Annotated in this window: 53 protein-coding genes and 2 tRNA genes (2 of these 55 cut by a window edge); 23 read left to right on the forward strand and 32 right to left on the reverse strand. The window is 74.1% G+C overall.

What is annotated here, in order from left to right:
• The 5 genes in view from EV386_RS09260 to EV386_RS09280 are tightly spaced (at most 13 nt apart) and all read left to right on the forward strand, a layout consistent with a single transcriptional unit that may run on beyond the window.
• Nucleotides 1-289, forward strand: partial view of an ABC transporter substrate-binding protein gene (locus tag EV386_RS09260; RefSeq protein WP_130414348.1) — the 3' end only. Its footprint begins 947 nt before the window's first position; only the last 289 of its 1236 coding nucleotides appear in the window; its start codon lies beyond the left edge, outside the window; the stop codon is at nt 287-289.
• Nucleotides 286-1065, forward strand: coding sequence for an ABC transporter ATP-binding protein (locus EV386_RS09265; RefSeq protein ID WP_207216503.1), 780 nt, complete (start codon nt 286-288; stop codon nt 1063-1065). The genes EV386_RS09260 and EV386_RS09265 overlap by 4 nt, the downstream gene beginning before the upstream one ends.
• Entirely contained in the window at nt 1065-1769 is a 705-nt protein-coding gene (locus EV386_RS09270; protein ID WP_130414350.1) for an ABC transporter ATP-binding protein, read from the forward strand. The genes EV386_RS09265 and EV386_RS09270 overlap by 1 nt, the downstream gene beginning before the upstream one ends.
• A gap of 13 nt (nt 1770-1782) precedes the next feature.
• A complete protein-coding gene (locus EV386_RS09275) occupies nt 1783-2667 on the forward strand; it encodes a branched-chain amino acid ABC transporter permease (protein ID WP_130414352.1) in 885 nt (294 codons plus the stop codon).
• Nucleotides 2664-3647 carry a branched-chain amino acid ABC transporter permease gene (locus EV386_RS09280; protein ID WP_130414354.1) on the forward strand — a complete coding sequence of 328 codons (984 nt, stop codon included), beginning with the start codon at nt 2664-2666 and terminating at the stop codon, nt 3645-3647. The genes EV386_RS09275 and EV386_RS09280 overlap by 4 nt, the downstream gene beginning before the upstream one ends.
• Nucleotides 3648-3663: 16 nt before the next feature.
• On the opposite strand, the gene EV386_RS09285 is transcribed toward EV386_RS09280, so the two are convergent.
• From EV386_RS09285 to EV386_RS09325, 9 genes are all read right to left on the reverse strand, one after another.
• Entirely contained in the window at nt 3664-5238 is a 1575-nt protein-coding gene (locus EV386_RS09285; protein ID WP_130414356.1) for a long-chain-fatty-acid--CoA ligase, read from the reverse strand.
• A 122-nt stretch (nt 5239-5360) separates the two neighbouring features.
• On the reverse strand, nt 5361-6398 hold the full coding sequence (locus EV386_RS09290) for an NAD(P)H-dependent flavin oxidoreductase (protein ID WP_207216504.1): 1038 nt from the start codon (nt 6396-6398) through the stop codon (nt 5361-5363).
• Between the two features lie 203 nt (nt 6399-6601).
• A tRNA-Ala gene (locus EV386_RS09295) sits at nt 6602-6677 on the reverse strand.
• A gap of 40 nt (nt 6678-6717) precedes the next feature.
• Nucleotides 6718-6790 (reverse strand) — tRNA-Ala (locus EV386_RS09300).
• A gap of 105 nt (nt 6791-6895) precedes the next feature.
• Nucleotides 6896-7600 carry a histidine phosphatase family protein gene (locus EV386_RS09305; protein ID WP_130414358.1) on the reverse strand — a complete coding sequence of 235 codons (705 nt, stop codon included), beginning with the start codon at nt 7598-7600 and terminating at the stop codon, nt 6896-6898.
• 8 nt (nt 7601-7608) lie between these two features.
• Nucleotides 7609-8013: a ribosome silencing factor gene (gene rsfS, locus EV386_RS09310; RefSeq protein WP_130414360.1), complete on the reverse strand. Its 405-nt coding sequence runs from the start codon at nt 8011-8013 to the stop codon at nt 7609-7611.
• Nucleotides 8010-9158, reverse strand: coding sequence for a hypothetical protein (locus tag EV386_RS09315; protein WP_130414362.1), 1149 nt, complete (start codon nt 9156-9158; stop codon nt 8010-8012). Before EV386_RS09315 ends, rsfS begins: the two co-directional genes overlap by 4 nt.
• Nucleotides 9151-9753, reverse strand: coding sequence for a nicotinate-nucleotide adenylyltransferase (gene nadD / locus EV386_RS09320; protein ID WP_423218968.1), 603 nt, complete (start codon nt 9751-9753; stop codon nt 9151-9153). Before nadD ends, EV386_RS09315 begins: the two co-directional genes overlap by 8 nt.
• A gap of 212 nt (nt 9754-9965) precedes the next feature.
• The gene (locus EV386_RS09325; RefSeq protein WP_207216505.1) at nt 9966-11279 is read right to left on the reverse strand and encodes a glutamate-5-semialdehyde dehydrogenase; all 1314 of its coding nucleotides are present in this window, start codon (nt 11277-11279) and stop codon (nt 9966-9968) included.
• Nucleotides 11280-11325: 46 nt separating this feature from the next.
• Between EV386_RS09325 and EV386_RS09330 the strand changes: the two genes are divergently transcribed.
• Nucleotides 11326-12810 carry an MFS transporter gene (locus tag EV386_RS09330; RefSeq protein ID WP_130414368.1) on the forward strand — a complete coding sequence of 495 codons (1485 nt, stop codon included), beginning with the start codon at nt 11326-11328 and terminating at the stop codon, nt 12808-12810.
• Between the two features lie 36 nt (nt 12811-12846).
• On the opposite strand, the gene proB is transcribed toward EV386_RS09330, so the two are convergent.
• The 4 genes from proB to rplU form a co-directional block, all read right to left on the reverse strand.
• The gene (gene proB, locus EV386_RS09335) at nt 12847-13974 is read right to left on the reverse strand and encodes a glutamate 5-kinase (RefSeq protein ID WP_130414370.1); all 1128 of its coding nucleotides are present in this window, start codon (nt 13972-13974) and stop codon (nt 12847-12849) included.
• A gap of 62 nt (nt 13975-14036) precedes the next feature.
• Nucleotides 14037-15554 (reverse strand): GTPase ObgE, encoded by a 1518-nt coding sequence (obgE, locus tag EV386_RS09340; protein ID WP_130414372.1) that lies wholly within the window; start codon nt 15552-15554, stop codon nt 14037-14039.
• Between the two features lie 102 nt (nt 15555-15656).
• On the reverse strand, nt 15657-15920 hold the full coding sequence (gene rpmA, locus EV386_RS09345) for a 50S ribosomal protein L27 (protein WP_130414374.1): 264 nt from the start codon (nt 15918-15920) through the stop codon (nt 15657-15659).
• Nucleotides 15921-15990: 70 nt separating this feature from the next.
• Entirely contained in the window at nt 15991-16299 is a 309-nt protein-coding gene (gene rplU, locus EV386_RS09350; protein WP_130414376.1) for a 50S ribosomal protein L21, read from the reverse strand.
• A gap of 276 nt (nt 16300-16575) precedes the next feature.
• On the opposite strand from rplU, the gene EV386_RS09355 reads away from it, so the two are divergent.
• A complete protein-coding gene (locus tag EV386_RS09355; RefSeq protein ID WP_130414378.1) occupies nt 16576-17151 on the forward strand; it encodes a protein-L-isoaspartate O-methyltransferase family protein in 576 nt (191 codons plus the stop codon).
• A 21-nt stretch (nt 17152-17172) separates the two neighbouring features.
• Here the strand turns inward: EV386_RS09355 and EV386_RS09360 are convergent, their stop codons facing one another.
• Together EV386_RS09360 and EV386_RS09365 are read right to left on the reverse strand one after the other, a co-directional pair.
• Nucleotides 17173-17763 carry a thymidine kinase gene (locus EV386_RS09360; protein ID WP_130414380.1) on the reverse strand — a complete coding sequence of 197 codons (591 nt, stop codon included), beginning with the start codon at nt 17761-17763 and terminating at the stop codon, nt 17173-17175.
• Nucleotides 17764-17770: 7 nt separating this feature from the next.
• Complete coding sequence (locus EV386_RS09365; RefSeq protein WP_130414382.1) at nt 17771-20920, reverse strand: ribonuclease E/G; 3150 nt, start codon at nt 20918-20920, stop codon at nt 17771-17773.
• 465 nt (nt 20921-21385) lie between these two features.
• Here EV386_RS09365 and EV386_RS09370 point away from each other — a divergent pair, with 465 nt between their 5' ends.
• Genes EV386_RS09370 through cydC form a run of 4 tightly spaced genes read left to right on the forward strand, consistent with a single transcriptional unit; the run spans nt 21386 to nt 27544 of the window.
• A complete protein-coding gene (locus tag EV386_RS09370) occupies nt 21386-22885 on the forward strand; it encodes a cytochrome ubiquinol oxidase subunit I (RefSeq protein ID WP_130414384.1) in 1500 nt (499 codons plus the stop codon).
• A gap of 27 nt (nt 22886-22912) precedes the next feature.
• Entirely contained in the window at nt 22913-24001 is a 1089-nt protein-coding gene (gene cydB, locus EV386_RS09375; RefSeq protein ID WP_130414386.1) for a cytochrome d ubiquinol oxidase subunit II, read from the forward strand.
• A gap of 7 nt (nt 24002-24008) precedes the next feature.
• The gene (cydD, locus tag EV386_RS09380) at nt 24009-25736 is read left to right on the forward strand and encodes a thiol reductant ABC exporter subunit CydD (RefSeq protein WP_130414388.1); all 1728 of its coding nucleotides are present in this window, start codon (nt 24009-24011) and stop codon (nt 25734-25736) included.
• Nucleotides 25733-27544 (forward strand): thiol reductant ABC exporter subunit CydC, encoded by a 1812-nt coding sequence (gene cydC / locus EV386_RS09385; RefSeq protein WP_130414390.1) that lies wholly within the window; start codon nt 25733-25735, stop codon nt 27542-27544. Before cydD ends, cydC begins: the two co-directional genes overlap by 4 nt.
• A gap of 25 nt (nt 27545-27569) precedes the next feature.
• Here the strand turns inward: cydC and EV386_RS09390 are convergent, their stop codons facing one another.
• A complete protein-coding gene (locus tag EV386_RS09390) occupies nt 27570-28178 on the reverse strand; it encodes a GNAT family N-acetyltransferase (RefSeq protein WP_130414392.1) in 609 nt (202 codons plus the stop codon).
• Between the two features lie 42 nt (nt 28179-28220).
• On the opposite strand from EV386_RS09390, the gene EV386_RS09395 reads away from it, so the two are divergent.
• Nucleotides 28221-29180 (forward strand): NAD(P)-dependent oxidoreductase, encoded by a 960-nt coding sequence (locus EV386_RS09395; RefSeq protein WP_130414394.1) that lies wholly within the window; start codon nt 28221-28223, stop codon nt 29178-29180.
• Between the two features lie 145 nt (nt 29181-29325).
• On the opposite strand, the gene mutM is transcribed toward EV386_RS09395, so the two are convergent.
• The 9 genes from mutM to EV386_RS09445 form a co-directional block, all read right to left on the reverse strand.
• The gene (gene mutM / locus EV386_RS09405; RefSeq protein WP_130414398.1) at nt 29326-30330 is read right to left on the reverse strand and encodes a bifunctional DNA-formamidopyrimidine glycosylase/DNA-(apurinic or apyrimidinic site) lyase; all 1005 of its coding nucleotides are present in this window, start codon (nt 30328-30330) and stop codon (nt 29326-29328) included.
• Entirely contained in the window at nt 30323-31063 is a 741-nt protein-coding gene (rnc, locus tag EV386_RS09410; protein WP_130414400.1) for a ribonuclease III, read from the reverse strand. Before rnc ends, mutM begins: the two co-directional genes overlap by 8 nt.
• 1 nt (nt 31064) lies before the next feature.
• A complete protein-coding gene (gene rpmF, locus EV386_RS09415) occupies nt 31065-31259 on the reverse strand; it encodes a 50S ribosomal protein L32 (RefSeq protein WP_130414402.1) in 195 nt (64 codons plus the stop codon).
• Between the two features lie 2 nt (nt 31260-31261).
• Nucleotides 31262-31816 carry a YceD family protein gene (locus tag EV386_RS09420; protein WP_207216506.1) on the reverse strand — a complete coding sequence of 185 codons (555 nt, stop codon included), beginning with the start codon at nt 31814-31816 and terminating at the stop codon, nt 31262-31264.
• 171 nt (nt 31817-31987) lie between these two features.
• On the reverse strand, nt 31988-32551 hold the full coding sequence (locus tag EV386_RS09425; RefSeq protein WP_130414404.1) for a hypothetical protein: 564 nt from the start codon (nt 32549-32551) through the stop codon (nt 31988-31990).
• Nucleotides 32548-33045, reverse strand: a complete 498-nt coding sequence (gene coaD / locus EV386_RS09430; RefSeq protein ID WP_130414406.1) for a pantetheine-phosphate adenylyltransferase — start codon at nt 33043-33045, stop codon at nt 32548-32550. The genes EV386_RS09425 and coaD overlap by 4 nt, the downstream gene beginning before the upstream one ends.
• Nucleotides 33046-33143: 98 nt before the next feature.
• Nucleotides 33144-33728: a 16S rRNA (guanine(966)-N(2))-methyltransferase RsmD gene (rsmD, locus tag EV386_RS09435; protein WP_130414408.1), complete on the reverse strand. Its 585-nt coding sequence runs from the start codon at nt 33726-33728 to the stop codon at nt 33144-33146.
• A 130-nt stretch (nt 33729-33858) separates the two neighbouring features.
• Complete coding sequence (locus EV386_RS09440; protein WP_130414410.1) at nt 33859-36114, reverse strand: ATP-dependent DNA helicase RecG; 2256 nt, start codon at nt 36112-36114, stop codon at nt 33859-33861.
• Nucleotides 36111-37817: a DAK2 domain-containing protein gene (locus EV386_RS09445; protein ID WP_130414412.1), complete on the reverse strand. Its 1707-nt coding sequence runs from the start codon at nt 37815-37817 to the stop codon at nt 36111-36113. The genes EV386_RS09440 and EV386_RS09445 overlap by 4 nt, the downstream gene beginning before the upstream one ends.
• Before the next feature lie 234 nt (nt 37818-38051).
• On the opposite strand from EV386_RS09445, the gene rpmB reads away from it, so the two are divergent.
• On the forward strand, nt 38052-38243 hold the full coding sequence (rpmB, locus tag EV386_RS09450; RefSeq protein ID WP_111251620.1) for a 50S ribosomal protein L28: 192 nt from the start codon (nt 38052-38054) through the stop codon (nt 38241-38243).
• Between the two features lie 142 nt (nt 38244-38385).
• Nucleotides 38386-38919, forward strand: coding sequence for a GNAT family N-acetyltransferase (locus EV386_RS09455; protein ID WP_130414414.1), 534 nt, complete (start codon nt 38386-38388; stop codon nt 38917-38919).
• A gap of 107 nt (nt 38920-39026) precedes the next feature.
• Here the strand turns inward: EV386_RS09455 and EV386_RS09460 are convergent, their stop codons facing one another.
• Nucleotides 39027-40052 (reverse strand): thiamine-phosphate kinase, encoded by a 1026-nt coding sequence (locus EV386_RS09460; protein ID WP_130414416.1) that lies wholly within the window; start codon nt 40050-40052, stop codon nt 39027-39029.
• A gap of 42 nt (nt 40053-40094) precedes the next feature.
• Between EV386_RS09460 and EV386_RS09465 the strand changes: the two genes are divergently transcribed.
• Nucleotides 40095-40562, forward strand: a complete 468-nt coding sequence (locus EV386_RS09465; RefSeq protein ID WP_130414418.1) for a DUF3515 family protein — start codon at nt 40095-40097, stop codon at nt 40560-40562.
• A 158-nt stretch (nt 40563-40720) separates the two neighbouring features.
• Here EV386_RS09465 and EV386_RS09470 read toward each other — a convergent pair whose 3' ends face one another.
• Together EV386_RS09470 and EV386_RS09475 are read right to left on the reverse strand one after the other, a co-directional pair.
• Nucleotides 40721-41887 carry a D-alanine--D-alanine ligase family protein gene (locus EV386_RS09470; protein ID WP_130414420.1) on the reverse strand — a complete coding sequence of 389 codons (1167 nt, stop codon included), beginning with the start codon at nt 41885-41887 and terminating at the stop codon, nt 40721-40723.
• 112 nt (nt 41888-41999) lie between these two features.
• Nucleotides 42000-43571: an AMP-binding protein gene (locus tag EV386_RS09475; protein ID WP_130414422.1), complete on the reverse strand. Its 1572-nt coding sequence runs from the start codon at nt 43569-43571 to the stop codon at nt 42000-42002.
• A 70-nt stretch (nt 43572-43641) separates the two neighbouring features.
• Here EV386_RS09475 and EV386_RS09480 point away from each other — a divergent pair, with 70 nt between their 5' ends.
• The 5 genes from EV386_RS09480 to EV386_RS09500 all read left to right on the forward strand — a co-directional run bounded on the left by EV386_RS09480 (nt 43642) and on the right by EV386_RS09500 (nt 48393).
• Nucleotides 43642-44793: an acyl-CoA dehydrogenase family protein gene (locus EV386_RS09480; protein WP_130414424.1), complete on the forward strand. Its 1152-nt coding sequence runs from the start codon at nt 43642-43644 to the stop codon at nt 44791-44793.
• On the forward strand, nt 44790-45842 hold the full coding sequence (locus tag EV386_RS09485; RefSeq protein ID WP_242607901.1) for an L-threonylcarbamoyladenylate synthase: 1053 nt from the start codon (nt 44790-44792) through the stop codon (nt 45840-45842). Before EV386_RS09480 ends, EV386_RS09485 begins: the two co-directional genes overlap by 4 nt.
• A gap of 76 nt (nt 45843-45918) precedes the next feature.
• A complete protein-coding gene (locus EV386_RS09490) occupies nt 45919-47043 on the forward strand; it encodes a trans-sulfuration enzyme family protein (protein WP_130414428.1) in 1125 nt (374 codons plus the stop codon).
• A gap of 105 nt (nt 47044-47148) precedes the next feature.
• A complete protein-coding gene (locus EV386_RS09495) occupies nt 47149-47802 on the forward strand; it encodes an AMIN-like domain-containing (lipo)protein (RefSeq protein ID WP_207216507.1) in 654 nt (217 codons plus the stop codon).
• Nucleotides 47803-47898: 96 nt separating this feature from the next.
• Nucleotides 47899-48393, forward strand: coding sequence for a methylglyoxal synthase (locus EV386_RS09500; protein ID WP_130414430.1), 495 nt, complete (start codon nt 47899-47901; stop codon nt 48391-48393).
• 4 nt (nt 48394-48397) lie between these two features.
• Here the strand turns inward: EV386_RS09500 and EV386_RS09505 are convergent, their stop codons facing one another.
• The 3 genes from EV386_RS09505 to murA are packed head-to-tail and all read right to left on the reverse strand — an operon-like array spanning nt 48398 to nt 51529.
• Nucleotides 48398-49432 (reverse strand): NAD(P)H-dependent glycerol-3-phosphate dehydrogenase, encoded by a 1035-nt coding sequence (locus EV386_RS09505; protein ID WP_130414432.1) that lies wholly within the window; start codon nt 49430-49432, stop codon nt 48398-48400.
• The gene (locus EV386_RS09510; RefSeq protein WP_423218969.1) at nt 49429-50193 is read right to left on the reverse strand and encodes a lysophospholipid acyltransferase family protein; all 765 of its coding nucleotides are present in this window, start codon (nt 50191-50193) and stop codon (nt 49429-49431) included. Before EV386_RS09510 ends, EV386_RS09505 begins: the two co-directional genes overlap by 4 nt.
• Before the next feature lie 19 nt (nt 50194-50212).
• Nucleotides 50213-51529 carry a UDP-N-acetylglucosamine 1-carboxyvinyltransferase gene (gene murA, locus EV386_RS09515; protein ID WP_130414436.1) on the reverse strand — a complete coding sequence of 439 codons (1317 nt, stop codon included), beginning with the start codon at nt 51527-51529 and terminating at the stop codon, nt 50213-50215.
• Nucleotides 51530-51755: 226 nt separating this feature from the next.
• Between murA and EV386_RS09520 the strand changes: the two genes are divergently transcribed.
• The 3 genes from EV386_RS09520 to EV386_RS09530 all read left to right on the forward strand — a co-directional run bounded on the left by EV386_RS09520 (nt 51756) and on the right by EV386_RS09530 (nt 56210).
• Entirely contained in the window at nt 51756-53132 is a 1377-nt protein-coding gene (locus tag EV386_RS09520; RefSeq protein WP_130414438.1) for an MFS transporter, read from the forward strand.
• Between the two features lie 79 nt (nt 53133-53211).
• Complete coding sequence (gene gdhA, locus EV386_RS09525; protein ID WP_130414440.1) at nt 53212-54549, forward strand: NADP-specific glutamate dehydrogenase; 1338 nt, start codon at nt 53212-53214, stop codon at nt 54547-54549.
• Nucleotides 54550-54638: 89 nt separating this feature from the next.
• A complete protein-coding gene (locus tag EV386_RS09530; protein ID WP_165399884.1) occupies nt 54639-56210 on the forward strand; it encodes a polysaccharide deacetylase family protein in 1572 nt (523 codons plus the stop codon).
• A 4-nt stretch (nt 56211-56214) separates the two neighbouring features.
• On the opposite strand, the gene EV386_RS09535 is transcribed toward EV386_RS09530, so the two are convergent.
• Nucleotides 56215-56297, reverse strand: the final stretch of a protein-coding gene (locus EV386_RS09535) for a substrate-binding domain-containing protein (RefSeq protein WP_130414444.1). It continues 1009 nt past the right edge of the window; only the last 83 of its 1092 coding nucleotides appear in the window; its start codon lies off the right edge, out of view — the gene reads right to left on this strand; its stop codon occupies nt 56215-56217.

Raw genomic sequence — 56297 nt, forward strand, 5'->3', positions numbered from 1 at the left:
GGAGTTCGCCCAGGAGCACGGCCTGGAGGCCCGCGACAACATCGCCTCCAACGGCTACACGACCGCGCAACTCATGGTCGAGGTGCTCGAGCGGACCCAGGGCTGCACCAGCCAGGACATCCGCGCGGCCGCGTTCAGCCTCGACGGCGCACGCGCCGACCTGCTGCTCGAGGGAATCACGGTGAGCACGAGCGAGGACTACCCCTACATGCTCACCACCGTGGGCTACCAGGAGTTCCGCGACGGCGGCTGGCGTCCCGACGGCGCCACCCACGAGAGGCAGCGGTGACGCCGTCCGCCCCAGTGCTGCTCGACATCCGCGACCTTTGTGTGCGCTTCGGTGGGATCGCCGCCCTCGACGGTCCCAGCCTGGCGGTGCGCCAGGGTGAGATCTGCGGGCTGATCGGGCCCAACGGGGCGGGCAAGACCACGCTGTTCAACTGCGTCAGCCGGCTGCACCAGCCCGACTCGGGGTCGATCACGCTGGGCGGCCAGGACCTGCTGCGCTTGCGCGCCGACCAGATCGCCGGCGCCGGCGTCGCCCGCACCTTCCAGAGCCCCGGTCTGTTCACGTCCCTGACCGTCGTCGAGAACGTCCTGGTGGGCGCGTACCACCGCACGCCCGGAGGCCTCGGCGCGGCGACCCTGGCGCTGCCCAGCGTCGCCCGGCACGAGCGCCGACAGCGGGTCCGGGCCATGGCGGTGCTCGACGAGCTCGGCCTGGCCGACGTCGCCGACCGCGTGGCGGCCGGCCTTCCCTTCGGCACGCTCAAACGGGTCGAGCTCGCCCGCGCGTTGATGTGCGACCCACGGCTGCTGCTGCTCGACGAGCCGGCGAACGGTCTGATCCACGGCGAGGTGATGGAGCTGGCTGCGGTCATCGCGACGCTGTGCCGGGAGCGCGGCCTGAGCGTGCTGCTCGTGGAGCACCACATGGCGATGGTGATGGCGGTCTCCCACCACGTGGTGGCGCTCAACTTCGGCCGCAAGATCGCCGACGGCGCCCCCGAGGAGGTCCGCGCCCATCCCGACGTCGTCGCCGCCTATCTCGGCAGCGCCGCCTGATGGCTCTGCTGGAGGTCGAGGGCCTGCGCGCCGGGTACGGCCGCGGTGAGGTCCTGCACGACGTCGACCTGTCGGTCGCCGCGGGCGAGACGCTCGTCGTGCTCGGGGCCAACGGCGCGGGCAAGACGACGACGCTGCGCGCGCTGTCGGGCCTGATCCCCGCCGCGGGCCGCCTCGTCCTGGACGGCGCCGACCTGGTCGGGCTGGGTCCCACCCGCACGGCGCGCCTCGGCGTCGCACACGTGCCCCAGGGTCGCGGCACGTTCACCGACCTCACGGTCGAGCAGAACCTGCGCGTGGGCTCCTACCTGCGCAAGGACGACGCCGCCGCGGACCGTGACCGGTGGTTTGAGGTGTTCCCCCGCCTGCGCGAGCGCCGGCGCCAGCTCGCCGGCGCCCTCTCCGGCGGCGAGCAGCAGATGCTCGCCATCGCACGCGCGCTCATGATGCGCCCCCGGCTGCTGCTGCTCGACGAGCCCTCGCTCGGGTTGGCGCCCAACACCACGCGCGACCTGTTCGCGACCCTGGCCGACCTGCGCCACGACAGCGACGTGGCCCTGCTCATCGTGGAGCAGAACGCCCAGTTGGCGCTGGGCATCGCCGACCACGCCGTGCTGCTCGAGGTGGGCGCCGTCGTCGCCTCTGGCCCGGCCGCGGCCATCGCGGGCGACGACAGCGTGCGGCGCGCCTACCTCGGATACTGAACAGGAGCGGTGAGTGGGGCTCTTTTGGCAACAGACGTTGGACGGGGTCGTCTCGGGATCGGTCTACGGCGCCCTCGCCCTGAGCATCGTGCTGGTCCACCGCGCGTCGGGCATCGTCAACTTCGCCCAGGGCGAGATGGCAATGCTCGGCGCGTTCCTCGCGTGGCAGCTGATCTCCTGGGGGGCGCCGCTGTACGCCGCCGCGGCCCTGGCCATGGCCGCCACCTTCGCGCTCGGCGTCGCCTGCGAGCGGCTCCTGATCGCGCCGTTCCGGCGCCGGTCCACGCTCTTCCCCCTGGTCATCGTGACCCTCGGGCTGATGCTGCTGGTCAACAGCGCGGCGGGCTGGACCTGGGGCTACCAGACCAAGGAGGTGCCGAAGGCCTTCGGACCAGGCGCCATCACCATCGCCGGCGCCTCGGTCTCACGCCAAGGCGCCGGCGTCATCGTCTGCGTGATCGCGGCGGCGGCCGCCCTGTACCTGCTCTTCCAGCGCACGACATTCGGCGTGTACCTGCGCGCGGCCTCGACCAACGCCGAGTCGGCCGCACTGTCGGGCATCCCGGTCGGGCGCATGCTCATGGTCGGCTGGGGTCTGGCCGCGGCGTTGGGCACCCTGGTCGGGCTCCTGGTGGCGCCGCAGCTGTTCCTGCACGTCAACATGATGTCCCCACTGCTGATCTACGCCTTCGCCGCGGCGACCCTCGGCGGCCTGGACAGCCCCCCGGGGGCGATCGTCGGCGGACTGATCGTGGGCATCGTCGAGAACCTCGCGGGCACCTACGTCGACCTCATCGGCAACGAGTTCGGCCAGGGCGTCGCGTTCCTGCTGATCCTCATCGTGCTCTCGGTCAAACCCGAGGGACTCTTCGGCACGCGTTCGGCGGTGCGCGTATGAGCCCGCTACGCGCGCTGCGCGCCGAGCAACGGCCCCTGCGCCTGCCGCCCCACGTCCGCCTGGCCGCCGTCGTCGCCCTGGTGGCGCTGGCCGCGGCGCTGCCACTGAGCCAGCCGACCTACGTCAACTTCGACCTGAGCATGGCGATGGTCTACGCCGTCGCAGGGCTCGGCCTCAACCTCCTGACCGGCAACACCGGCCAGCTCTCGCTGGGCCACAGCGCGTTCTTCGCCGTCGGCTCGTACACGGCCGCCCTCATGATCGGCGGCGGCGCGCACTACCTGCTGACCATCCCCGTCGCAGGCGTCGCCTCGTTCGCGCTCGGCTTCGTCATCGGCCTGCCGGCCCTGCGCCTGCGCGGACTGCAACTCGCGCTGGTGACGCTGGCCCTGGCGCTGACGGTCCCGGCGATCGTCAAGCGCCTCGACCGCTTCACGCACGGGTTCGAGGGGATGAGCGTCGTCGCGGCCTCCGCGCCGACCTGGACCGGCCTCGCCGACGACCAGTGGCGCTACTACCTGTGCCTGGCCGCGCTCGCGTTCGCGCTGGTGGTCGCCCACCGGATCGCCTCCGGGCGGACCGGACGCGCCATGACCGCCGTGCGCGACAACGAGGTGGTCGCCAACGCCATGGGCATCCGCGCCGCGCGGCTCAAGACGCTGGTCTTCGCCACCAGCGCCGCCTTCGCCGCCATCGCCGGCGTGCTCTACACGCTGGTGGTGCAGTTCGTCGGGCCCGAGGCGTTCGGCCTGACGCTCGCGGTCTCGCTCGTGACGCTCATCGTGGTCGGCGGGCTCGGCGCCACATGGGGGGCCGTGCTCGGCGGGCTCTTCGTCGTCTACGCCCCCAAGTACCTGGCTGAGGTCAACCAGTCGGCGAGCGGAGTCGCCTACGGCGCCGCGCTGATCGCCTGCATGTTCGTCGCGCCCTACGGCCTGGTCAGCCTGATCCGGTGGTGCGGGCGACGCCTGCGGCGCTGAGTGCGCCGGGAGGCTGTCAGGACGCCTCGGCCGTCTCGCGCAGCACGTCCTTGCGGACCTTGCCCGAGGCGTTGCGCGGCAGTTCGGTGATCAGCTCCAGCCGCGTGGGGAGCTTGTAGCGGGCGAGCGACGACGTCGCCCACTCCCGCAGGGACTCCAGGTCCAGCGGCTCGTTCGGGTCGCGCAGCGCGACGTAGGCCACGGGCGTCTCGCCCCACACAGGGTGCGGCACGCCGACCACGCTCACCTCGGCGATCTGCGGATGGTTCGACAGGGCGTTCTCGACCTCGGCGCAGTAGATGTTCTCGCCGCCCGAGATGATCATGTCCTTGACCCGGTCGACGACGTAGAAGTAGCCCTCCTCGTCGACTCGGACCAGGTCGCCCGAGTGGAACCAGCCGCCCGCGAACGCCTCGGAGGTCGCCTCGGGCATGTTCCAGTACTCGGCCATCAGGCCAGGCCCCCGGTAGACGATCTCGCCGACCTGACCCTGCTCGACGTCGTTCATCTCGGCGTCGACGACCCGCGCGGTCACGGTGGCGACCGGCTTGCCGACGGAGCCCAGCTTGCGGATGGCGTCGGCGCCGTCGAGCACGCACGTGACCGGCGACATCTCGGTCTGTCCGAACAGCGCCACGTTCCGGGCGTCGGGGAAGGTCGCGGCCATCTGCCGCAGGAGTGCGTCCGAGGCGGGCGCCGCGCCCCAGCAGGCCATCCGAAGCCGCGACAGGTCACGGTCGGCGACGGTGGGGTCGGCGCAGACCGCCTGCCACTGCGTGGGGACCAGGAACACCGCGGTGACCCCCTCCGACTCGAGCACGTCGAGCAGCGCGGCGGCGCGGAACGGGGCGGTCGGCATGATGACGACGGCGCCGCCGATGAGGATCGTGCCGACGACCGAGCCGAGGGCGCCGATGTGGAAGAGCGGCAGGGCGATCAGGTTGACCTCCTGGTCCGCGTCGCCGAGCCGCATCGCGCGGGTGACCGTCCCCGCCTGCGCTTGGAGGTTGAGGTGCGTCAGCACCGCGCCCTTGGGCCGGCCCGTCGTGCCCGAGGTGTACATGATGAGAGCCGGCGAGTCCTCGGGAACGTCGATGGCAGGACATGGCTCGCCGCGCTCCTCCAGCAGCGCGTCGTAGGACTCGCCCGCCCCCGGATCGGCGGCGACGACCACCAGCCGGACCCGCTCGGGCAGGTCGGCGCCGACGACGGCGGCGCGCCCGATCGCGTCGACGAACACGACCGCGGCGCCCGAGTCCGCGACCGCGAAGGCGACCTCACCTGCGGCGAGGCGGAAGTTGAGCGGGACCGCGATCGCTCCGAGCCGGTTGATCGCCAAGATCGCCTCCAGGAACTGCGGCCGGTTGCCCATGACGAGTGCGACGCGGTCGCCGAAGCTGACGCCGCGGCGAGCCAGGGCGTCCGCCAGGGCGCCCACCCGCTCGTGCAACTGCGCCCACGTCGTGGTCTGTCCCTCGAACCGCAGCGCGGGCCGCGCGGCGAGGGTGTGCGCGTGCCGGGCCAGGGTGTTGTTCCAGTGGGCCCGACGTGACGCGTAGGGCTCGGAGCTGAGGTCGACGTGAGCGGTCACAGAGATCACCTCTCGACTGTTCCTGTGTTCCTGCTGGCGCTTACTGATCGCTCGCTCAGGATAGTGGCGGCGCTCACAGGGGCGTCAAGGCCCGCCCCGGCGGCCGGGCCGGCCGGGCGAGGTCACGTGAGCGACCGGTCACCCGCCACGAGACCCGGCAGGCGCCCAGCGATCAGGGCGACCGCCTCGCGGACCATCCGGTCGAGCAGGTCGCCGACCGACGGGACGTCGTCGATCAGCCCCTGGCACAGGCCCGCCGTCCACACACCCGCCTCCAGATCGCCCTCCTCGAAGACGCGGCGGCCGCGCGCGCCGGCGACAAGATCGCGGACGTCCTCGAACGCCCCACCCCCGGCCAGGATCTCGACCACCTCGCGGCTGACCGTGTTGCTGGCCACGCGTGCGGTGTTGCGCAGCGAGCGGAAGATGAGCTCGGTGTCGCACTCCCCGTGGCGCACGATCTGCTCCTTGACCCGGTCGTGGACCGGCGCCTCCCGGGTGGCGACGAAGCGCGTGCCCATCGTGACGCCGTCGGCGCCGAGGGCCAGCGCGGCGACCAGCCCCCGGGCGTCGGCGATCCCGCCCGCGGCCAGGATCGGGACGTCCAGCCGCGCGGCGGCGGCCGGGATCAGCACCAGACCCGGCACGTCGTCTTCGCCCGGGTGCCCGGCGCACTCGAACCCGTCGACGCTCACGGCGTCGACGCCCTCCGCCTGGGCGCGCACCGCGTGCCGAACGCTCGTGCACTTGTGGATCACCGTCACACCCGCGTCCTTGAGGTGGCGCAGGTGCTCGCGCGGGTTGGCGCCCGCCGTCTCGACGACCGGAACCCCGGCGTCGATGATCACGTCGCGGTACTTCGCATACGGCGGCGGTGTGATCGACGGCAGGATGGTCAGGTTGACCCCGAACGGCCGGTCGGTCAGGTCCCGGCACCGCGCGATCTCCTCGGCCAAGGCTTGCGGCGTCGGCTGGGTGAGCGCGGTGAGGACACCCAGCCCGCCGGCGTTGGAGACGGCAGCGGCGAGCGGGGCTCGGCCCACCCACTGCATGCCGCCCTGCACGATGGGATGCTCCACGCCGAGCAGGTCGGTGATGCGGGTGCGCAGGGCGCCCGTGCTGCGCGCGACGGCCTCGGTCGCGTCTCGCGTGATCGGCATGGTCGAGCCTCTCTGCCCGCGTCGGTGGCGCCCCCGGCGCGTCGGCGGGCCGGGGATGGGCGCCGAGCGCTCCTGAGCGATCGCTCACTCAGCCTAGCGCGGTCTTCGGCCTGGTTGAAGGCCGCGGTCCCGCCGCAGGCCCGCCACCACCCCACAACACAACAAGCCCTGCCCTCGATCACGGGGCAGGGCTTGCGTGTCTTTGGTGGAGCTGAGGGGACTCGAACCCCTGACCCCCTGCATGCCATGCAGGTGCGCTACCAGCTGCGCCACAGCCCCGAGGGCGGCGAACCGTCCGTCGGACTCACTTTCGATCCGGTGGAGCTGAGGGGACTCGAACCCCTGACCCCCTGCATGCCATGCAGGTGCGCTACCAGCTGCGCCACAGCCCCGTACGTCGCCCCGACGGACTCAGGCCCGCAGGAACGTCCGTGATCCTATGCGCTCCGCGCCGCCTCGTCCAAATCGCCGGACGGCCACCGGCCAGGCGACGGCGCTCAGCCCGCCGCCATGCCCGCGGTGTCGCAGGCCTGCTCGGCGCCCGTCTGCGGCCCGGCGTGCCACGCCTCGGGCGCGTACGCCGCGCCGACATTGTGGGCGACGACGCGCCACGTCGGCTGCGAGCCCGCGCGGGCGCGCGTGAGCTGCGACCAGTGCGCGTTCGTGAGTCCGACGACGCCACGCCAGCCTGGCTCCAGCCCCAGCATCGCGCCGATCGCCAACGTGATGGCGGCGCCGTGCGACACGACGACGAGGGTGTCACTCGGCTCGAGGCGGGCCGCGTGGTCCTCGACGGCCGCGCGGACGCGCTCGGCCACCTGCGCGCGCGTCTCACCGCCTGGGGGCAGCCCGGCGTCGTCGTCACCGCGACGCCACGCGGCGTGCCGCTGCGGCCAGCCCTGGGCGATCTCGGCGCCCGTCAGCCCCTCCCACTCACCGAACCCGCGCTCGCGCAGCCGCGGATCGGGGACGACGGCGAGGCCGAGCAGGTCCGCGTAGGCGGCGGCCGTCTCGGCGGCGCGGCTCAGGTCGGAGGAGACCACGCGCGCGGCCCGGTGCGTGCGCACGAGGGCGCGCGCCGCCTCACCGGCCTGCCAGCGCCCGACGTCGTCCAGCGCGACATCGGTCTGGCCCTGCAAGCGCTCAGCGACGTTCCACCCCGTGCGTCCGTGCCGCAGCAGGACGACGGTCCCCGCGCCCACCGCGGCGCTCAGGAGGCGGTCGGCGCCGAGTCCGGCTCGTCGACCGGCCTTTCGGCGTCGAGGGGAAGGGGGACCACCGGGCAGTCCTTCCACAGGCGCTCAAGCGCGTAGTACACCCGGTCCTCGGCGTGCTGCACGTGCACGACGACCTCGCCGAAGTCGAGCAGCACCCACCGGCCCTCGGACTTGCCCTCGCGCCGGATCGGCTTGACGCCGACCTTGAACATCGCCTCCTCGATCGCGTCCACGATCGCGGCGACCTGCCGCTCGTTGGTGCCCGACGCGATGAGGAACACGTCGGTCAGCACGAGCTGCTCGCTCACATCAAGGGCGATGATCTCCTCTGCCTTGAGATCCCAGGCCGCCCGGGCGGCGACTCCCGCCAGTTCGACGGCACGCTCGGTCGCGGTCACAGGTTGCCTCTCGACGTGATGGTTTGGGTCATGGTGGCCTGGCTCGCGTCGCCACCGGACGAGACGCTCGGCTGCTCGCTGGCGATGTACTTCCACAGCAGCAGACCGAGCACGAACGCCACGACGACCAGAATGATGTAGTGCAGCCACGTGTACGACGAGCGCGACTCCTCCTCGTCGCCATCATCCTGCGCGGCGGCCGCCTCGGCGCGCGAGCGCACGGGCTTATCAGGTGCGACGAAGGAGTCGAACGGCGAGGGCTGCGGCCGCGCCGGCGCCACCGAGCCCGGGCGGACCACCGGCCCCGTGCCCGCACCCGTCGCGGAGCCGATCGCCGTCGAGGCGGTCCCGGCAGGCCCGATCGACCCCCAGTTCGGGGTGCCGGGGACGGGCGAGTCCGCGCCGGAGCCGGGAGAGGCCGAGGACGGTCCGGGCGCCGCGGGTCCAGCCGATGCGGGTCCGGCCGATGCCGGTCCGGTCGATGCGGGCGCGGGCCACTGGGGGCGCGACGCGCTGGGCGCTGCCGTCGCCGGACCGGGCGCGGCCGGCGCGGCGGGCGCCGCCGCACGGCCCGCGGCGGACGGACCCGAGACCGGGTCGAACGGCGAGGCGGGCGCCGGGCGCGGGGCGGCCGACGTCTGTCCGAACATCGACGGCGCCGACTGACCCGCGAGCGGCGAGCCGCTGGCCGCGCCCGTGCGGCCGAACGACGCCGCGGTCGGTGGGGTCGGGCCGTTCGACGCGCTCGGACGCGCTGAGGTGCGATTCGGCACGGCTGGCGCCGGGGGCGCGGGGGTCGCCGCGACGGGCGCGCCGCCGGGGCGCTGGACGGGGGTGAGCCGACCAGTCTCGTCGAGCCCGCGGATGCCGCCGGTCGACGCCGGCGGGCGCACGACGGGGGCGGGAGCGGGCGCCGGCGCGATCGGCGAGTGCAGCGACCGGCGCGTGACGGGCTGCCCGGTCGCCGGGCGAGGCGCGGGCGCGGGCGGCGCGGCGGTCGGGGTCGCGCCGGGCGCGGCGCCCGCGTCGGGAGCCGGGACCGGCGCGGCGGCGCCGGCGGCCGCGGCGCGCGCGGCGGCCGCCGCCTGCTCACGCTCGCGGATCTCCCGCCGCGTCAGCGGGCGGCCCGGATTGCTGTCACTCATCGTGTGCCTCGTCCCTGTTCGACTCGACGCTCTGACCTCGATACAGGCCGTGCTTGGCGATGTACTGCACCACACCGTCCGGCACCAGGTACCAGACCGGCTTGCCTGCCCGGGCACGCCGACGGCAGTCCGTGGAGGAGATCGCCAGCGCGGGGACCTCCAACGTCGTGACGGCGCCTTCGGGAATGCCCTCGGTGTTCAGATTGTGCCCCGGACGGTTCACCGCCACGAAATGCGCCATCTCCCACAGACGGGACGCGTCCTTCCACGCGAGGATCTGCGCCACGGCGTCCGCGCCCGTGATGAAGAACAGGTCGGCGTCGGGCCGCTCGCTGCGCAGGTCGCGCAGCGTGTCGACCGTGTACGTCAGCCCGGGCCGGTCGATGTCGACTCGGGAGACGGTGAACCGCGGGTTCGAGGCGGTCGCGATGACCGTCATGAGGTAGCGGTGCTCGGCCGGCGTGACGTCGCGGTTCTGTTTGAAGGTCGGCTTGCCCGTGGGGACGAAGACGACCTCGTCGAGACCGTACGCCTCGGCGACCTCCGACGCGGCCACGAGGTGGCCGTGGTGGATGGGGTCGAACGTGCCGCCCATAACGCCGACGCGGGGGCGGCGACGCGCCGCCGCAGCCGCGGTCATTCCGGGCCCCCAGGGCGGCGCCGCACGCTCAGTGGCGGTTCCCGACGTTGCGGAACGCGTACGTCACCGCAAGCGCGAAGACGAGGGCACCGAAGGCCAGTAGGCCGACGACGACGGGGTCCATGGATCCTCCGAAGGGTCATGCTCGATGTGGTCGCGTCAGTCTCTCACGGCCGCACATGGCCCTGGCCGCGGACCACCCACTTGGTGGTGGTGAGCTCCGCCAACCCCATCGGGCCACGGGCGTGCAGCTTCTGGGTCGAGATGCCGATCTCGGCCCCAAGCCCCAGCTCGCCGCCGTCGGTGAACCGCGTCGAGGCGTTGACCATGACGGCCGCCGAGTCGACCTCGGCCACGAAGCGGTCGGCGGCGCGCAGGTCGTTGGTGAGGATCGCCTCGGTGTGCCCCGAGGAGTAGGTGCGGATGTGGTCGATCGCCTCGTCGAGCGAGTCCACGACGCGCACCGCGAGCTCAAGCGCCAGATACTCCGTGGCCCAGTCCGCGTCGGTCGCGGGGGTCACGTCGACGCCGCTCGGCGCCGCCTGCGCGGTGCGCTCGTCGCCGTGCAGGACGACGCCCGCACCCGCGAGCTCGGTCAGCATGCGGCCCAGGAACGCGTCGACGACGTCGGCGTGCACCAGCAGCGTCTCGGCCGCGTTGCACACCCCGACGCGCTGCGTCTTGGCGTTCATCACGATCGCGACGGCCTGGTCAAGGTCGGCGGAGGCGTCCACATAGACGTGGACGTTGCCGACCCCTGTCTCGATGACGGGCACGGAGGACTCCTCGACCACGGTGCGGATGAGGCTCGCGCCGCCGCGCGGGATGAGCACGTCCACCAGGCCGCGCGCGTGCATCAGCGCGACGCCGCCCGGGCGGCCGAACTCGTCGATCGTCTGGACGAGGTCGGCGGGCAGCCCTTGCGCCTCCAGGGCGTCGCGCAGCACGCGCACGATCACCTCGTTGGAGCGGATCGCCGCCGAGCCGCCGCGCAAGATGACGGCGTTGCCGCTCTTGAGCGCGAGGCCCGCGGCGTCGACCGTCACATTGGGCCGCGCCTCGTAGATCATGCCGACCACGCCCATCGGCACGCGCAACTGCTGCAGGCGCAGGCCGTTGGGAAGGGTCTGGCCGCGCACCACGTCGCCCACCGGGTCGGGCAGCGCCGCCACGGCGCGCAGCGCCTGCGCGATGGCCTCGACGCGTGCGGGCGTCAGCGCCAGGCGGTCGAGCAGCCCGGCGTCCATGCCGCCCGCGCGCTCACGCTCACCGTCCAGCGCGTTCGCGGCGACGATCTCGTCCGTCGCGGACACGAGGGCGTCGGCGATCGCGTGCAGCGCGGCGTCCTTGACCCCACGGCTCGCCGTGGCGAGCGCGCGCGAGGCCACCTGGGCGCGGCGGGCGACGTCGCGCACCGCGGCCTCGACGTCGGGCGCCTGCGGCGACGGGTTGGCGGCGATACTGGACGCGGTCGCAGTCATACGCACGAGCCTACTGTCCGCTGCGGTGAGGGAGCAGAATCCGTCCATGACCACGGTCTTGACCCGGACCGAGCGGCTCGACGCGCTGCCGTTCACCCGTGCGCACAGGCGTCTGCTCGTCGGAGCGGGCGTCGGCTGGGCGCTGGACGCGATGGACGTGGGCATCATGTCGTTCGTGCTCGTGGCGATCGGCGAGCAGTGGGCGCTGTCCACCGGCGAGCGCTCGCTGCTCGGCTCGATCGGGTTCGCGGGCATGGCGGTGGGCGCGGCGCTCGGCGGCCTGCTCGCCGACCGTGTGGGCCGCCGCCACGTCTTCGCCCTCACGCTGCTCGTCTACGGGCTGGCCACGGGCGCCTCGGCGCTCGCCGGGGGCCTCGCCGTGCTGCTGGCGCTGCGGTTCGTCGTCGGGCTCGGTCTGGGCGCGGAGCTGCCGGTCGCCTCGACGCTCGTGAGCGAGTACGCCCCCGCCCGCATCCGCGGGCGCGTCGTGGTGGTCCTGGAGTCCTTCTGGGCCGTGGGGTGGGTCGCGGCGGCCGTCGTCGGCCTACTGCTCGTGCCGGCGTCCGACGACGGATGGCGGTGGGCGTTCGCCATCGGCCTGATCCCGGCTGCCTACTCGCTGTACGTGCGCGCGAGCCTGCCCGAGTCGGTCCGCTTCCTGGAGCGCCACGGCCACGACGCGCAGGCCGAGGCTGCCGTCCGCACCTTCGAGTCTTCCGCCGGCATCCCCGCACCCGCCGGCATCCCCACACCCCCACCAGCACCACCGCCCGAATCCGCCAGTTCGAGCGCTTGTCGCGAGTTCGAGCCCTCGGGCGCTCGAACTCGCGACAAAGGCTCGAACTCGCCCGGTGAGGGGTTGGCGGGTGGTGGGGCTGGCGCGGGTGGCGGAGGTGGTGGGGCTGGCGGGGGTGGTGGGGCTCTCGGTGGGGAGCGGGTGGGGGTGGGGGCGCTGTTTCGCGGGGGGATGCGGCGGCGGACGGTGGCGCTGTGGCTGACGTGGTTCGGGGTGAACTTCGCCTACTACGGGGCGTTCACCTGGATCCCGACGCTCCTGGTCGCCGACGGGTTCTCGATGGTGCGCTCGTTCGGCTACACGCTCGTGATCACGCTCGCGCAGCTGCCCGGGTACGCCGTGGCCGCCTGGCTGATCGAGGTGTGGGGACGGCGCGCGGTGCTCGTGACCTTCCTGGCCGGTTCGGCGCTGTCGGCGCTCGCGTTCGGGCTCGCGGGCTCGGTCGCGCAGATCCTCGCCTCCGGCGTCGCGCTGTCGTTCTTCAACCTGGGTGCATGGGGCGCCCTGTACGCGGTGACGCCCGAGAGCTACCCGACCCGGGTGCGCGCGACCGGCGCGGGCAGCGCGACGGCGTTCGGGCGCCTCGCCTCGATCCTCGCGCCGCTGCTCGTGCTGCCGCTGCACGAGCGGATCGGCACGGGCGGCGTCTTCGCCGTGTTCGCGGTGGCATTCGCCGTCGCGATGGTCGGCGCCGGGATGCTCACCGAGCTGCGCGGCACGCGCCTGGAGGACTGAGGCTCCCCCGCCCGACCTCGTCGCACGCCCAAGCCGTCAGCGCCGTTCGAGCACCAGGTCGTCGCGGTGCACGAGCTCGCGGTCGTAGCCCTCCCCCAGCGCCTCACGCAGCTCGGCGGTCTGGCGGCCGAGCAGCGCGGGCAGCTCGTGCGAGTCGAACGCCACCAGGCCGCGCGCCACGACCGCACCGTCGGGCCCCACGAGCTCGACGGCGTCGCCGGCGTCGAACTCGCCCTCGGCGCGTGTGACGCCCGCGGGCAGCAGCGAGGCGCGCCCGCCCAGCACGGCGCGGGCGGCGCCGTCGTCGAGGTGTAGGCGTCCGCGCACGCGCGCGGCGTGCGCGATCCACAACCGGCGCGCCGACGTGCGCCGGCCGGTCACGGCGAAGAACGTGCCGACGTCCTCACCCGCGAGCGCCCGCGCGGCGTTGCTCGCGGCGGCCAACAGCACCGGGACCCCGGACCCGGTGGCGATCCGCACGGACTCCAGCTTGGTGACCATGCCGCCCGTGCCGACGGCGCTGCCGCGGCTGGTGACGGGCACGTCCGCGATCTCGGCGAGGTCGCCGACGTGCGAGATGCGCCGCGCGCCCGGGCGCGTGGGCGGGCGGTCGTGCAGGCCGTCGACGTCGGTCAGCAGCACGAGCGCGTCGGCGCGCACCAGGTGGGCCACGAGCGCGGCGAGGCGGTCGTTGTCGCCGAACTTGAGCTCGTCGGTGGTGACGGCGTCGTTCTCGTTGACGACGGGCACGACGCCGAGCGCCAGCAGGCGGGTGAGCGCGCGTTGGGCGTTCTTGTAGCGCAGGCGGCGCACGGTGTCCTCGGCCGTGAGCAGGATCTGCCCCACGCGCACGCCGTGGTGCGCGAACGCCTCGGTGTAGCGGGCCACCAGCATGCCCTGGCCCACCGAGGCCGCGGCCTGCATGGTCGCCAGGTCGCGCGGCCGGGCCGCGAGCCCGAGCGGCCCGATGCCGGCGGCCACGGCGCCCGACGTGACGAGCACGACCTGCGTGCCGCCCTCGTGGGCCGCCGCGAGCACGCGCACGAGCCCGCGCAGGGCCTCCAGGTCCAGGCGTCCGTCCGGGCCGGTCAGCGACGACGAGCCGATCTTGACGACGATGCGCTGGGCGGCGGGCAGTGCGGAGCGGGTGCGCGCGAGGATCACGCCCCCATCATCGCCGACCCGTCGGCGACGGCGCGGACGCCGCTCAGGGTGTGGTCAGCCGATCACTCCTGGTCAGGGCTGGTCCACTGCCCGGCCTCGCGCTCGGTCCACAGCTCACGGCGCGCCTGCGTCTTGGCGTCCATGCGCTCGGTGAACTCCTGGCGCTTCTCGGCACGCGTCTTGCGCGAGCGGTCCTCCAGGCGCAGGTCGGTGCCGCGCGAGCCGAGCAGCTCGGGCCCGGTCATGAGCGTCGGCTCCCAGTCGAAGACGACGGCGTTGCGCTCGTCGCCGATGCGCACCTCGTCGCCCGCGACCGCGCCGACCTTGAACAGCCGCTCCTCGACGCCGAGCTTGGCGAGCCGGTCGGCCAGGAAGCCCACCGCCTCGTCGTTGTTGAAGTCGGTCTGGCGCACCCACCGCTCGGGCTTGGCGCCGCGCACCTCGAAGTAGACGCCGCCCGCATCCTGGCGCTGGGTGACCGTGAAGCCCGCGTCGTCGACCGCCTTGGGCCGCAGCACGATGCGCGCAGCCTCCGGCGTCGGCGCCGCGGCGCGCGCCTGCGCCACGACGTCGGCGAGGGCGAACGTCAGCGGGCGCAGGCCCTCGTGGCTCGCGGTCGAGACCTCGAACACGCGCAGCCCGCGCGCCTCGAGCTCGGGCTTGACGAAGTCGGCGAGCTCGCGCGCCTCGGGCACGTCGATCTTGTTGAGCACCACCAGGCGCGGGCGCTCGGTGAGCGGCACGCGGCCGCCCGCGATCTCCAGGTCGCCCGCGTAGGCGGCGAGCTCGGCCTCGATGACGTCGAGGTCGGTCAGGGGGTCGCGGCCCGGCTCGAGCGTCGCGCAGTCGAGCACGTGCACGATGACGGCGGTGCGCTCGATGTGCCGCAGGAACTCCAGGCCCAGGCCCTTGCCCTCGCTCGCGCCCGGGATGAGGCCGGGCACGTCGGCCACGGTGAAGCGCGTCTCGCCCGCCTCGACCACGCCGAGGTTGGGCACCAGCGTGGTGAACGGGTAGTCGGCGATCTTGGGGCGCGCGGCCGAGACGGCGGCGACCAGCGACGACTTGCCGGCGCTCGGGAAGCCCACGAGCGCGACGTCGGCGATGGTCTTGAGCTCGAGCACGACGTCGGCGGCCTCGCCCGGCTCACCCAGCAGCGCGAAGCCTGGGGCCTTGCGCTTGGGCGAGGCGAGCGCGCGGTTGCCGAGCCCGCCGCGGCCGCCCGCGGCGACCACGTACTCGGCGCCGACGCCGACCAGGTCGGCGAGCACCTGGCCGTCGAGGTCCTTGACCACGGTGCCGTCGGGCACCGAGAGGATCAGGTCCTCGCCCTTGGCGCCGTCGCGGTCGTCGCCCATGCCCTGGGTGCCGCTGGTCGCTCGGCGGTGCGGCGAGTGGTGGTAGGCGAGCAGCGTCGTCGTCTGGGCGTCGACGACCAGGCGCACGCTGCCGCCGTCGCCGCCGTTGCCGCCGTCGGGGCCGGCGAGCGGCTTGAACTTCTCCCGGCGGATGGAGGCGACGCCGTGGCCGCCGTCACCGCCGGCGGCATGCAGCACGACACGGTCGACGAAGCTGGCCATGGGGCGATCCTCTCAGAGGGACTGCGGGGACCTGGGGTCCGGGGGTAAAGCGAGAGGGGCGCACCACACCGGTGCGCCCCTCTGCGAAGGTGTGCGGGAGGCTCAGGCCTCGACCGACACCGACTCGATGTCGACGACCTTGCGCCCGCGGCGCGTCGCGAACTTGACCGCGCCGGCGGTCAGCGCGAACAGCGTGTCGTCGCCGCCGCGGCCGACGTTCTGGCCGGGGTGGAAGTGGGTGCCGCGCTGGCGGACGATGATCTCGCCGGCCTTGACGACCTGCCCGCCGAAGCGCTTGACGCCGAGCGACTGGGCGTTCGAGTCACGACCGTTGCGCGAGGAGCTCGCGCCCTTCTTGTGTGCCATTCTCAGGACCTGCTTTCAGGAAGTACGGGGAAGAAGATCGCGCGGACGCGGTGGGCGTCCGCCGCGGAGGTCACTTGATGCCGGTGACCTTGACGCGGGTCAGCGACTGACGGTGACCCTGGCGCTTGCGGTAGCCGGTCTTGTTCTTGTACTTGAGGATGACGATCTTCGGGCCCTTCTCGTCCCGCACGACCTCAGCCGTGACCTTGACCTTCGCCAGCTTCGCGGCGTCGGTGGTCACCTTCTCCCCGTCCACGAGCAGCAGCGCGGGCAGCTCGACCGTGTCGCCGGCCTTCGCCTCGATGCTGTTCATGACAACGATGTCGCCGACGGACACCTTCTCCTGGCGGCCACCGGCCTTGACGATCGCGTACACCATGTTGCGTCTCTCCTGGTCTGGGCGTGCCACACGGCGTCGTACACCGTCTTGGTCTGCAACTCGAGTCCATTGCTGGCCCGCCGCGGCGGTCGAGTGCGGTGCGTCCGTGGGGCACACGGGACAGGCACGCCGATGGGCGCGCCGACACACCAGTCTACACGAGCGGCGCACGCGGACGAACTCGCGCCTGCCCACACGCTCCCCCGCCCGCGCCGCGACGCGCCGCCATGCCCCTCCCCCGGTGCGCCGCGCCGCAGGGGCGCGGACCATGGACCCATGGACGCCGACGACGCCGTCGCGGCCGCGCTGCGCACGATCGGCCGCGCGGGCTTCCTGCCCGCGCCCGCCCGGTACTGGGCGGGCGAGGACCGACCGCTGGCGATCGGGCACGGACAGACGTGCTCACAGCCGTCGACCGTCGCGGCGATGCTGCGCCTGCTCGACGTGCGCCCGGGCGCGCGCGTGCTCGACGTCGGCGCCGGCTCGGGGTGGACGACGGCGCTGCTGGGGCGCCTGGTCGGGCCCGGTGGTCAGGTGCTGGGCGTCGAACGGCGCGACGACCTCGCCGCCTGGGGCGCGGCCAACCTGGAGCGGTGCGCCATGCCGTGGGCGCGCGAGGTCGCCGCCCGCCCCGGCGTGCTCGGCTGGCCGCGCGAGGGCGGGTGGGACCGCGTGCTCGTCTCGGCCGCGGCCCGCCGGCTGCCGCCCTCACTCGTGGAGCAGGTCGCCCCCGGGGGCCGCATGGTGATTCCGGTGCGCCACACCATGACGCTGGTGACGGTCGACGACGACGGCGCGGCGCACGTGAGCGAGCACGGCTCCTACCGGTTCGTGCCGCTCGTCGAGGACTGAGCCCGCGCGCCCGGCCGCCGCTCAGCGCCGATGGTCGCGGCAGCGCGCCTGGTAGGACTCGGCGCCGCCCACGTGCGCGGCGACCGGCGCGGTGGGGTCCGCGGCGCCGTCGGACGCGACGCGCACGTGGTAGGCGGCGTCACGGCCGCAGACCATGCACACAGCGGTGAGCTTGTCGACGCGCTCGGCCACGGCCATGAGCTCGGGCAGCGGGGAGAACGGGCCGCCGTCGAACGTCACGCAGAGCCCGGCGACCACGACGACCAGGCCCGCGTCGGCGAGCCCCACCACGACGTCCACGAGCTCGGCGCCGAAGAACTGCGCCTCGTCGATCGCCACGAGCTCGGTCCCCGGCTCCAGCAGTCCGGGGATCTCGGCCGCGCCCGACGCCGTCGCCGAGGGCAGCTCAAGCCCGGAGTGCGAGGCCACCTTGCCGCCGCCCGCGCGCACGTCGAGGACGTGATTGACCACGACGACGCCGCGGCCCGCGAGCCTGGTGCGGCGCACGCGCCGCACCAGCTCCTCGGACTTGCCGGCGAACATGGGCCCGGCGACGACCTCGATCCGCCCCGTGCCCGATGGCCGGGAGCGCGCCGGGATCACGCCCGCCATGGGCAGGTCAGCCCTCGGTCGGCTCGGCCGAGGCCGCCTCGTGCGCGTGCGCGGCCGCGGCCGCGATGGTCGCGAGGGTCGCCTTGACGGCCTCGCGCGCCTGCGACTTCTCCTCGGGCAGCTTGGGCGGCTCGGGGTGCGCGGCCGGCTCGGCAGCCGAGGCTGAGCCGCGGCGGCGGCGCCCACGCTTGGACTCGCCCTGCGGCGCGCCGTCGGCCGGCTCCGCGTGCGTGTGGCCGGCGCCCTTCTCGATGGGCTCGGCGTGCACGATGAAGCCGCGGCCCTTGCATGCCTCGCAGGTCTCGCTGAACGCCTCGACCAGGCCCTGGCCCACGCGCTTGCGGGTCATCTGCACCAGGCCCAACGAGGTGACCTCGGCCACCTGGTGCTTGGTGCGGTCGCGGCCCAGGCACTCGACCAGGCGGCGCAGCACCAGATCGCGGTTCGACTCGAGCACCATGTCGATGAAGTCGATGACGATGATGCCGCCGATGTCGCGCAGGCGCAGCTGGCGCACGATCTCCTCGGCCGCCTCGAGGTTGTTGCGCGTCACGGTCTCCTCGAGCGTGCCGCCGGCGCCGGTGAACTTGCCGGTGTTGACGTCGATGACCGTCATGGCCTCGGTGCGGTCGATGACCAGCGAGCCGCCCGAGGGCAGCCAGACCTTGCGGTCCATGCCCTTGGCGAGCTGCTCGTCGACGCGGTGGACCGTGAATACGTCGGTGGGCTCAAGCCACTTGGTCACGCGCTCGCGCAGGTCGGGGGCGAGCTCCTCGACGTACGTCGAGACCTCCTGCCACGCGCCGTCGCCCTGCACGACGAGCGAGGAGAAGTCGTCGTTGAAGATGTCGCGAACGACGCGGATCGCCAGGTCGGGCTCGCCCTGCAGCAGCGCCGGAGCGCTCGTCGAGGCCCGGCCCGCCTTGGTCGTGATGGCGTTCCACTGCGCCTGCAGGCGCTCGACGTCGGCCTTGAGCTCGGCCTCCGAGGCGCCTTCGGCCGCGGTGCGCACGATGACGCCCGCGCCCTCGGGCACGATCTCGCGCAGCACCTTCTTCAGGCGCGAGCGCTCGACGTCGGGCAGCTTGCGGCTGATGCCCGTCATGCCGCCGCCCGGCACGAGCACCAGGTAGCGCCCGGCGAGCGTGACCTGCGAGGTCAGGCGGGCGCCCTTGTGGCCGATCGGGTCCTTGGTGACCTGCACCAGCACCGAGTCGCCCGACTTGAGCGCCTGCTCGATGCGGCGCGGCTGGCCGCCCTCGAGGCCCGCGGCGTCCCAGTTGACCTCGCCCGCGTACAGCACGGCGTTGCGGCCCTTGCCGACGTCGACGAACGCGGCCTCCATGGACGGCAGCACGTTCTGCACGCGGCCCAGGTAGACGTTGCCGACCATCGAGGACTGCGACTGCTGCGAGACGTAGTGCTCGACCAGCACACCGTCCTCGAGCACCGCGATCTGGGTGCGCGCGTCGCGCTCGCGCACGACCATCGAGCGCGAGACGGACTCGCGGCGCGCGAGGAACTCGGCCTCGGTGATGATCTGGCGGCGGCGGCCCGCGTCGCGGCCCTCGCGGCGGCGCTGGCGCTTGGCCTCCAGGCGCGTCGATCCCTTGAGCGCGGTGACCTCGTCGGAGCGCGAGCGGGGCGTCTCGGCGCGCTCGGCGCGCGAGCCGCGACGGCGGCGACGACGGCGACGCGAGCCGCCCGCCTCGTCCTCACCCGACTCGTCGGACTCGGGAGCGTCGTCGGCCTCGCCGTCGCTCTCGGCGGACGACGGCGCGTCCTGCTCCTCGTCCTCGTCCGACTCCTCGCCGTCCTCGTCCTCGGGGCGCCGTCCGCTGCGGCGGCCGCGCCCTCCCCGGCGACGACGACGGCGCGGGCGATCGTCGTCCTGCTCGATCTCGACGTCCTCGTCGTCCTCGACCAGGTCCTCGGGGCGCAGGTCGACCAGCTCAACGCCGTCGGCGACGAGCTCGGCCTCGATCGCGGCGACCTCCTGCGCGGCGGCGGCGTCCTCGCCGGTGAGCTCGACGGGCTCGGACGGCTGCGCGGGCGCTACGGGCGTCTCGGGCGTCTCCGGGGCCTCCTGGCTGGCGGGCTCCGCGGCGTCGTCACGCGCCTGCGGCGGGCCGGCGGGGGCCTGGGCGCGACGCGAGCGGCGCGGCGTCGACAGGTCGGGCGCCTGGAAGAGCAGCGCGGTCGTGGCCAGGCGCGGTGTCGACGAGCCGGGCGCCGACGAGGCGGTCGACTCGGCGGCGGGCGCGGACTCAACGGCGGCCTCACCTGCGGCGGGCTCGCTTGCGGCAGGCTCGCTCGAGGCGGGCTCGCTCGAGGCGGCGGCCTTCGCGGTGGGCGACGACGCACGCGAGCGGCGCGCGCGCTTCGGGCGCTCCGGAGCGTCGGCCGCGGGGAGGTCGGCCGCAGGGGCGTCGGCGGCGCGATCCTCGACTGCGGATGCGACGGCGTCGGCGGACTCGGTCGCGACGGCGTCGTCGACCGCGGGGGCGCTGGCGTCGGCCTCGACCGACTCGGGCGTGGCGGACTCGGGCGTGGCGGGGCTCGGCGCGGTGGCCCGCGCCCGGGTGCGCCGAGGCGCGGGCGAGGCGACGTCGCCCGACGCGGCGCGCGAGCGTCCGCGGCGCGGCGCGGCCTCGGCGCTGGCAGGAGCGGCTTCACCGTGACCGTCGGGCAGCTCGATGTCGTCGAGCGTGCGCACGGCGCGGCGGGGCGCCTTGGCGGGCTTGTCCGCCGACTTCGCGGGCTTGTCCGCCTGATTCGCGGGGGCCTGCGTGACACGCTCGGGCAGCACGATGCCGTCAAGGGTCAGGCTTGGTGCGGACGGGGACGCCGCAGGCGCCGTGGCCGCATCCGAGGTGGCGGCGGGCTCGGGAGTCGAGGTCGGGCGTGAGACGCGGCGCGACCTGCGGGCGGGCGGCGCCGCGGCCGGCTCGGCGACCGCCGCAGCGGCGGGGGCCGCAGCGGCGGGGGCCGCAGCGGCGGCGGGCGACGTGGCGTCGTCGGTGCGCGTCGGCAGGATGATGCCCAGGTCCAGCGCGGGGGCCGCGTCGGCGGCCGGGCCGCCCGCGGCGCGCGTCACGCGGCGACGGGCGGGCTTGCGGGGGGTGTTGCCAGTGGTGCCGGTGTTGTCTGAGGTCACGCGGTGTGCTCCTGCTGCCCTGCCGCCCACCCCACATCCGTGAGCCGCCGGGCGGTCGTCGCCCGAGCCACGCTCTGGTGCGCGGCGCCGGACGGAAGTCTCGGTGACGGCCGACTGCTGCCTCGTCTTCGCGGACGCCGGGCGGCCAGGGCTTGGTGCGACCCAGGCCGCGGCACCGCGTGCGGACGCGGGAGCTGCGGGCTCGTAGCCGTCTGGGTGATGTGGCCCCGACGGTTGCCTACCAGTATCGCACTCCCCGGGTACTGGCGCGTGAGTCACGCCGAGCGAGTCGGACTTTCTGGGTGTTGACTGAGAGTCGACCCGCTCTCGCTGTTGCGAGCGAGGTCACAGCGAGTTGTGTTGACTTGTGAAGAACTTCACGAGCACGCTGCTCGTGAGCCTCGACGGGCGGAGACGATCCGATCGCCGAGGACGCGCCCTTCGTCTGAGTACAGGAGACGCCCGATGGATGTGCTCGCGCTCGCCCGATGGCAGTTCGCCATCACGACCGTCTACCACTTCATCCTTGTCCCGTTGACGATCGGGCTCGCCCCGCTGGTCGCCGGGATGCAGACGGCGTGGGTGGTGACCAAGAACGAGAAATGGCTCCGGCTGACGAAGTTCTTCGGCAAGCTGCTGCTCATCAACTTCGCCCTCGGCGTCGCGACCGGCATCGTTCAGGAGTTCCAGTTCGGCATGACCTGGAGCGAGTACTCCCGGTTCGTGGGCGACGTGTTCGGCGCCCCGCTGGCGATGGAGGCGCTCGCCGCGTTCTTCATCGAGTCGACGTTCCTGGGCCTGTGGATCTTCGGCTGGGACCGCCTGAGCAAGAAGGTGCACCTGGCGTGCGTGTGGCTCTTCGCGCTGGCCACCAACCTCTCGGCGTTCTTCATCCTGTCGGCCAACTCGTGGATGCAGCACCCCGTGGGCACCACCTTCAACCCCGAGACGGGGCGCGCGGAGATGGAGTCCATCTGGGCGGTCCTGGGCAACAACACGCTGTGGGCGGCGTTCCCGCACACCATCACGGCGTCCTTCCTCGTCTCGGGCACGTTCATCTGCGGCATCGCGACCTGGTGGATGGTGCGCCTGGTCCGGTCGAAGAAGCCCGAGCTGGTCGAGCTCGCGCGCTCCACCTACCGCCCCGCCGTCGTGCTGGGCGCCGTCGTCATGCTCCTGTCCGGCGTCGGCGTCGCGCTCTCGGGCGACGTCCAGGGCAAGATCATGTACGAGCAGCAGCCCGGCAAGATGTCGGCCGCCGAGGCGCTGTGCGAGTCGACCGAGGGCGCGGCGTTCTCGATCCTCACCGTCGGCCCTCTCCTCAACCCGACGTGCGACCAGCTCACGCACCTCATCGAGATCCCAGGTCTGGCCAGCTTCCTCGGCACCGGGCACTTCTCCGGGCCTGACTCGCTGCTGCCGGGCGTCGATGACGTGCAGCAGCAGATGTCCGACAAGTTCGGCGCGACCGACGAGGCCGGCAACCCCATCACCTACACGCCCCCGCTCGGCGTCTCCTACTGGTCGTTCCGCCTCATGATCGGCCTCGCGGCCTTCTCGGCCGCGCTGGCGCTGTGGGCTCTGTGGGCCACGCGCCGCGGGCGGCTGTCGGACAGCCGGTGGCTGTCCCGCCTGGCCGTGATCGCGCTGCCCATGCCGTTCCTCGCCTGCTCGTTCGGCTGGATCTTCACCGAGGTCGGGCGCCAACCCTGGGTCGTGGCGCCCAACCCCACCGGCGTCGACGGCGTCTGGCTGCTGACCTCGGCCGGCGTGTCCACGGCCGTGCCCGGCGGCGTGATCCTCACCTCGATGATCGTGTTCACGGTGCTGTACGCCGGGCTCGGCGTCATCTGGTATCGCCTGCTGCACCGCTACGCGATCGAAGGCGTCCCCCAGGTGCACGACGAGTCACCCGAGGCGCGCTCGGACGACGACGCCGACCGCCCGCTGTCCTTCGCCTACTGAGCCCCGAGTCGAGACTGGAGACCTGAGATGGACCTGTCGATCCTGTGGTTCGTCATCATCGCCGTCCTGTGGACGGGGTACCTCGTGCTCGAGGGCTTCGACTTCGGCGTCGGCATGCTGATGTCCTTCTTCCCGCGCGGCACGCGCGAGCAGCGCGAGTCCGAGCGCCGCGTGCTGGTCAACACCATCGGCCCGGTGTGGGACGGCAACGAGGTGTGGCTGCTGACCGCGGGCGGCGCGACGTTCGCCGCCTTCCCGGAGTGGTACGCGACCCTGTTCTCGGGGTTCTACCTGCCGTTGTTCATCATCCTGCTCGCCCTCATCGTGCGCGTGGTCGCGTTCGAGTACCGCGGCAAGATCTCCACGCCCGGTTGGAGCCGCCGGTTCGACCTGATGATCCAGGTCGGCTCGTGGGTCCCCGCGATCCTGTGGGGCGTGGCGTTCGCCAACCTCGTGCGCGGTGTGCTGCTCGACGACGCCCACCAGTACGTCGGCGGGTTCTGGGCGCTGCTCAACCCGTTCGCGCTGCTGGGCGGCCTGACCACGCTCGTGCTGTTCCTGCTGCACGGCTCGGTGTTCCTCGCGCTCAAGACCGACGGTGAGCTGCGGGCCCGCGCGCGCCAGTTCGCCGCGCGGCTCTCGCTCGCGGCGGTCGTCGTGGCGGGCGGCTGGGCCATCTGGGCGCAGGTCGCCTACTCGGTCCCGTGGACGTGGGCCGCCGTCGCGGTCGCCGCGGCGTGCCTGGTCGGCGTCGTGATCACCAACGCGCGCGGCGCCGAGGGCTGGGCCTTCACGCTGTCGGCGCTGGCCATGGTCGCGGCCGTCACGCTGATCTTCGGCTCGATGTTCCCCGACGTCATGCCGGGACGTGACGGCGGGCCGTCGCTCTCGATCGCCGAGGCGACGTCGACCGACTACACGTTGACCGTCATGACGTGGGTCGCGGTCATCCTCACCCCGGTCGTGATCGCCTACCAGAGCTGGACGTACTGGGTCTTCCGCCGCCGTCTGACCTCGAAGGACCTGCCAGCGCCGGCGGGCCTGGTGTGGAAGAGGGTCCGCGAGGCGCTCGGCGGGCACGACGAGCCCGCCGTCAAGCCCGCCGACCTCGCGTGACGGCCGCGTGAGGCCTCTCGACCCGCGCCTGCTGCGGCGGGCGCGCTCGGCCCGGCGGTATGTCGTCCTGACCGCCGGGCTGGGCCTCGGGTCCGCCGTCCTCGTCGTCGCCCAAGCGCTGCTGGTCGCCTCGCTCCTGGCCGGGCTCGTGACCCACGGGTCCGTGCCCGGCCCGAGCGCGGCCCGCACGCTGGCCGCGCTCGGCGCGGTCGCCGCCGGCCGCGCCGCCGTCGCCTGGGCTCAGGAGCGCTATGCGCAGCGGGCCGCCGCCCGCACGATCGCCGAGCTGCGCGCGCAGGTCGTGGCGCACGCCGTCGCGCTCGGCCCACGCTGGGCGGGCGGCGGCCAGCAGGCGCAGACCGCGACGCTCGCCACGCGCGGCCTCGACGCGCTGGAGCCCTACCTCGTCAAGTACCTGCCGTCGCTGCTGCTCACGGTCCTGGTCACGCCCGCGGTCCTGCTCGTGATGCTGGGCCTGGACTGGGTCTCGCTCCTGATCTGCGTGGTGACGCTGCCGCTCGTGCCGCTGTTCATGTGGCTCGTGGGGGTCATGACGCAGGGCGCCTCCGAGCGGCGCCTCACGGTCGTCGAGCGGCTGGGCGCCCAGGTGCTCGACCTGCTCGCCGGGCTGCCCACGCTGCGCGCCTTCGGGCGGGAGACCGGACCGGGGGCGCGGGTGCGCGCGCTGGGCGACGCCTCCAAGCGCGCGACCATGGGCACGCTGCGCGTCGCGTTCCTGTCGGGCATGGTGCTGGAGCTGCTGACCACGCTGTCGGTCGCGATCGTGGCCGTCGGGGTGGGGCTGCGGCTCGTCGAGGGCGCCATGACGCTGCAGGTCGGCCTCGCCGTCATCATGCTCGCGCCCGAGGTGTACCTGCCGCTGCGCGGCGTCGGCGCCCAGTTCCACGCCTCGACCGATGGCATCGCGGCGGCCGAGCGCGCGTTCGCCGTGCTGGAGGAGCCGACGCCGGACGGCGGGCGCCCCGACCCGACCCGCCGCCCCGACGCCGTGCGCGCTCTCGTGCTCGACGGCGTCACCGTGCGCGCCGGCGACCGCGCCGTCGACGCGCCCGCGGGCCTGTCCGCGCGCGTCGAACTCGGGTCCGGGCGCCCGGGCGGCGGGCGCGTCGTCGCGCTGCGCGGCCCGTCCGGGGCCGGCAAGTCGACGACCGTCCAGGTGCTGCTGGGCCTGCTGCGCCCTGACGCCGGGACCGTCTCGCTTGAGGTCGCCGCCTCCCCCGGCCAGCCGCCCGAGCGCGTCCCGCTCGACGACGTCGACCCCGCGTGGTGGTGGTCGCAGGTCGTGTGGGTGCCCCAGCGTCCCGCGATCGCCCCCGGGACGCTGCGCGAGGTGGTGACCGGCGGGCTCGACGTGAGCGACGACGCCCTCGCCGCGGCCGCGCGCACCACGGGCCTGGACGCCGTCGTCGCCACGCTGCCCGCGGGGTGGTCGACGCTGGTCGGGCTCGGCGGCGCCGGGCTGTCGGTCGGGCAGCGGCAGCGCGTCGCGCTCACCGCGGCCCTGCTGGCGGGCGCCGGACGGCCGCTCGTCGTGCTCGACGAGCCGACCGCGCACCTCGACGCCGCGGGCGAGCGCGTCGTGCTCGACACCGTGCGCGCCTGGCGCGAGGCTGGGCGCACCGTGCTGGTCGTCGCCCACCGCGCCTCGCTGCTCACGCTGGCCGACCAGATCGTCGACGTCGCGGCGCGCGCGCCGGAGGAGGTGACCGCATGACCGACCCGCTGCGGACCGTGCTGCCTCTGCTCGAGGTGCGCCGCGCACGCGTGCTGCGCGCCGTGCTGCTGGGCTCGCTCGCGCTCGGCTGCTCGGTGGGCCTGGCGGCGGTCTCAGCGTGGCTCATCGCGCGCGCCTCCCAGATGCCGCCCGTGCTGACGCTCTCGGTCGCCGTCGTGACGGTCCGCGCGTGCGGCGTCGGGCGCGGCGTGCTGCGCTACCTCGAACGCCTCGCCTCGCACGATGTCGCGCTCGCCGGCATGTCGGCCCTGCGCGCCAACCTCTACGACGCGCTCGCGCGCGGGCCCGTGACCGGCGTCGTCGCGCTGCGGCGCGGCGACCTGCTCGCGCGCGTGGGCGCCGACGTCGACGCCGTCGGCGAGGTGGTGGTCAAGTCGCTCGTGCCCGCCGGGGTCGCGCTCGTGGTCGGGCTCGGCTCGGTCGCGCTGGTCGGGGCGTTCCTGCCCTCGGCCGCGCTCGCCCTGGCCGGCTGCCTGCTGCTGACGGGCGTGCTCGCGCCCTGGCTCGCCGCGCGCGCCTCGGCCGCGACCGAGGCCGCGGGGGCCGCCGCGCGCGCCGAGGTCACCACCCGCACCCTCGGCCTCCTGGAGGAGGGCCAGCAGTTGCGCGTCGCCGGACGGCTCGACGCCGAGCTCGACGCGCTCACCGACGCCGACGCCCGGCTCACCGCCGCGGGCGACGACGGCGCCCGCACCGCGGGCGTCTCGGCCGCCATCGGCGCGGCCGCCCAGACCCTGTCGGTCATCGCCGCGCTCGCGCTCGGCGCGGGCGCGCTGCGGGCGGGCGCGCTGGCGCCCGTCGAGCTCGCGGTCGTGGTGCTCACCCCACTCGCCGTCTTCGAGGTCACGAGCGTCCTTCCCGCCGCGGCCGTGCAACTGCGGCGCTCGCGTGAGGCCGCCGCGCGGCTCGCGGCGCTGCTGCCGACCGATGCGGTCCCCGTCGCGGCGACCGCGGCGGCCCCCACCTCGGCGGCCTGCCGCCCACCCGGGGCGCTGCTCGCGCTCGACGGCGTCGCCGCAGGCTGGCCCACGGCCACGACGCCCGCCGTCGAGGGCGTCGACCTCGCCGTCGCGCCGGGCGCGCTCGTCGCGCTCGCCGGGCCGTCCGGCGTCGGCAAGACGACGCTGCTGATGACCGCCGCCGGGCTGCTGCCTGCGCGGGGCGGCGCCGTGGCCCGCGCGCCCGAGGCGGCGACGCTGTTCGTCGCCGAGGACGGCCACCTGTTCGACACGACCGTGCTGGAGAACCTGCGCGTCGCGCGCGGCGACGTCGCTCCCGCCGAGGCCCGCCAGGCGCTGGAGGCCGTCGGGCTCGCGCACTGGCTCGACGCGCTGCCCGCGGGCCTGGACACCACCCTCGGCGGAGGCGCCACCACCGTCTCGGGCGGTGAGCGCCGCCGCCTGCTGGTGGCCCGCGCGCTGCTCAGCCCCGCGCGGGTGCTGCTGGTCGACGAGCCCGCCGAGCACCTCGACGCCGCCGCCGCCGACGCGGTGGTCGCGGCGCTCGCAGCCCATGCGCGTGCGACGGGCCGCGCCGTCGTCGTCGCCACCCACCGACTCTCCGCGGCGCGTGAGGCCGACGAGGTGCTGCTGCTCGCCCGGCGTGCCGAGTCGGGCGGACGCGACGGCTCAGGCGGACGCGACGGCGCGCCCGCGGCCGTCGTCGCGCGGGGACCGCACGCCGACCTGCTGCGCGATGTCGCCGACTATGCGTGGGCCGCCGCCCGGGAGACCGCCGACCTGGAGGGGTCCGTCACCGCGGTCGAGCGGCCCGTGGTCGCGGGGTGAGACCCGCGCGCCGCTGATCGCCGGCTCACACCGTCGCGCTCGTGGCCGCCCCCTCCGGGACCAAGCGCAGCCGCACCACCGGCCGACCTGGACGCTGCCACGCCACCACCTCGAACCCGGCATCGGCGAACAGACTCAGCGGCCCGTGGAACAGGCTCGCCGAGGCGACGCGACGCCCCTGGGTGTCGACCGGATACGCCTCGACCACGTGGGCGCCTCCCGCCCGGGCCACCTCGACCGCGCCGCCGAGCAGCGCGCGCGTGATTCCCGTGCCGCGGTGCTCGCGCGGCACCACGAAGCACGAGACCGCCCACACGCCGTCGTCGGCGAGGTCCTGGCCCGCGAGCGTCGCCGCAAGCGTCCGGGAGCGTGCGACGCGCCCCAGCCGCGGGCGCGGCTCGACGCCGCACCACCCCACCGGGACGCCGTCGCGGTAGGCCAGCACCCCGGGTGACGTCGCCGACGACGACGCCTGGACGCGCAGCGCCTCGCACCGCTCGGCGTCGCTCGCCGCGCGGTACTCGGCGCTCGAGAGCTTCCACCACTGGCACCAGCAGTGCGCGGCGTCCCCGCGCGTGCCGAACACGGTCACGACATCGTCCCAAGGCGCTTCGTGCGCGGGGAGCACCTGCATGGCGCCATCCTGCCTCGCGCACGGCGCGGTAGCGTCCCGAGCGTGAAGATTCTCGTGCCCGGCAACGTCCCCTTCGACTCCACGCCGACGCTCGACGACCCCGCCGACGTCGTCGTGCCCTACGTCATGCGCGACACCATCCCCGACGAGCACGCGGACGCCGAGGTGCTGGTCACCTGGTCCTCGCCCGCCCGCGTGCTCCACGACGCGGCGCGGCGCCTGACGCGCCTGCGCTGGGTGCAGACGCTCACGGCCGGGCCCGACGCCGTGCTGGGCGCCGGGTTCGGCCCCGACGTCGTGGTGTCCTCGGGCCGCGGGCTGCATGACGGGCCCGTGGCCGAGCATGCGCTCGCGCTGGTGCTCGCCACCGTGCGCCGCCTGGACCGCTCGCTCGCGGCGCAGCGCGAGCGCGAGTGGGTCCGGGAGCAGGGCAAGGAGCAGGCCTCCGCCGAGGCGGGGCGCACCTTCACGCTCGACGGCGCTCGCGTGACGATCTGGGGATTCGGGTCGATCGCGCTGCGGCTCGCTCCCCTGCTGGCGGCGCTCGGCGCCCAGGTGACCGGTGTGGCGGGCGCGGCGGGTGAGCGCGGCGGGTTCCGGGTGGTCGACCACGCGGGGTTGGCGGCGCTGCTGCCGGAGACCGACGTGCTGGTCTCGCTGCTGCCCGCGACGGCCGCGACGCGCCACGCGCTCGACGCCGCGAGGCTCGCGCTGCTGCCGCCGCGCGCCCGGTTCGTCAATGTGGGCCGCGGAGCGACGGTCGACGAGACGGCGCTGGTCGCGGCGCTGCGCTCGGGCGCGCTGGCGGGCGCGGCGCTCGACGTGACCGAGACCGAGCCGCTGCCGCCGGCCTCACCGCTGTGGGACGCGCCGAACCTCATCGTCACGCCGCACGTGGCGGGTGGGCGGCCGCAGCACGCGCGCGAGTTCCTGACCGCGCAGGTGCGCGCCTGGAGGCAGTCGGGTTCCGCCGGGCTGCGCAACGTCGTCGCCCGCGACTGACCGAACCCGGTGGTTGAGCCTCCCCCGGTGGTTGAGCCTGTCGAAACCAGCGCCGACTCAGGTGGTTTCGACAGGCTCAACCAGCGGGGGCCGCGCCGGAGTGGGTGGTTTCGACAGGCTCAACCACCGGGTCGGCGCCCGGGGCTCAGCGGGCGTGGCCCGCGCGCGGGCGGGGCTGGCAGCGCGGGCAGCGGTAGGCGCTGCGGTTCATGAACGGCTCGCGGACCACCGTCGCTCCGCAGCGCGGGCACGGCTCGCCCTCGCGGCCGTACACCGCCAGGCCGCGGGCGAAGTAGCCCGACTCACCGTTGACGTTGACATAGAGCGCGTCGAAGCTCGTCCCGCCCGCAGCCAGCGCCTCGCGCATGACGGACTCGGCGGCGTCGAGCAGTCGCCGCACGTCGGACGCCCGCAGGGTGTCGGTGGCGCGCGCGTAGTGCAGGCGGGCGCGCCACAGCGCCTCGTCGGCGTAGATGTTCCCGACGCCGCTGACCACCGTCTGGTCGAGCAGCGCCCGCTTGACGCCCGTCCGCCGCCGTCGTACGGCCGCTACGACGGCGTCGCGCCCCGGCGTGCCCGGCGCGAGGGCGGGGTCGAGCAGGTCGCGCGCGATGTGGGCCACGGGCTCAGGGACGGCGGCGTCGGCGGCGCCCAGGCCGCCGGGAGCGCCGTCGGGCGTGGGGGCCAGGTCGACGACGGCGAGGTGGCCGAAGGTGCGCTGGTCGACGAAGTCGAGGGCGGTCGCGCCCGAGGGCGCACCGTCGAGGTGGAGGCGAACGCGCAGGTGGGGATGGCGCCAGGGGTCGTCGCCGTCGCGGACCAGGAGTTGGCCCGACATGCCCAGGTGGGCGAGGAGGGCGGCGGCCGGGGTGGTTTCGACAGGCTCAACCAGCGGGGGCTCAACCTGCAGGGGCTCGGCCAGCGGGGGCTCAACCAGCGGGGGCTCGGCCAGCGGGAGCCAGAGGTACTTGCCGCGGCGGGCCGCGGCCACGAGCGTTCGCCCCCACAACTGGTCGGCGAACGCCGCGGCGCCACCGTCGTTCCGGCGCACGCTGTAGTCGCGCAGCACCTCGACGGAGCGCACGCGCGCGCCCACCACGTGGCGGGCGAGGCCGTCGCGGACGGTCTCGACCTCGGGCAGCTCAGGCACTCTGGGCGGACGGCGCCTCGGCCGGGTCCAACGCCTGGATCGCGTGGTAGGCCTGCTCGGCGGCCTCCTGCTCGGCGTGCTTCTTCGCGCTGCCGCTCCCCAGACCCAGCACCGGGCCGGCGGTGACCTGCGCGTGGAACCGGCGGGCGTGCTCAGGGCCCTCGAACTCGACGTGGTACACGGGCGCGTCGAAGCCGCGCGCGGCGGCGGCCTCCTGCAGCGACGTCTTCCAGTCCAGTCCGGCGCCCAGGCCTGCGGCCGCGTCGAGCGTGTCGTCGACGAGCCGGTGCACCAGGTCGCGCGCGACCTCGAGCCCGTGCGAGAGGTACGTCGCGCCGAGGAGCGCCTCGACGGTGTCGGAGAGGATCGAGTCCTTCTCGAACCCGCGCGTGCGGATCTCACCCTTGCCGAGCAGCACGTACGACCCGAGCCCCAGCGACCGCGCGACGGCGGCGAGCGAGCGCTGCGAGACCGTCGCGGCGCGCATCTTCGCCAACTCGCCCTCGGGCAGGTCCGGGTGACGGCGGTAGAGCGCGTCGGTCACCACGAGCCCCAGCACGGTGTCGCCCAGGAACTCCAGGCGCTCGTTGGTGGGGATGCCGCCGGCCTCGTGCGCGAACGACCGATGCGTCAGGGCGAGCACGAGAAGCTCGGGGTCCAGGTGGACCCCGAGCTTCTCGAGAAGAGCGGTCGGCTCGGGTCGCGCTGGCGCGGCCTTGCCGTTCGCAGGCATGTCAGCCCGCGTGCTCGGTGCGCAGCGCCTCGGCGTACTGACGACCCTTGTAGGTGCCGCAGGTCGGGCACGCAGCGTGGGACTGCTTCTGCCCCTTGCAGTTCGGGCACGTCGTGAGGGCGGTCGCGGTGGTCTTCCACTGCGAGCGGCGCGCACGGGTGTTGCTGCGCGACATCTTGCGCTTGGGAACAGCCACGGCTAGCTCTCTTTCGTCTCGTCGGTCACGCTCGACTGCTCGAGCATGGCTTGCAACGCCGACCAGCGAGGGTCGACGACGTCATGGGTGTGGTCCGGGTCGTCCGCAAGGCGCGCTCCGCAGACGGAGCACAGGCCGGGGCAGTCCGGACGGCACAGCGGTTGAAATGGTAGTGCAGTGACGACGGAATCCCGAACCGCGGGTTCGATGTCCGCCAGGTCGCCGTCGAGCACGGCCTCCTCATCCTCAAGCTCGTCGTCGCCGGCACGCTCGGCCGCCTGGACGCGCTCGGGGTACCCGAACAGCTCCTGGACCCGCACGGTGACCTCCTCGGTCACCGGGTCCAAGCATCGCACGCACTCGCCGACCGCCGTGCCGCGCACGACGCCCGAGACGAGCACACCCTCCATGACCGCCTCGAGGCGCAGACCCACGGTGAGGTTCGCCCCCTCGGGGATGCCGATGATCGCCGTGCCGAGGTCGGCGGGCGCGGGAACGACTGCCGCGTGCTCTCGCATCGTGCCGGGTCGCCGCGACAGCTCGTGCGTGTCGAGCACGAGCGGCGAACGCTGGTCGGTGCTGATGGCAGGCTCCGTTGAGGGTGGTGGTGCTGGGAGAGGATGGTGACCCTCGCAAGGGCCAGCGGACAAGTCTATGCCATCAGGAACGAGCCGCCAACGCGGCGCCGTGGTGACGCCTGCCACGCCCGATCCGGCGCGGCCGCAGCGTCAGCGCCTGCCCTCCTCCTCGGCGTGCTCGGACGGCCACTCCGGTTCGGGCACGTGGTCCCAGCGCGGCCGCCCGGCCTCGGGGCCCAGCCGCTCGGCGAGCTTCGCCCGCCCGGCGCGCACCTGCCCCTTGAGGGCGTCCAGGTCCTCGTCGAACGCGGCGAGGCGCGCGTCGCAGTACTCGTCGGCGTTGGTGCGCAGCCTCGCGGCCTCCTGCTCGGCGGCGGCGACGATGTCGGCCGCGCGCGAGGTGGCCTGCGCGACGACCTGCTCGCGCTCGACGAGCTCGAGCGCGCGCTGGCGGGCCGCGGCCAGGATCTCCTCGCCCGAGCGGCGGGCGTCCTCCAACTCGGACTGCGCCGCGCGCAGCACCTCGTCGGAGCGCTCGACCGCGCTGGGCAGCCCGTGGCGCAACTCGTTGACCAGCCCCAGGAGCGAGTCACGGTCCACCCGGACGTCGGACGAGAGGAAGACGGGCTTGGCCCCCTCGACCAGGCTCGTCAGCTCGTCCAAGACGTCGATCAGTGCCGATGGCGACAGTGCGCCGGTCTCTTCGTGGGTCATCGCCTCTCCTGCCGTGTCAGTGCCTCCTGGACCGCGGCGGCGACGCCGTCGGGCACCAGGTCGTCGATCGGACCGCCATGCCGCGCAATGTCCTTGACCAGCGACGACGCGATATGTGACAGCGCCGGGTCGCCGGTGACGTAGACGGTCTCGACGCCGCTCAGTCTCCGGTTCATGAGCGCCATGGGCGTCTCGGCGTCCAGGTCCGCTCCCCCGCGCAACCCCTTGACGATGGCGCTCGCCCCCCGCTCGCGGCAGAAGTCGACGACCAGTCCGGGGACCACCTCGGCCCGCACGTCGGCGGTCGCCGGGTCGGCGGCGAGCGCGGCGCGGACCAGGTCAACGCGTGTGGACAGCGGCAGCAACCCGAGCTTTCCGGGGTTCTTGGCGACGCCGACGATGACGACGTCGAACAGCGCGCGCGCCCGGCGGACGATGTCGAGGTGGCCGAGCGTGAACGGGTCGAACGACCCGGGGCAGACGGCGGTGGTCACGCCTCCACGCTAAGCGTCGCGGGCGCCCGAGCGCGGCAGGCGGGGCCGGGTGCGCGCCAGTCGGCGCCGTCGGGGCGCGGGTCGCCGTCGTCGGGGCGTCAGTCGGCGCCGTCGGGCCGGGCGGGCTCGGCGTAGTGCACGGCGGTCTCGCCGTAGTCCTTGCGCGCGAGCGCCTCCAGGCCAACGGGCCATGCGGGCTCGGGACTGCGCGTCGAGCGCTCGACGACGACGACGGCGTCGCGGGCCAGCACGCCGGGCGCGGCGAGGTCGGCCAGGACGCCCGCGAGCGCCTGCTCGGACAGGTCGTAGGGCGGGTCGAGGAACACGAGGTCGAGCGGGTCTCCCGGCGCCGCCGCGAGTGCGGCGGCATAGCGCCCGGCGTCGTCGGCGACGACGCTCACGACGGCGCCCAGCCCGAGGTCCGCGACGTTGCGCCGCGCCACGTCGGCGGCGCGGCGGGCCGAGTCGACCAGGGTGACGCGCACGGCGCCGCGCGAGGCCGCCTCGATCCCCAGGGCGCCCGAGCCCGCGTACAGGTCGAGCACACGCGCGCCGTCGAGCACGTCATAGTGGGCGAGGCGGCTGAAGACGGCCTCGCGGGTGCGCTCGCTGGTGGGGCGGGTGCCCTGGGGCGGCACGCGCAGGGTGCGGCCGCCGACGGAGCCCGCCACGATCCTGGTCATGCGGGCGAGCCTGCCACGGACGGCTCGGCTCGGGCGAGCGCGGGCACGCCGAGCGGCGGCTGTGGGGCGACGCCCCCGCGCTCGCGAAGACCCCGAGCCGACGTCCGCGCACGCCCCATCGTCGAGAGGCTCACGCTCGCTCCAGGAAGTCCTCCTGGTCGGGGTCGAGCGTGGCGGCGATCGCCGCCACCAGCGCCGGGTGTCCGGACAGCTCGGGGTCGGCGGCGACGACGCCCGCCGACTCCCGGCGGGCCTCCTCGATGAGGTCGGCGTCCTTGACGACGCGCAGCAGCCGCAGCCCGCTGGTGCGCCCCGACTGCGCGGCGCCCAGCACGTCGCCCTCGGCGCGCAGCTCCAGGTCGAGCTGGGCGAGGCGGAACCCGTCGGTCGTCTCGGCGAGCGCCTCGACGCGCGCCGCGGCGGGCGTTCCCGGCGACGCCGTCGAGACCAGCAGGCACAGGCCCGGGGCCGTCCCACGCCCGACGCGGCCGCGCAACTGGTGCAGCTGCGAGAGCCCGAACCGGTCGGCGTCGAACACCACCATGACGGTCGCCTCGGGCACGTCCACGCCCACCTCGACCACCGTCGTCGAGACGAGCACCTGCGACTCGCCGCGCGCGAAGCGCGTCATCGCCGCGTCCTTGTCGGCCGGCGCGAGCTGCCCGTGCAGCACGTCGATCTCCAGCCCGGCGAGCGCGGGCGTCGCGCGCAGCGCCTCGACGACCTCCAGCACGGCGCGCAGCGGAGGCCGCTCGCCCGGACCCGCGGGCGCCGACTCGGCCACGAGGTCGGCGTCGTCGACCTCGCTCGGCGAGGCGGCCGGGGCGGCGCCGGGCCCGGCGGGATCGTCGGGGTGGATGCGCGGGCACACGACGTAGGCGCGGTGCCCGCCGTCGACCTCCTCGCGCACGCGCTGCCACGTGCGCTCCATCCAGCGCGGGTTGTCCGCGGGCACGACGACGGTCTGCACCCCCGAGCGCCCGGCGGGCACCTGGGTCAGGGAGGAGACCTCCAGGTCCCCGAACACCGTCATGGCAACGGTGCGCGGGATCGGCGTCGCCGTCATGACCAGCAGATGCGGCGCCACCCGCCCCTTGGCGCGCAGCGCATCACGCTGCTCGACGCCGAACCGGTGCTGCTCGTCGACGACGACGAGGCCCAGGTCGGCGAACTGCACGTGCTCGCCGAGCAGGGCGTGCGTGCCCACCACGATCCCGGCCTCGCCCGAGGCGGCCTGTAGCAGCGCCCGCTTGCGCGCGGCGGCCGGCAGCGAGCCGGTCAGCAGCGCGACTCGCGTGCCGTCGTCGTCGCCGCCCAGGAGCCCGCCCTCGGCGAGCGGTCCGAGCAGGGCCGCCAGCGTGCGCGCGTGCTGGGCGGCCAGCACCTCGGTCGGCGCGAGCAGTGCGGCCTGCCCCCCGGCGTCGATGACCTGGAGCATCGCGCGCAGCGCGACGACGGTCTTGCCCGACCCGACCTCGCCCTGCAGCAGCCGCTGCATGGGCCGGGGTTGCGCCAGGTCGTAGGCGAGGTCCTCGCCCACCGACACCTGCCCCTCGGTCAGCGTGAACGGCGCGATGGCCTCGAACCGCTCGCGCAGGCCGCCCGGACGCGGCGAGCGGGCGGTCGCGTCCTGCGCCTGCGCCCGCGCGCGGCGCTGCGCGAGCGCGGACTGCAGCACGAACGCCTCCTCGAACCGCAGACGCCGCCGCCCCCGCGCGTGGTCGAGCGGCGAGGTCGGCTTGTGCACGAGCAGCAGCGCCTCGAACCGTGTGGCCAGCCCCGCGCGCGCCAGCACCTCGAACGGCACGGGGTCGGGCACGTCGTCCTCGCTGAGCGTGTCGAGCACCGTGCGCACGCAGTGCTGCAGCTTCCACGTCGCCATCGAGGCGGTGGCCGGGTAGATCGGGATGGGCAGGCTCGCCTGGTAGAGCACGGCCTCGTCGTCGTCGAGCTCGCCGCCCACCATGAGGTAGTCGGGGTGCGTCAGCTGCCGCTTGCCCTGGAACTCCCCGACGACGCCGCTGAACACGCCCGACGCCTGCGGCTGGAGCTTCTCCTCGTGGTAGCGCAGGGCGCCGCGATGCTTGGCGAAGAACGTCAGCACCAACTGGTGGCGCCCATCGGTGACCACGGCCTCCAGACGCGCGCCGCCCCGGTTGGCGAAGGGCCGCACCGTGGCCTGCAACACGCGGGCGTGCACCGAGACGTGCTCACCGAGTTGGAGCTTGCCCATGTCGGTGAGCTGGCCGGGGTCGGCGTAGCGGCGCGGGTAGTGCCGCAGCAGGTCGTCGACCGTGACCAGGCCCATCTTGGCCAGCGCGTTCGCCGTCCGGGCGCCCAGCAGCCGGGTGAGCGGCTCGTGCAGCCGCCCGGTCGCCGCGCTCATCCCTCAACCCCGAGGGCCACGCCCGTCCCCGCTCGTCCCGTGCGCAGCAGCACGCACTCGGCCCCGGCCTGCTCGGCCAGGGCGTCGAGCCCGGCCGCGACGGCGTCCGGCACGTCGTCGTCGGCCAGGACCGTGACCACGTCGCCGCCGCCGTCGAGCAGTCCGCGCAGGGCGCCGACGGCGTCGGCGGCGTCCGTCGCGCTGGCCCGCAGCCCGTTCAGCGCGGCGCGCACGGCGCCGGCGACGTCTGCGGCGGGGTCGTCACCCGCGGCCGCGAGCGCCGCGACGACGACGGCGGCGTGCACGTCGGTCGGCGCGTCGATCGCGATGACCTCACCCGGCACGGCGTCCTCGTGCTCACCGGCCAGACGCCGTGCCGCCGCGCGCACCGCGTCCGCCGCGGGGCCCAGCACGAGTGCGGCGCGGCCCGAGCCGAGCGCGGCGAGCGCGAGGTCCCGCGCGGCGACGCCCACCGGGGGCACGGGCACGAGCACGACGGCGCCGGCGCGCGCGAGCTCGGCGGCGAGCGCCGGCGCCGTCGTCGCGACCACGACCGTCAGCTCGCTGTCGGGCGCCGCGAGGTGGCGCACGTGCGCCGGCTCGACGCGCCCGCGACCGGCCCAGCGCCGCGTCACCGCGAGCGCGCCGGCCAGGTCCGCGGTGTGCACGTGGGCCTGCCACGCCGAGTCCTCGTCGGGCGCGAGATCGGCGCCGCCCACCACGACGACCGAGCCGCCCACGGCCGCCAGGTCGGCGCGCAACGCGTCGGCCACGGCGCCGTCAGGGAAGTCACGGGCTCCGGCGGGGCGCCGCAGCACGAACATGACCTCGAGCTCGTCGGCGTCCGAGTGCTCATGCCCCGGCTCGTGCTCGTCTGCGTGCTCATGCTCGGCGTCGAGCCCGTGCGCGGCGTCGAGCCCGCGATGGCCGCCCCCGTCGGGGAGCGCGATCGCGTCGTGGCCGGTCATGTCCAGGCCGAGCGTCACGGGCGTCACGGTCAGCATGGTGGCGGTCGCCACCGACACGCCCGCGCCTGCCGCCCCGGCCGCAACCGCCGCGCTCGGCGTCGGCGGCGTCACCCTCGGCCGCGCGACGCGCAACGCGTCCAGCACCAGCACCAGCCCGCACGCGCCGGCGTCGAGCACGCCCGCACGGGCGAGCGGCGCGAGCGTCGAGACCGACGACGCCGCCGCCGACCGCGCGCCCCGCACCGCGGCCTCGAGCACGTCGTCGGCGCTCGCCCCGGGCCGGGCGGCGGCGTCGAGCGCGGCGGCCGCGGCGACGTCGGCGGCCGTGAGGATCGTGCCGTGCGCGGGGTGGGCGACCGCGCCCCGCGCGGACCGCGCGGCGACGTCGAGCGCGTGGGCGAGCGTGTCGCCGCGCGTGGCCGCGACCGCCAAGCCGCGCAGCCACTCCGAGAGGATGACCCCTGAGTTGCCGCGCGCTCCCAGCAGCGCGCCGCGCGCGAGCACCCGCAGCAGCGCGGCGGGCCCCGCGCCGTCGGGCACGGCCGCGACGGCCCGGGCGCCCTCGCGCGCGGTCACATGCATATTGGTGCCCGTGTCCCCGTCAGCGACGGGGAAGACGTTGACCTGGTCGATTGCGGCGCGGTCGCGGCCGAGCGCGCCCGCGGCCAGGCGGGCCCACGCGCGCACGACGGCGGCGTCCATGACGGCGGTCACGCGCGCGTCAGCGTCTGGCACCCAGGCCTCCTCGGTCGTCGGGGCGGGATGGCCACCACGGTAGCCTTGCCACCCGGGAGCGCCAGACGGGTCCTCCACGAACGGGCCGGTGATCGAACCCACGTTGGATCCGGTCGGCGCGTCGGGTATCCTGTCGTGGTTGCCCAGCGTCAGTTGGGCCCCCAGAACCTCTTCCATCACCACGTTGGTGCTGCGTCCGCGCAGTGGCCGCGTGCACGACCCACAGGAGACACCGTGGCTGCCAACTGCGACGTCTGCGGCAAGGGCCCGGGCTTCGGGCACAGCATCTCGCACTCACACATCCGCACGAAGCGCCGCTGGAACCCCAACATCCAGCGTGTGCGCGCCGTGGTCGCGGGCACGCCCAAGCGCGTGAACGTGTGCACCTCGTGCCTCAAGGCCGGTAAGGTCACGCGCGCCATCTGAGCGCCGCACCACGGAGCCCGTCGGGTCACCCCGGCGGGCTCTTTCGTGCGCCCGCGGCAGGTCGCCATCGATTGCCAAGAATTCGTGAACGATGGCCGAACGCCCCTGTGGAATCGGGGCCGCTGGTGGCACGCTGGTGCGCATGACGGTGGATCTCGAAGGCGTGACCATCCGGCCCGCCACCCCAGATGACGCACTGCGCATCGCGCAGGTGCACGTGACGTCATGGCAGGGCGCGTACGCAGGCCTGCTTCCGGCCGACTACCTCACCGACCTCGACCCCGAGACACGGGTGCGCCACTGGGCCACCGTGCTCGGAGCCAAGGGCGCGACGGCGTCGGAGGGACATGTCCTCGTGGCCGAGCACGGCAGCCGCACGCTCGGCTTCGCCAGCTTCGGTCCGTCGGGTGACGAGGACGCCGATCCCGGCACACACGAGCTGTACGCCATGTACCTCGAGCCCGACGCGTGGGGGCGAGGCGTCGCGCGCGAGCTCATGCGGACCGTCCTGACCCTGGTGCCGCAGGGCGTCGACTTCACACTGTGGGTGTTGGCGGGCAACTCACGCGCCCAGCACTTCTACCATCGCCACGGCTTCCGCCCCGACGGCGTCGAGCGCATCGACGAGATCGGCGGCACGCCCCTGACCGAGCTGCGCTACCGCCGCGCCGTGTGAGGTCGTGTGAGGTCCAGGGCGCGCGGCCATCGCCCTAGAGGCCGCCGTCCGTCGGCTCTCGCGCCTGCGCCCGGGTTGTCGCCCGGACTCTCACGCCGGGGCCGGGATCACGCCCGGAAGTGGTCCCAGCCCGGCCCGACGGGGGGCGTCGCGCCATCGAGGGTGACGCCCGGCGCGCCATCGGTGGCGCGAACCGACCCGATGCGGCGGAATCCCGCGGGCAGCGCGGCGGCGGGCGGGAACGTGGCGAGCAGCCCGTGGTCCTCCCCGCCCGACAGCGCCCAGCGCAGCGGCGCGCCGTCGTCGCCCAGCGCCGCCGCGGCCGACGCGAGCGCCCTCCTGTCGCCTGCGAGCGCCGCCGCCTCGATGTCGAGGACGACGCCGCTGGCCAGCGCGATCCGACCGGCGTCGCGCAGCAGCCCGTCGGACACGTCGAGCATCGCCGTCGCGCCCGCCACGGCGGCCGCGGGCCCGGCCTCCAGCGGCGGCGCGGGCCGCAGGAACCCGGCAACGAACCGTGCGATCGGCTCCCCCGCGCCCGACGGCGCCGCGTCGGGCGCGCCGCTGCCCGCGCCGTCGTCGGGCCGCGCCACCCCGGCCTCCAGCAGCGCGAGCCCAGCGGCGGAGTGCCCCAGGACACCCGCATGCGCGACGACGTCGCCCGGGCGCGCCCCGGAGCGCAGCACGGGGGCGCGCCCGCCAAGGTCGCCGTGCACGGCGACCGAGACCATGAGCATCTCGCCACCCGACAGGTCACCGCCGACGACGGCGGCGCCCGTGACCGCGCAGGCGTCAGCCAGCCCGCGCGACAGCCCCTCGACCCAGGCGACCTCGGTGTCGCCGGGCACCACGAGCGCGACCACGAGCGCCGTCGGGCGCCCGCCCATCGCGGCGACGTCGGCGAGGTTCTGCGCGGCGGCGCGCACGCCGACGTCGTACCCGGTTGACCAGCGGCGGCGGAAGTGGCGGTCTTCGACCAGGACGTCGGTGGAGACGACGTAGCGCCCGTCGGGGGCAGCGACCACGGCGGCGTCGTCGCCCGGGCCGATGATCGTGGCGCCTCCGGCGGGCAGGAGCGGGAAGATGCGGGCCAGCAGCCCGGACTCGTCGAGGTCGCGTACGCGCGTCGTCACCTGACGACCCTAATGGCGCGCGGGCGCGGGTACCGTGGGCGCGTGCTCCGCCGTGCCCTGCCCGCGTCGCTCCTGGTCGCCCTCGTCCCCGCGCTGGCGGCCTGCACGCCCACGATCGCCGTCGACGCCGCGCCCGACGCGGCCAACCCCGCGTGCGCGCCCGTCATGCTGGCGCTGCCCGACGTGCTGGCGGGCGACCTGGACAAGGCGCGCACGGCCGCGCAGGCGACCGCCGCGTGGGGCACGGGCGGGGCCGCCGTGACGCTGCGCTGCGGCGTCACACCTCCCGGGCCCTCGCCGGACTGCCAGCAGGTCGAGTCGAACGCCGGCACGGTGGACTGGATCGTCGAGGCGGGCGACGACGGGACGTGGCGGTTCACGACGTTCGGCCGCGACCCCGCGATCGAGGTCATCGCGCCGCCCGCGGTCACCGAGAACCACTCGACATCCTTCATCGCCGACCTCGCCCCCGCCATCACCAAAATCCCCCAATCAACCCCCTGCACCTAACCCACCCCACCCCACCCCACCCACCGCCGAGATACCGGTCCTCGGTCATCTGGCGCACGAGGGGCGCCCGAGGACCGGTACCTCGACGGGATTCCGGTACCTCGCCGGGGTGGGTCCGGGGGGTCCGGGGGGTGGGTCGGGGTGGGGGGTGCGGGTGGTTAGCGGAGGCCGGTGGGGCGGGTGAGGGCCTGCTGGATGAGGTCGTCGAGCAGGGCCGGGTAGGAGACGCCCGAGGCGGCCCACATGCGCGGGTACATCGAGAACGGCGTGAAGCCCGGCATGGTGTTGATCTCGTTGACGATGACGCGCTCGTCGGGCGTGACGAACACGTCGACACGGGACAGGCCCTCCGCGCCGACGGCGTCGAACGTCCGCACCGCGAGCGAGCGCACCTGCGCCACGACGCGGTCGGGCAGGTCGGCCGGGCAGCGCAGCTCGACATGCGACTCGTCCAGGTACTTGGCCTCGAAGTCGTAGAAGCCGTGCGCACTGTGGTCGACGACGATCTCGCCTGGCAGCGACGCGCGCGCCGGACCGCCGTCGCGCCCACCCAGCACCGCGCACTCGATCTCGCGCCCCTCGATGCCCTGCTCGACGATCACCTTCGGGTCGTGCCGCTGCGCCTCGGCGACGGCGGCGGGCAGGTCGTCCAGGTCGTCGACACGCGTGATGCCGAGCGAGGAGCCCGCGCGCGCGGGCTTGACGAACACCGGCAGCCCAAGGCTCGCGACGGCCGCGACGCACTCCTCGCGGCGCGTGGCCCAGTCGCGCGCCGCAATCACCGTGTAGGGGCCGACGGGGATGCCCTGGCCCTCAAGCACCAGCTTCATGAAGTGCTTGTCCATGCCGACCGCCGAGGCGAGCACGCCCGCGCCGACGTACCGCACGTCGGCGAGCTCCAACAGCCCCTGCACGGTGCCGTCCTCGCCGAACGGGCCGTGCAGCAGCGGGAAGACGACGTCGACCTCACCCAGCACGGTGGGCACGGCGCCCGGCTCGAGCACGCGCAAGGTCCGCTCGCCCGCGGTGAGCGAGAGCACGACCTCGCCGGCGTCGTCGCCCGTGACCTCGGGCAGCCGGCCGTCCACGATCTGCCAGCGCTCGGGGTCGTCCGCCGCGACGACCCAGCGGCCGTCGCGCGTGATGCCCACGGGCACGACGTCGTACTTGTCGCGGTCGATGGCGCGCAGCACCCCCGCGGCGGTCGCCGCCGAGATGGCGTGCTCACCCGAGCGCCCACCGAACAGGAGGGCGACGCGGGTGCGGCGGGGCGCCTCGGCGCAGGCGTCGGCGGCGGACGTGCTGGGGGCGGGCTGCTCGGACATCGAGGGCGACCCTACCCGACCGCGCAGGCCCTTCGGCCCGCTGTCAGCAGCGGGTCCGACGCCGGGGCGCCGGGTCCCGGCAGCGGGTCCGACGCCGGCGCGCGAGGCCGCCTCAGAGCGCCGCCCGCCGGTCCTGCTCCAACTGCCGCAACTGCTTGCGCAGGATCTTGCCCGAGGCCGATTTGGGCACCGCCTCGACGAACTCGACCGACCGGACCTTCTTGTACGGCGCGACGTGCGCGGCGACGTACTGCGCGACGTCGTCGGGCGCCAGTTCGGCGCCCGCCGAGGGCACGACGTATGCCTTGGGGACCTCGCCGGCCTCGTCGTCGGGCAGGCCGATGACCGCCGCGTCGGCGATCGACGGGTGCCGCAGCAGCAGCGCCTCCAGCTCGGCGGGCGCGACTTGGTACGCCTTGTACTTGATGAGCTCCTTGAGGCGGTCGACCACGGTGAAGACGCCGTCCTCGTCGATCGTGACGATGTCGCCGGTGTGCAGGAACCCGTCGGCGTCGATGGCGTCGCGCGTCGCAGCGGCGTCGTCGAGGTAGCCGACCATGACGTTCGGGCCGCGGCACAGCAGCTCACCGGTCGTGGCGTCCTGGCCGGTCGCGGGGTCGACGACGCGGGCCTCCATGTTGGGCACGAGCAGCCCGATCGACCCCGAGGAGATGTCGGGCCGGTCGACCGGGACGACATGCGAGACGGGGCTCATCTCGCTCATGCCGTACCCCTGCGTCACACGCACTCCGAGCCGCTGGGCGACGGCGTCGGCGAGGCCGGCGTCGAACGGGGCGGCGCCCGACAGAACCACACGCACGCTCGACAGGTCCCTGGTGGCGACCAGCGGGTGCTTGGCCAGCGCGAGCGCCATGGGCGGGGCGACGAACAGGTACGTGGCCCGCTCGCGCTCGCACACGTCGAGGAACTGGGCGAGGTCGAACCGCGGAAGCGTGACGACGCGGGCCCGCAGGTGCAGCGCGAGGTTGAGCAGCACCGTCATGCCGTAGATGTGGAAGAACGGCAGCACGGCCGGGATGACCTCGTCGGGCGCGGCTCCCATGGGCGGCAACGCCTGAACGACGTTGGCGACCAGGTTGCGGTGCGTGAGCATGACGCCCTTGGGCAGTCCCATGGTCCCCGAGGAGTACGGCAGCGCCGCCAGGTGGGTGCTGGGGTCGAGCGTCACCTCGGGCGCCGGTGCGCCGACCGCGAGCAGGTCCGCGAGCGCCGGGAACCCCGCGGCGCCGTCGAGCACGACGACGTCGCTCACCCCCGCCGCCGCGGCGCCCTCGACGGCCGCGGCCAGCAGCGGCGAGACCGTCACGAGCGCGCGGGCCTGCGACGCGGACAGTTGGCGCGCGATCTCCTCACCGGTCGACAGCGCGTTGAGCGTGGTGACGGTGGCGCCGGCGCGCAGCAGCCCGTGGAACACCGAGGCGAACGCGGGCGAGTTGGGGCTGTGCAGCGCGACGACGTCGCCGACGCCGATCCCGTGGGCCGCGAACGCCCCGGCGATCGCGTCGACCTGGGCCCGCAGGCCGCGGTAGGTGGTGGTCTCGCCCGTGGGGCCGTCAACGAGGGCGACACGGTCGAGGTCGGCGTCGTCGAGGGACGCGAACAGGAAGTCGTACAGCGTCAGATCGGGAATGTCGACGTCGGGATACTGGCTTCGCACGACCATGGGCGGTTCCCTCCCCTGAAGCGGCGCCATCGTCGCTCCTCACCTCGGACCTTAGTGATAGGAAAGCGTCATGCCAATGCCGATCCTGGACGACGACCTGCTGCTCACGATCCGGGGCAGGGCGGCGATCCACGACAGGGAGAACGACTACTTCGACGACGACCTGGCGGACCTCAAGGCGTCGGGCTACCTGGCGGCGCTCGTGCCGACCGACCTGGGCGGCCCGGGTCTGGGCCTGCGGGACGTCGCGCGCGAGCAGGGCCGCCTCGCGGGCGCGGCGCCGGCCACGGCGCTCGCGATCAACATGCACCACGTGTGGACCGGCGTCGCGCGGTTCCTGCACGATCGCGGCGACGCGTCCATGGACTGGCTGCTGCGGGAGGCGCTCGACGGGGAGGTCTTCGCGTTCGGGTACTCCGAGGCGGGCAACGACCTGGTCCTGCTGGGCTCGCGCACGCAGGCGCGCCCCGACGGCGCGGGCGGGTACACGTTCCACGGCAAGAAGATCTTCACGTCCAACTCCCCCGGGTGGACGCGCCTGGGCGTCATGGGCCTGGACGAGACCACCGACCCCGACAACCCCGTGATCGTGCACGCGTTCATCACGCGCGACGGCGGCGGGTTCGAGATCCTCGACGACTGGGACACCCTCGGCATGCGGGCCTCCCAGTCGCGCACCACGGTGCTCGACGGCGCGCACGCCCCCGCCGACCGGGTCATGCGCAAGGTCGCTCCCGGCCCGTCGCTCGACCCGTACGTGCTGGGCATCTTCACGAGCTTCGAGCTGCTGTTGGCGAGCGTCTACGCCGGGATCGCGGACCGGGCGCTCGCGCTCGCGGTCGAGTCGGTGACCAAGCGACGGTCGATGAAGTCCGGCAAGGCGTACTCACAGGACCCGGACATCCGCTGGCGCCTGGCCTCGGCGGCGCTCGCGCAGGACGGGATCTGGCCGCAGCTCGACCAGGCTGCGGGCGCCATCGACGCGGGCGAGAACCTGGGCGCGGCGTGGTTCCGTCAGACGGCGGGCGTGAAGGTGCGCGCGACCGAGACGGCCCGCTACGTGGTCGACGAGGCGATCCGCTCGGCGGGCGGGTCGACGTACTTCAACCGCTCCGAGCTCGGGCGCCTGTACCGTGACGTGCTCGCCGGGATCTTCCACCCCTCGGACGACGAGTCCGCGCACGCGACCGTGGCCCAGTCGCTGCTGGGGCCGCTCGCGTGACCGATCGCGTGACCCGCCTGTACGACGCCGCCGAGCCCGCCGACATCGCCGCCGTCGCCGAGATCCTGCGCGACGGCGGCATCGCCGCGCTGCCCACCGAGACCGTGTACGGGCTGGCGGGCGACGCGCTCGACGCCGACGTGGTCGGCGCGATCTACGCGGCCAAGGGGCGTCCGTCGGACAACCCGTTGATCGTGCACCTCGCCGGGGTCGACGAGCTGCTGCGCGTGGTGCGCCAGACGCCGCCGGCCGCGCTGCGGCTCGCCGAGCGCTTCTGGCCTGGCCCCCTCACGGTGGTGCTGCCCCGCCGGCCGATCGTGCCCGACCGCGTGACGGCCGGGCTCGACACCGTGGCCGTGCGGGTGCCGGCCCACGACGCGTTCCGGGCAGTGCTGCGGGCGGCGGGGACGCCGCTGGCCGCGCCGTCGGCCAACCGCGCCGGCTCGCCGAGCCCGACGACGGCGCAGCACGTGCTGCACGACCTGTCCGGCCGCATCCCCGCGGTGCTCGACGGCGGGCCGTGCGACGTCGGCGTGGAGTCGACAGTGGTGGACCTGACGAGCACCCCGCCCCGCCTGCTGCGGCCCGGCGGCGTCTCGCTCGAGGAGTTGCGCGAGGTGCTCGGCGACGTCGACGTCGACCCCGCCGTCGTCGGCGACCTGGCCCCGGACCGCGCGCCCGGGGCGCCCGGCATGAAGTACCGGCACTACGCTCCCGCGGCGCCCCTGGTGGTGGTCGAGGGGACGACGGCGCAGGCGGCGGCCTATGTCCGCGCACAGGGGCTCGCCCATCCCGCGGTGCTGTGCTTCGAGGAGGAGGCGGCCGCGTTCGACGGGCTCGACGTCGTCACCTACGGGCGCGCGGGCGACCCGCGGAGCCTGGCGCACGGCCTGTTCGACGCCTTGCGCGCGCTCGACCGGCCAGAGGTGTCCCGCATCTTCGCCCGCTGCCCCGAAGCCGACGACGGGCTCAACCGCGCCGTGCGCAACCGGCTGCTCAAGGCCGCGGCATTCCAGGTAGTGCGCGCCCCCGAGCCGACAGGCGGGTAGCCGCTGCCTCACTCCCGCGCGGGCGCGTGTGGGACGGCGCGTCGGCAGGGCGGGCGGTGATCGTAGGCTTCCGCGCATGGACCTCTCCCCCGCCACCACCGCCGTCACCGCCGGCCGCCCGCCACGCGTGCAGGGCGGTCCGGTCAACCCTCCCGTGGTGCTCAGCTCGACGTACGTCTCCCAGGGCGTTCCCGGACCCGAGCTGCTCTACACGCGCGGGGGAACCGAGACGTGGGCGCCGTTCGAGGAGGCGCTCGGCCGCCTGGAGGGCGCCACGCGCCCGGCGGTCGTGTTCGGCTCGGGCATGGCGGCCGTGGCGGCCGCGCTGTCCCTGGTTCCCGACGGCGGCGTGCTCGTTGTCCCGCGCCACGCCTACCAGGTGAGCCTCGGGTACGCCGACGACCTCGCGGCGCGGCACGGAGTCGAGGTGCGCCGCGTCGACATCACCGACACCGACCAGGTGATCGCGGCCTTCGACGGCGCCGACGTCGCGCTGCTCGAGTCGCCCACCAACCCCATGCTTGAGGTCGCCGACCTGCCCGCGCTGCTGGCCGCGGCGCGCGCGGCGGGTGTGCGCACCGTCGTCGACAACACCTTCGCCACGCCGCTCGGGCAGAACCCGCTCGCGCTCGGCGCCGACGTCGTGCTGCACTCGGTGACCAAATACCTGGCGGGTCACTCCGACGTCGTGCTCGGCGCCTGCGTGACCGACGACGCCGATCTGGACGCGACCCTGCGCGCCTACCGCACGCTGCACGGGGCGATCGCCGGCCCGTTCGAGGTGTGGCTCGCGCTGCGCGGGCTGCGCACGCTGCACCTGCGGGTCGAGCGCGCGCAGGCCAACGCCGCGGTGCTGGCCGCGCGGCTGGCCGAGCACCCCGCCGTCGCGCAGGTCCGCCACCCCTCGCTGCCGGGCGACCCGGGGCACGAGCGCGCGGCCCGCCAGATGCGCGGCTTCGGCGCGATCGTGGGCCTGCGGCCGATCGGCGGCGCCGCCGCAGCGGACGCCGTCGTCGCCGCGCTGCGCCTTTGGGTGCCGGCGACGTCGCTGGGCGGCGTCGAGTCGACGCTGGAGCGCCGCCGCCGCTTCGCGACCGAGTCGCCGACCGTGCCCGAGGACCTGCTGCGGCTGTCGGTCGGCGTCGAGGACGTCGAGGACCTGTGGGCCGACCTCGACCAGGCGCTGCGCGCAGTGCTGTGATCGACGCGCGGTGAGCGACACACTGTGAGCGACGCGCGGCGCGCCTCAGGCCGCGTCCAGGCCCCGCGCGGCCTACCGTCGGGGTACCGACAGCGGAGGTGCCCCATGCGTCGCAGGACCACGATGACGGCGGCCCTGGTCGCCGTCCTGCTCACGGCCGCCGGGTGCGCCACCACCGACGACGCGCCGGCCTCGCCGGCGCCGACGGCGACCGACAGCCCGGCGGCGAGCCCGACCGCGAGCCCGAGCCCGACGCCGTCGCCGGGCGAAGACCCGAGCCAGGAGCCCGGCGACGCGACGAGCGAGGGCCCCGGCGGACCGGCGTTCGAGGACCCCGCGAACGTCGTGACCGCCGAGCCGACCGCCGCGGGCGCCGGGCTCACCGTGACCGACGTGCGCGCGGCCACGCATGACGGCTTCGACCGCGTGGTGTTCGACCTCGGCGGCGCGGGCGCGCCCGGGTGGCGGGTCGAGTACGTCGACGACGCGCTCGACGACGGCTCGGGCCTGCCCGTCGAGGTGGCGGGCGGCGCCGTGCTCCAGGTGCGCATCTCGGGGGTCGGTCTGCCGATGGACACGGGCGTCGAGGAGTACGCGGGCGACGTGGTCACCCTCCCGGGCGGGGCGGTGCGTCAGGTCGTCTACCGCTTCATGTTCGAGGGGTACGCGACGGCGTTCCTCGGCGTCGACGAGCCTCGACCCTTCCGTGTGTTCGCGCTCCAGGACCCCGCGCGGGTCGTGGTCGACATCGAGCGCTGAGGCGCCCGGCGGCGCGCCTGCGATACTGGGAGCTCAGCGCTTGCGACGGCGCAGGTGGAGGAGAACCACCCTGGCTCCGTACGGAGGTGCGTCGGCATGACTGCTACGTCTACGTCGCGACAGCGTGACATCGCCCTGGTCGCCCACGACAACATGAAGGTCGAGCTCCTGCGCTGGGCCGAGTACAACCGGCAGGTGCTCTCCCAGCACCGGCTCTACGCCACCGGCACGACAGGCACGATGCTGGAGTTCGAGCTCGGGCTTCCGGTGCGCCGGTTCCTGTCTGGACCGGTCGGCGGCGACCAGCAGATCGGCGCCCGGATCGCCGAGGGGAGCATCGGGGTGCTCATCTTCTTCTGGGACCCGCTTGAGGCGCAGCCGCACGACCCCGACGTCAAGGCGCTGCTGCGCATCGGCGCCGTGTGGAACGTGCCGATGGCCTGCAACGTCGCCACCGCCGACATGCTCATCTCCTCGCCGCTGCTGTCCAGCGACTACGAGCACCGGCGCCCGGACCTGACGCCACGGGGCTGGGACGGCGACGGCGTCCACGCGGGCGAGATGGCCCGCGACCCGCTGGACGTCGGCTGAGGCCTCAGACCCCTTCGGCCTTCTGCGGCCGCGACAGCAGTGCCGGGCCGAGGTCCGCGACGGGCATCGCGCCCGTCACGACGGCGACGACTCCGGCCGTGATGGGCATCTCGACGCCGTGCTTGCGCGCCAGGTCGAGCACCGACTGCGAGGACTTGACGCCCTCGGCGGTTCCGCCTGTCGCGGCGATCGCCTCATCGAGGGTCAGGCCCTGGCCCAGGTGCTTGCCGAGCGTGTGGTTGCGGCTGAGCGGTGAGGCGCACGTCGCGACCAGGTCGCCCATGCCGGCCAGGCCCGCGAAGGTCTCGGCGTCGGCGCCCAGTGCGAGGCCGAGGCGCGTGATCTCCACGAGGCCGCGGGTGATGAGCGAGGCCGTGGTGTTCCACCCGTAGCCGAGCCCCTGCGCGATGCCGACGGCCAGCGCGATGACGTTCTTGACCGCGCCGCACAGTTCGACGCCGACGACGTCGTCGTTGGTGTACGGGCGGAAGTACGACGTCGTGCAGGCGCGCGCGACCAGCCGCGCGGTGTCCGGGCTGGTCGAGGCCACCACGGTCGCCGTCGGCTGGGCGACGGCGATCTCCTTGGCCAGGTTGGGGCCCGAGACCACGGCGACCCGGTCGGCGTCGACGCCGAGCGCCGCGGCGACGACCTCGCTCATGAGCCGGTCGGTCGACAGTTCGACGCCCTTCATGAGCGAGACGACGACGGCGCCGGGCTCGACCAGGTGCGCCATGGCGCCGAGCGTGTCTCGGGCGACCTGCGACGGGACCGCGGCGACCACGATCGACGCCCCGGACAGGGCGGCCGCGGCGTCGGTGGTGCCGGTGATCGTCGCGGGCAGGTCGACGCCCGGCAGGTACTTCTCGTTGCGGTGCTCCTCGGTGACGGCGCGCGCGACGGCGTCGTCGCGGCCCCACAGTCGCACCCGGCAGCCGGCGTCGGCGAGCACCTTGGCGAACGTCGTGCCCCAGGCGCCCGCGCCGAGGACGGCGACGACGGGGGCGGGGGCGGGGGCGGGGGCGGCCGCGGCGCTCACGGGCGCTCCACCGGCGGGTAGACGGTCTGCTTCTTCTCGTACTCGGGGTGCTTGCGCAGGTCGAACCGGGCGGCCGGCGCCTTCTCGCCGCGCAATGCCTCGAGCTCGGTGGTGATGGCGTCCAGGACGCGCGTGGTCGCCTCGCGCAGCGTGGCGGCGTTCTGTGGCCGGTCGTACAGGTCGGACAGGTCGACGGCGGGGCCCGCCTGGAGCTTGACGCGCTTGCGCGGGAACGGGCGCAGCACTCGCCCGTAGCGCGCCAGCAGGTCGCCCGCTCCCCACTGGGCCACAGGGATGACGGGCAGGCGCGTGGCGAGCGCGATGCGGGCCAGGCCTGTCTTGCCCTCCATGGGCCACAGGTCGGGGTCGCGCGTGATGGTGCCCTCGGGGAAGATCGCCACGCACGCGCCGTCGCCGAGCTCGTGCCGCGCGGCGTCGAGCGAGCGGCCGGCGTCGGCCGTGCCCCGGTCGACCGGGATCATGCGCGTGGCGCGCAGGATCGAGCCGATGACGGGCGTGGTGAACAACCCACGTTTGGCCAGGATGCGCGGCTCGTACCCGTGGTCGTACAGGTAGTGCGCGAAGGTCAGCGCGTCGATCTCGGTCGCGTGGTTGGCGGCGGCGATGAACCCCCCGGACTTGGGCAGGTTCTCGTCGCCGGTCCACTCGTACCGCGCGACCAGGAACATCAGATGCCGCACGAGCCACGCGATCGCGCGATAGGCGCGGGAGTCGGGGCGGGCGACGGAGTGGGCGATCACGGCCCCCAAGCGTACTGGCTCAGTCGCGTGACACGTCCGCGCCGAGGGCGACGAGCTTGTCCTGGAAGCTCTCATACCCCCGGTCGATGAGGCTGATGCCCCGCACGGTCGAGGCGCCCTTGGCCGTCAGCGCGGCGATGAGGTGCGAGAACCCGCCGCGCAGGTCGGGCACCTCGATGTCGGCGGCCGCCAGCGGTGTCGGGCCTGACACGACGGCCGAGTGGTGGAAGTTGCGCTGCCCGAACCGGCAGTCCCCCCCGCCCAGGCACTCCTTGTAGACCTGGATGGTGGCGCCCATCTGGCGCAGCGCCTGCGTGAACCCGAACCGGTTCTCATACACCGTCTCGTGCACGATCGACAGGCCCGTGGCCTGGGTGAGCGCGACGACGAGTGGCTGCTGCCAGTCGGTCATGAAGCCCGGGTGCACGTCGGTCTCCAGCACGATGGCGCGCAGGTCGTCGCCCGGGTGCCAGAACCGGATGCCGTCCTCCTGCACGTCGAACTTGCCGCCGACCTTCCGGAAGGTGTTGAGGAAGGTCATCATCTCGGGCTGGGTGGCGCCCTTGATGGTGACGTCGCCCCTCGTGGCCAGCGCGGCCGAGGCCCATGAGGCGGCCTCGATGCGGTCGGCCAGCGCGGTGTGGCTAAAGCCCTCGAGGCGGTCGACGCCCTCGATGCGGATGACGCGGTCGGTGTCGACCGAGATGATCGCGCCCATCTTCTGCAGCACCGCGATCAGGTCCATGATCTCGGGCTCGATCGCCGCGTTGCGCAGCTCGGTGATGCCTTCGGCGCGCACAGCCGTCAGCAGCAGTTGTTCGGTCGAGCCGACCGACGGGTACTCCAGGGTGAACTTGGTGCCCTGCAGGCGGCGCGGGGCGCGCAGGTGGATGCCGTTGGGCCGCTTGTCCACCACCGCGCCGAACTGGCGCAGGATGTCCAGGTGGTAGTTGATCGGCCGGTCGCCGATCCGGCACCCGCCCAGATCGGGGATGAACGCCTCACCCAACCGGTGCAGCAGCGGGCCGCAGAAGAGGATCGGGATGCGGCTGGACCCGGCGTGCGCGTCGATGTCGGCCATGTGCGCCGACTCGACGTTCGACGGGTCGAGGTCGAGGATGCCGGCGTCCGAGTCGTACTTGACGTTGACGCCGTGCAACTCCAGCAGGCCCGAGACCACACCGACGTCGCGGATCTGAGGGACGTTGCGCAGCACGCTGGCGGTCTCTCCGAGGAGCGAGGCGACCATCGCCTTCGAGACGAAGTTCTTGGCCCCCCGCACGGTGATGGTGCCCTCGAGCGGGTTGCCGCCGTTGACGTACAGCAGGTCGTTCATCGGATCGTGTCGTCCTGTCCCTCGGTAAGGCGCCGGTGCGCCGGCGCGGTCGATCCTCCCCCTGGGGATCCGTGGTTGCCAACACGCTGGCACGCCCGGTTGTTTCCGTTCACCACACCTTCACGCGCCCTCCGTCGGGTCGCGCGCCGACACGCCGCCCCCAGCAGGGCGTCTCACATTGTAGACGGTTGTCCCGTTGCCTGGACAGACTTCTACTGTTCACTGTATGTCCACCACTGCTGCCCTCGGCGTCGATCCGGACGCCGCGGCCCCGCGCGCACAGGCGGAGAACTCCAGGGGCCGGGTCGTCGTCGCCAGCCTCATCGGCACCTCGATCGAGTTCTACGACTTCTACGCCTACGCGACCGCCGCGGTGCTCGTCTTCCCCGCCCTGTTCTTCCCGAACGCGCAGGACCCGACGACGCAGCTGCTCAGCTCGTTCGCCGTCTTCGGTGTCGCGTTCGTCGCGCGCCCCCTCGGCTCGATCCTCTTCGGACACTTCGGCGACCGCGTCGGCCGCAAGACGACGCTCGTCGCCTCGCTGCTGACCATGGGCGTTGCCACGGTCCTCATCGGCCTGATCCCTCCGGCCGCGACGCCGGGCTGGACGGTGCTCGCGCCGGCCGCGCTCGTGCTGTGCCGGTTCACGCAGGGCCTGGGGCTGGGCGGCGAGTGGAGCGGCGCCGCGCTGCTCGCGACCGAGAACGCCCCGGCCGGCAAGCGCGCGGTGTGGGGCACGTTCCCGCAGCTCGGCGCGCCCATCGGCTTCATCCTCGCCAACACCGTGTTCATCGCGCTGTCGACGTTCTCCTCGCCCGAGGCCTTCGCCTCGTGGGGCTGGCGCGTGCCGTTCCTCGCCTCGTCGGTGCTCGTGATCATCGGCCTGTGGGTGCGCCTGAAGCTCATCGAGACCCCCGCGTTCCGCAAGGTCCAGGAGGCCGACGCCGTGGTCGCCGTGCCGCTGGCCGCCGTCGTGCGCACCTCGTGGACCAAGCTCATCTCGGGCACGTTCATCATGCTGGCCACCTACGTGCTCTTCTACCTGATGACGACGTTCACCCTCACCTTCGGCACGGCCTCGACCAGGCCCGAGACCGGCCCGGCGGGCCTGGGCTACGAGCGCGTCGAGTTCCTGTGGATGCTCATCATCGGCGTCGTGTTCTTCGGGATGACCACGCTCGCCTCGGGGCCGCTCGCCGAGCGCTTCGGACGCCGCAAGCACCTCATCGTGGTGACGATCGCGATCGCCGCGTTCGGCGCGCTGTTCGTGCCCCTGTTCGCGGGCGGCGCCGTCGGCGTCCAGACGCTGCTCATCGTCGGCTTCTGCCTCATGGGCCTGACCTTCGGACCCATGGCGGCCGTGCTTCCCGAGCTGTTCGCCGCGAACGTCCGCTACACCGGCTCGGCCATCGCCTACAACGTCTCCTCGATCCTGGGCGCGGCCGTCGCGCCGTTCATCGCGGTGTGGCTGTGGAGCAAGGGCGGCGGGTCGCCCGTGCTCGTCGGGGTCTACCTGTCCGTCATGGCGGTCATTACGCTCGTAGCCCTGGCGCTGGAGAAGGAGACCCAGCACATCGACTACAACGGCCACCTCGCCGACTGATCGCGTCGCGCCACACTCAATCCTGTCACCAGCGTCACGCGCGTACCGTGCGGGGCGTCTGTAAGAACCGGAGGTACGAATGGATTCCCAGTTGCAGTCGGTTTACGACGCGGTGCTGCGACGCAACCCTGGTGAGGCGGAGTTCCACCAGGCGGTGCGCGAGGTGTTCGAGTCGCTCGAGCCCGTCCTGCGCAAGAAGCCGCAGTACGTCGAGGCCGCGGTGCTCCAGCGCATCTGCGAGCCCGAGCGGCAGATCGTGTTCCGCGTGCCCTGGATCGACGACGCCGGCCAGGTGCAGATCAACCGCGGCTTCCGCGTCGAGTTCAACTCGGCGCTCGGCCCGTACAAGGGCGGGCTGCGGTTCCACCCGTCGGTGTACCTGGGCATCGTGAAGTTCCTCGGTTTCGAGCAGATCTTCAAGAACTCGCTCACGGGCATGCCGATCGGCGGCGGCAAGGGCGGCTCGGACTTCGACCCGCGCGGCAAGTCGGACCGCGAGGTCATGCGGTTCTGTCAGTCGTTCATGACCGAGCTGTACCGCCACATCGGCGAGTACACCGACGTGCCCGCGGGCGACATCGGCGTGGGCGGCCGCGAGATCGGCTACCTGTTCGGCCAGTACAAGCGCATCACCAACCGCTATGAGTCGGGCGTGCTCACGGGCAAGGGCCTGACCTGGGGCGGCTCGCTCGTGCGCACCGAGGCCACCGGGTTCGGCACCGTCATGTTCGCCGAGTCGATGCTCGCCGCCCACGGCCAGGACTTCGACGCGCGCCGCGTCACCGTCTCGGGCTCGGGCAACGTCGCCATCTACGCGATCGCCAAGGCCCAGCAGCTCGGCGCGAACGTCGTGGCGTTCTCCGACTCCTCCGGCTACGTCGTGGACGAGGCCGGTGTCGACCTCGACCTGCTGCGCCAGGTCAAGGAGGTCGAGCGTGGGCGCGTCGCCGACTACGTCGCACGGCGGCCCGGATCCCGGCTCGTCACCGACGGCTCGATCTGGGACGTGCCGACCGACGTCGCGCTCCCGTGCGCGACGCAGAACGAGCTCGACGAGTCGCACGCCAAGCAGCTCGTCGCGAACGGTGTGGTCGCGGTCGCCGAGGGCGCCAACATGCCCACGACGCCGCAGGCCGTCGCCCTGCTCCAGGAGGCCGGTGTGCTGTTCGCTCCGGGCAAGGCGGCCAACGCCGGAGGCGTGGCGACCTCGGCGCTCGAGATGCAGCAGAACGCCTCACGCGACGCGTGGTCGTTCGACTACACCGAGGAGCGTCTGCGCCAGATCATGACGCGCATTCACGACCAATGCGTGGAGACCGCCGAGGAGTACGGCACGCCCGGCAACTATGTGCTCGGCGCCAATATCGCCGGCTTCACCAAGGTCGCCGACGCGATGATCGCCCTGGGCGTCATTTAGCGCCAGGCGGTCAGGGGAACGGCGCACCCGACATCGATATCGTGCGCGCCGTTCCCCCACCTTTTCCGGGAAACCGGAATGCTGGACAGGTGAGAGCCCGCCGGTCCTTGCGTGTCGTCGGCGCCGTCGCCGCCGCGGCGCTCGTCGTCGTGCCGGCCGCGCCGCTCGTCGTCAACGCCATCGCCTCAGATCGCCCCGTGCTCGGGCTCGACCTGCCCGGCGCCAGCCGCGAGCAGGTGTGGGCCGACCCGTCGTCGGCCGCCGCGGCGTATGCGCGTGAGCGGGCGCAGGCCACCCTCACGCTGCGCTCCGGCGAGCGCCCCGTGGAGCGCACGCTCGGCTCGCTCGGCCTCGTCGACGCCGAAGGCGCCCTGCGTGACGCGCTGCTGTCGGCCGGGCGCGACGGCCCCCTCTGGCAGGACGTCGTCGCCCAGACGCGGGCCGCCTGGGGTCTGCTGCACCTGACTCCCCCGCCTGACCGGCTCGACCCGGCGGGGCTCGACGCGGCCGTCGCCGCGCTCGCGCGCGACATCGACGTCGAGCCCCAGGACGCTGCCCTCACGCTGAGCGACGGCCAGGTGGCGGTGCGCCCCGACGTCCCCGGCGTGCGCCTCGACGTCATCGCCGCGCGCCGCGCGATCCTCGAGGCGGTGCGCGACGGACGGCGGACGGCCGACCTGCCGACGCAGGCGCGAGCGCCCGCGGTCACGCGCGGCGACCTGGCGGCGGCCGCCACGCTCGTGCGCGCCGCCGTCGCCCGGCCCCTGGTGCTCGCCGCGGCGCACGCCCGCGTGACCGTGCCTCCGGACCGCGTCTTCGCGGCGCTGCCCGTCACCCTCAGCGCTGGCGGGGTGTCGGTCGGCGCCGACGGCGCAGGGCTGGCCGCGGACATCGAGGCGGCCGCTGCGCAGGCCGCTCAGGACCCTGTGCTGCGGATCGTCATGGCAGGGACCGTCGTGGCGCCGGGCGCCGACGGTCGCCGGGTCGATCCGGCTGCGGCGGCGCAGGCGGTGCTCGCCGAACTGCGGGCGCGCGCCGCAGGCGGCGGCAGCGACGTCGTCACGTTGCCGGTCACGACACTGCCGGCGCCCGTCCAGGAGGCGACGCCGGGGGCGTTCACCGGTGACCACGCGGTGCACCTGACGTTCGACGACGGACCGGGGGCGCACACCGAGCAGATCCTCGACATCCTCGCGGACAAGGGCGCGCACGCGACGTTCTACGTGCTGGGCGAGCGCGCCCGCGCCCACCCCGAGACGGTGCGGCGCATCCTCGCCGAGGGGCACCGGCTCGGCAACCACTCCGCCACACACCCCGACCTGACCACGCTCACCCCGCAGCAGGTCAGCGCCGAGATCGCCGGCACGCAGGCGACGCTGACCGAGATCACCGGCGTGCGCCCCACGGCGTTCCGGCCTCCCTACGGCGCCGTGAACGACACGGTCCGCCAGGTGGCCGAGGCCGAGCACCTGTCGATCGACCTGTGGACGCTCGACACGCAGGACTGGCGCGCGCCGGGCGCCGACGTCGTGCGCGACCGCGTGCTGGGCGCCGCGCAGCCGGGCAGCGTCGTGTTGCTGCATGTGCTACGTCAGGGCACCGTGGACGCTCTGCCGGGCATCATCGACGGGCTGCGCGCGCAGGGGCTCGCGGTGGACTGACCCGTCAGGGCCGGGCCGGCCCGGTCGACTCGCGCGGCACGAGCGTCGGCAGCAGCGTCATGCGCACCACGGTCGACGCGCTCGTGG

The organism is Xylanimonas ulmi (assembly GCF_004216535.1).
Classification (GTDB): Bacteria; Actinomycetota; Actinomycetes; order Actinomycetales; family Cellulomonadaceae; genus Xylanimonas; species Xylanimonas ulmi.

Coding starts and splice junctions, on each gene's coding strand:
- EV386_RS09520 (WP_130414438.1), top strand. CDS start 51,756: ATGTCCACCACTGCTGCCCTCGGCGTCGATCCGGACGCCGCGGCCCCG.
- EV386_RS09330 (WP_130414368.1), top strand. CDS start 11,326: ATGACCACGGTCTTGACCCGGACCGAGCGGCTCGACGCGCTGCCGTTC.
- murA (WP_130414436.1), bottom strand. CDS start 51,529: ATGAACGACCTGCTGTACGTCAACGGCGGCAACCCGCTCGAGGGCACC.
- EV386_RS09480 (WP_130414424.1), top strand. CDS start 43,642: ATGCCAATGCCGATCCTGGACGACGACCTGCTGCTCACGATCCGGGGC.
- EV386_RS09440 (WP_130414410.1), bottom strand. CDS start 36,114: ATGAGCGCGGCGACCGGGCGGCTGCACGAGCCGCTCACCCGGCTGCTG.
- rpmA (WP_130414374.1), bottom strand. CDS start 15,920: ATGGCACACAAGAAGGGCGCGAGCTCCTCGCGCAACGGTCGTGACTCG.
- gdhA (WP_130414440.1), top strand. CDS start 53,212: ATGGATTCCCAGTTGCAGTCGGTTTACGACGCGGTGCTGCGACGCAAC.
- EV386_RS09290 (WP_207216504.1), bottom strand. CDS start 6,398: ATGCCGATCACGCGAGACGCGACCGAGGCCGTCGCGCGCAGCACGGGC.
- EV386_RS09370 (WP_130414384.1), top strand. CDS start 21,386: ATGGATGTGCTCGCGCTCGCCCGATGGCAGTTCGCCATCACGACCGTC.
- EV386_RS09360 (WP_130414380.1), bottom strand. CDS start 17,763: ATGGCGGGCGTGATCCCGGCGCGCTCCCGGCCATCGGGCACGGGGCGG.
- EV386_RS09355 (WP_130414378.1), top strand. CDS start 16,576: ATGGACGCCGACGACGCCGTCGCGGCCGCGCTGCGCACGATCGGCCGC.
- cydB (WP_130414386.1), top strand. CDS start 22,913: ATGGACCTGTCGATCCTGTGGTTCGTCATCATCGCCGTCCTGTGGACG.
- rsmD (WP_130414408.1), bottom strand. CDS start 33,728: ATGACCAGGATCGTGGCGGGCTCCGTCGGCGGCCGCACCCTGCGCGTG.
- nadD (WP_423218968.1), bottom strand. CDS start 9,753: ATGGGCGGCACGTTCGACCCCATCCACCACGGCCACCTCGTGGCCGCG.
- EV386_RS09315 (WP_130414362.1), bottom strand. CDS start 9,158: ATGAGTGACAGCAATCCGGGCCGCCCGCTGACGCGGCGGGAGATCCGC.
- EV386_RS09325 (WP_207216505.1), bottom strand. CDS start 11,279: ATGACTGCGACCGCGTCCAGTATCGCCGCCAACCCGTCGCCGCAGGCG.
- cydC (WP_130414390.1), top strand. CDS start 25,733: ATGACCGACCCGCTGCGGACCGTGCTGCCTCTGCTCGAGGTGCGCCGC.
- rnc (WP_130414400.1), bottom strand. CDS start 31,063: ATGCCTGCGAACGGCAAGGCCGCGCCAGCGCGACCCGAGCCGACCGCT.
- EV386_RS09270 (WP_130414350.1), top strand. CDS start 1,065: ATGGCTCTGCTGGAGGTCGAGGGCCTGCGCGCCGGGTACGGCCGCGGT.
- EV386_RS09490 (WP_130414428.1), top strand. CDS start 45,919: ATGGACCTCTCCCCCGCCACCACCGCCGTCACCGCCGGCCGCCCGCCA.
- EV386_RS09475 (WP_130414422.1), bottom strand. CDS start 43,571: ATGGTCGTGCGAAGCCAGTATCCCGACGTCGACATTCCCGATCTGACG.
- EV386_RS09390 (WP_130414392.1), bottom strand. CDS start 28,178: ATGCAGGTGCTCCCCGCGCACGAAGCGCCTTGGGACGATGTCGTGACC.
- obgE (WP_130414372.1), bottom strand. CDS start 15,554: ATGGCCAGCTTCGTCGACCGTGTCGTGCTGCATGCCGCCGGCGGTGAC.
- EV386_RS09495 (WP_207216507.1), top strand. CDS start 47,149: ATGCGTCGCAGGACCACGATGACGGCGGCCCTGGTCGCCGTCCTGCTC.
- EV386_RS09470 (WP_130414420.1), bottom strand. CDS start 41,887: ATGTCCGAGCAGCCCGCCCCCAGCACGTCCGCCGCCGACGCCTGCGCC.
- EV386_RS09425 (WP_130414404.1), bottom strand. CDS start 32,551: ATGACCCACGAAGAGACCGGCGCACTGTCGCCATCGGCACTGATCGAC.
- EV386_RS09455 (WP_130414414.1), top strand. CDS start 38,386: ATGACGGTGGATCTCGAAGGCGTGACCATCCGGCCCGCCACCCCAGAT.
- rplU (WP_130414376.1), bottom strand. CDS start 16,299: ATGGTGTACGCGATCGTCAAGGCCGGTGGCCGCCAGGAGAAGGTGTCC.
- EV386_RS09500 (WP_130414430.1), top strand. CDS start 47,899: ATGACTGCTACGTCTACGTCGCGACAGCGTGACATCGCCCTGGTCGCC.
- EV386_RS09280 (WP_130414354.1), top strand. CDS start 2,664: ATGAGCCCGCTACGCGCGCTGCGCGCCGAGCAACGGCCCCTGCGCCTG.